The sequence below is a fragment of the Hephaestia sp. MAHUQ-44 genome (assembly GCF_023806085.1).
Classification (GTDB): domain Bacteria; phylum Pseudomonadota; class Alphaproteobacteria; order Sphingomonadales; family Sphingomonadaceae; genus Sphingomonas.
This window is the reverse complement of the sequence record NZ_JAMSLX010000001.1, coordinates 115169-170340: the sequence shown is the minus strand read 5'-3', so window position 1 is coordinate 170340 and position 55172 is coordinate 115169. Positions and strand designations below refer to the sequence as shown.

Genomic DNA, 55172 nt, shown 5'->3' with positions numbered 1-55172 from the left:
GTGCCGGGGCCGACCAGCAGGAAGGTGCCCCCGGGGCGTGCCGGGCGCATTGTTGGGCCGGGAAGCGGCATGAAGACGCTGTCGGGAAGCTGGGTCAAGGCGAGCGCGACGGCCGCGCATTCGTTGAGCGCGGTAGGACGCGCGCGCAACACGGCTTCGACCCCGGTGAGCGAGATATACCAGCGGCTGCCGGTCATGTTGACGACGTCGCCGCGCACCGCGCCCGCGATCGCCAGCGCACTCGGCAACGTCCGGTTTTCCAGTCCCATCTGGCGCAGATAGGCGACGAGCGCGCTGGTAAAGGTGGGATGGTCGGCAGTATTGAAATGCTGGACGGCGCGCGGCGCGAGTCCGCAAGCGCCGCCGCTCAGCCCAAAGCGCACCGATTGGCGGCCGATATCGGCTACCAGCCCCGTTTCGTCGGCCCCCATCCCGCTCTCCTCGTTCGAGGCCATCTGTCGTCGATGGCTCTCGCAAGAGAGAACGCTACCATCCCAGGATTAATGCGCAACTCGCTTTGCCGCGCGCCGGGGCGTTTTCACAAAAAGAAGGGGCCCCGGCCTTCGCCGAAGCCCCCGTTTACGACCGGTCACCGCGTCGGTCAGAGGACTTCAAACAGCCCCGCCGCACCCTGCCCGCCGCCGATGCACATCGTGACGACGACGTATTTCGCGCCGCGCCGCTTGCCCTCGATGAGCGCATGACCAGTCATGCGGGCGCCCGACATGCCGTACGGATGGCCGATCGAGATCGCCCCGCCGTTGACGTTGAGCAGTTCGTTCGGAATACCCAGCTTATCACGGCAATAGAGCACCTGCACCGCGAACGCCTCGTTCAGTTCCCACAGCCCGATGTCGTCCATCTTGAGGCTGAAGCGTTCGAGCAGCTTGGGGATCGCGAACACCGGGCCGATGCCCATCTCGTCGGGCTTGGTGCCCGCAACCGCCATGCCGACATAGCGGCCGAGCGGCTGGAGACCGCGCTTTTCGGCGAGCTTCTCCTCCATCAGCACGGCCGCCGACGAGCCATCGGAGAGCTGGCTGGCATTGCCCGCGGTGATGGTCATGTCGGGGCCGAGCACGGGCTGGAGCGCGCGCAGCCCCTCGATGCTGGTCTCGGGCCGGTTGCCCTCGTCCTTGGCGAGCGTGACTTGCTTTTGCGTGACCTCCTTGGTCTCCTTGTTGGTCACGTTCATCGTCGCGGTGACGGGGATGATCTCGTCGTCGAACTTGCCCGCGGCCTGCGCGGCGGCGGTGCGTTGCTGCGATTGCAGCGCATATGCGTCCATTGTCTCGCGACTGATATTGTAGCGCTTGGCGACGACCTCGGCGGTCTGGAGCATCGGCATGTAAATATCGTCATGCATCGCCAGCAATTCGGGATCGGGGGCGACGCGCATCTGCGGGGTCTGGACGAGGCTGATCGATTCGACCCCGCCGCCGATCGTCACGTCCATGCGATCGTCGATGATCTCCTTGGCGGCGGTGGCGATCGCCATCAGCCCCGAGGCGCATTGGCGGTCGACCGACATGCCGCCGACCGTCACGGGCAGCCCGGCGCGCAGCAACGCCTGGCGGGCGATATTGGTCGCCTGGCTGCCCTGCTGGAGCGCGGCGCCGAACACGACGTCCTGTACTTCGGCGCCGTCGATCCCGGCACGCGCGACCGCGGCTTCGATCGATTTGGCGGCGAGGGTCGGTGCCGGCAACGCGTTGAACGCGCCGCGATAGGCGCGGCCGATGGGTGTGCGGGCGGTGGAGACGATGACGGCGGAACGCATTGGGTGATATCCTTTCTTCGGGGCGTCACCCCAGCGAAGGCTGGGGCCTCAAGTGGCGAGAGGTGCCAGCTTTCGCCGGCGTGACCGTGGGTGTTCAAACGAAAAGCTGACTGATCCATTCGGCGACCATCGCGGGCTTGTCCTCGCCCTCGATCTCGACGGTGAACTCGATTGTCTGTTGCCATTGGCCGGGGCGTTTCTCGTCAAAAGCCCGCAGCGTGAAGCGGCCGCGGACGCGCTTGCCCGAGCGGACGGGTTGCAGGAAGCGAACCTTGTTGCCCCCGTAGTTGACGCCCATTTTGATGCCCGCGACCCTCGGCGCGTCAGGCACCTTGGCGGCGAGTTGCGGCATTAGCGACAGCGTGAGGAAGCCATGCGCGATCGTGCCGCCGAACGGGGTCAGTTTCGCGCGCTCGGGATCGACGTGAATGAACTGGTGGTCGCCGGTCGCATCGGCGAACTGGTCGATCATTTCCTGCGTCACCTCAACCCAGTCGGAGACGGTTTCGGTGCCGATGCGTTGGGCCATCTCCTGCGGCGAAATTTCCGGCACGGCTTTCCTTTCGGTTTCAGTTGGGCGTAGCGCGGGCCGAGAGATAGTATCAGACCTATCCACTGGGCAAGCATTGCCGAACCGGAAGCATGAATATGACCGATGATGCCAGGTCTAACGCGCGAAAAAGCATGGAGAAGCTTCGCCGGGAACCCGAACCCGACATTCTAAAGGCGCTCATTCAGCGCGCTGACAGCGATTCGGAAACGCGATCGAAGATCATGGGAGAGGCCGGCGGGCTGCTCGCGGACCTGCGCGCGGCGCAGAATCGCGGCTGGGTGAACCAGTTCCTCCAGCAATATCAGCTCAATTCGTCCGAAGGCATCGCGCTGCTCAGCCTCGCCGAGGCGTTCCTGCGCGTCCCCGATCCGGCGACCGCCGATTTCCTGATCGCCGACAAGCTCGGTGATGCCGACTGGCGCGCGCATACCGGCAAATCCAATTCGCGGCTGGTCAATTCGGCGACCTGGGGTCTTGTTGTCGGCCGCGCGCTGGTGGGGGAGGGGCATTCAGGACCGCTGCGGCGCCTGATCGCGCGCGCGGGCGAGCCGTTCGTGCGCCAGGCGGTGGGCGCCGCGATGCGGATGATGGGCGAGATTTTCGTGATGGGCCGCACCATCGACGAAGCGCTGAAGCGGATGACCAGGCCCGAGCATCAGGGCTTTACCGCCAGCTTCGACATGCTCGGCGAAGCGGCGCGGACAGCCGCCGATGCCGCGCATTATTTTGAGGCCTATACGCGTGCGATCGATGCGGTGGGCCGTGCTGCCGAGGCGGGGCATTCGATCTCGGTCAAGCTTTCGGCGCTGCACCCGCGCTATGAAGTCGCGCAATATGACGCGTGCGTGCCGGCGCTGATCGAGATGCTCGAAGCGCTGGCCGTGCAGGCGGCGGCGCGCGGCATCGCGCTCACGGTCGATGCCGAGGAGCAGGACCGGCTCGACATGAGTCTCGACATCATCGGCGCGGTGGCGGGGTTGCCTGCGCTCGCCGGCTGGGACGGGTTCGGGATGGCGGTGCAGGCTTATGGTAAGCGCGCGCGACCGGTGATCGCCTGGGCGAACGCGCTCGATCGGGTGATGAATGTACGGCTTGTGAAGGGCGCCTATTGGGATAGTGAGATCAAGCGCGATCAGGTCGAGGGGCTGGAAAACTATTCGCTTTTCACGCGCAAGGCCGCGACCGACGTCTGCTACCTCGCCTGCGCGCGCGATATGCTCGACGCCGGGAATATCCGCCCGGCCTTCGCCAGCCACAACGCGCTGACCGTCGCGACGATCGTCGAATGGGCGGGCAATGCGCGCGATTTCGAATTCCAGCGGCTCCATGGCATGGGCGACGGGCTGTACGAACGGCTGGTGCGCGAACACGATTATCGGTGCCGCATCTATGCGCCGGTGGGTGGGCACAAGGACCTTCTCGCCTATCTGGTTCGCCGTTTGCTCGAAAACGGGGCTAATTCGAGCTTTGTCCACCAGCTCGCCGATGAACATAAATCGGATGAGGATCTGCTCGCTGACCCGGTTGAGAAGGTGAAAGCGGTGGGCGGCACACGGCACCCGTCGATCCCGTTGCCGCGCGATCTTTATCAACCCGAGCGGATCAACAGCGCCGGGCTCGATCTCGGCAATCGTGTCGTGCTCGAGGCGGTCCGGCAGGCGGTCAACACGCCGCATCCGCTGATGGCCGAGGGGGCGATGGCGGCGTATGACGCGGTTCATGCCTCCGAAGCAATTGATCGCGCGCATGCGGCGTTTCCGGGCTGGACCGCGCGCGCCGTCGATGAGCGTGCGGGAATGCTCGAAAAACTGGGCGCGCTGCTCGAGGAACATCGCAACGAACTGATGGCGCTGTGCATCCAGGAAGCGCGCAAATCGATTCCCGATGCGCTTGCCGAGGTGCGCGAAGCGGTCGATTTCTGTCGCTATTATGCCGCCCGCGCGCGTGCCGACCTGCAATCGGTCGAGCTGCCCGGCCCGACTGGCGAGCGCAACATGATGCACCTCGACGGGCGTGGGGTGTGGGCGACGATCGCGCCGTGGAATTTCCCGCTCGCGATCTTTCTCGGGCAGACGGTGGCCGCGCTGGTCACGGGCAATACCGTCGTCGCCAAGCCCGCGCCGCAGACGCCGCGCATCGCCGCGCGCGCGGTTGAACTCGCGCACGAAGCGGGGGTGCCAGACGACGTGCTGATCCTCGTTCCCGGCGGCCCCGAAGTGGGCGCGGCGATCACCGCCGACCTGCGCATCCAGGGGGTCGCCTTCACCGGCTCGACCGGCACCGCGCGGCGCATCGCGCAATCGCTGCTCGCCGCCGAGGAACGCGCGATCCTGCCGCTGATTGCCGAAACGGGCGGGATCAACGCGATGATCGTCGATTCGACCGCGCTGCCCGAACAGGTCGTGCAGGACGTCATCACCTCGGCGTTCCGCTCGGCGGGGCAGCGTTGCTCGGCGCTGCGGTTGCTGCTGATCCAAGAGGATGTCGCGCCGGGCATGATCGCGATGTTGAAAGGCGCGATGGACTTGCTCACGGTCGGCGATCCCGGCGATCCCGCGACCGACGTCGGGCCGGTGATCGATCAGGCAGCGTATGACAAATTGATGTCGTATCGCGATGGCGCACACGAAAAATGGCTCAAGACCGTGCCGGTGCCCGAGGACGAGCTGTTCGTGCCGCCGACGCTGATCGAGATCGATGCGATCGAGGATCTCAAGCAGGAATGGTTCGGCCCCGTGCTGCACTATACCACCTGGCCGTCGGGCAAATTGATCGAGACGATCCGGCGCGTGAACGAGAAGGGTTTCGGGCTGACGATGGGGCTGCACAGCCGCATCGCCCGCGCTGCCGAGGTGACCGAGGCGCACGCGCATGTCGGCAACCTCTACGTCAACCGTGCGATGATCGGCGCGGTGGTGGGATCGCAGCCGTTCGGCGGCGAACGGCTGTCGGGCACCGGGCCGAAGGCGGGCGGGCCGCATTATCTGTTCCGCTTCGTCGCCGAACGCGCGGTCTCGATCGACACCACCAGCGCAGGCGGCAATGCGAGCCTGCTCAGCCTCGATGAGGGTGGGATTTGAGCGGGCGCGCTAGCGCGCCCGTTTGCGGAGCGCCCTGAGCATCGAATCGTCGATGATCCACTCGTGGTCGGCAACGATGATCGAGCGGACGGGGGTGCCGTTCGCGGTGCGTGACGGTTCGTAGCGATAGCGCTCGGTGATGAGCCGGCACGTCGTCTCGTCGAGCGCCGGGTTGCCGCTCGATTCGGTGATCTTGCAGTCCGACACGCGGCCGTTGGGCAGGACGTAATATTCGACCGAAACGATCCCGCCTGCGCCCTCGGCGCCTGCCGATGCGGGATAGTCCGAATTGCGGATGCGCCCGCCGATGTGACGCGGGGGCGAATTGCCGCCGGCACCGCCGCCATCGCCACGCCCGCCGCTGCCGGTGCCATCGCCGATCCCGCCCGCGCCGGTGCCGGGGCCGCGGATGTCGGCATTGCCCTGCGTCGGATCGGGGCCTTCGAACGGCTTGACCGAGGTTATCACCAGCGGCGGCACCGGTAGCCGGATGATCGGCGTGGGGGCGGCAATCGGGGTGGCGCGCGAGGTGAGGTTGGGCGGCGCGGCTTTGCCCTCCGCCTTGGGGCTGAGTCTGGGCTGAACGGTCGACGTCTCGGGTGGCGGTGGCGGTGGTGGAGGCGATGGCGCGACGCCGAACACCTTGAGCGTCGAATCGACCACGTGCGGCAGCGGTACATCGAGCCCGGTGAGCAAGGCATACCCCGTCAAGGCCACGATCGCGGCGGAAAGGCCCGCCGACGACAGCCGGGTACGCGTACTGGGCTCGGCAACGGCCATCACGCGAATGTGGGCATGGCGTTGCCCTTCAGCAAGCTGCGCGCCTCAGCCCTCGGGCACGGCCGGGGGAGGATCCTTTGGTGTTGTCCGTCTGACGACCGGGTCGGCATAGGGCATGATCAGCGTACCGTCAGGGGCGGCAGTGAAGGTTGTTTGCGTGGGGTAGGGGATCGCAATGCCCTCGGCGGCGAAGCGCGTGAGGATCGCGACCAGCAGCCGATCGCGAAGCGGATGCGCCACCGCCCAATCGTTGCCGCGTACGTCGACCAGCAGCGTGAATTTGAGCGCACTGGGATCGAACGCTTCGAAGCCTGCGCGCGCGGCCGTCGCCCCCTCGGCCTCGACCAGTTCGGTGAGGATTGCGGGGATGCGGGCCAGCGTTTCGGGCGGGGTCTCGTAGGCGACGCCGATCGTGAACGGCAGGCGGATATGATCGCGCCCGGAGACGTTGAGGATTTCCTTGTCGAGCAGATTCTTGTTGGCGATGATCCGCAGTTCGCCGGTATAGGCGCGGATGCGCGTCGACTTGAGCCCGATCGCCTCGATCGTTCCAGAGCTATTGTCGTAGCTGACCTGATCGCCCTTGCTGAACGGCTTGTCGAAGATGATCGCGAGCGCGGCGAACAGATCGGCGAAGATGCCCTGCGCGGCGAGGCCGATCGCGATGCCGCCGACGCCGAGCCCGGCGACGAGCCCGGTCACGTTGACGCCGAGATTGTCGAGCAGCACGACGATCGCGATCGCGAACACCACCACGCTCACCAGCAGGCGGATCAGCCCCATCGCGTTGACGATCGCTTCGCCGCGATAATGGTCGGCCGAGGTGCGATGCTCGACGAAGCCGAGGATGATCTCGCGCGCCCAGATCGCCCCCTGAAACACCGCCGCGACGGTGAACAGAAAGGTGACGATCTGGTCGAGCACCGGCGGCGTCTGGGCATAGCCGTCGACCAGTTGCACCGCGACCATGACGATGAAGAAGCCGGTCGTTTTCGAAACCGCCTTGCCGATAATCGAGATCCAGCTTCCGGTCGGGCGGTCGGGATTGCACAATTTGCTGCCGAGGCCGCGCAGGGCATAGAGCGCGGCGACGATGACGGCGGCGGCGCCCGCCGCGATCAGAATCTGGAACCAGTGTTCCTGGACCCACGCCCAGGTGTAGCCGGTCAGGCTGCGGAGTTGGGCATCGGTGTCGCCGGCCGAGAGCGTGATGGCGGCTGCAGTGTCGGCGATCATTGATCTCTCTTCAGGTTGCTGGCTGATTCGTCGATCAGCCAGGCAATATCCCAATCTTCCCGGCCGTGTCGCCTTTCCCGGCGTGGAATGCCGGGGGCGCTGTCACCGGAATAAGCGATCCTCGGCAAGGGGTTCCTCTCGTGGCCGTGGTGTCTCCCAATGCGCAGGCGATCGCTTCGTTCCGGGCAGCGCAACCGCGTTGAGCCATTTCTGCGCTGGACGCTCGACCAGATGGTAGAGCGCGACCGACGCGGCGAGGACGAGCAGCAGATAGAGCGCGATCAGGAGCGGGGGGATGGCGCTGGCGTCGCTGACCAGCAGCAGCTTGAAGACGACGAACAGCAGGAAATGCGAGAGATAGGTCGCGTAGCTGATCTCGCCGAGATAATGGAGCGGCGCCCATTCGAGCGGATTGCGTGCACGCCCGGCGGTGAGCGCGAGCAGCAACAACAATGCCGCCATCCCCATGGGCACGGCAAACAATTCGGACAGCGATCCCATTGCCCAGCCGCCTAGCAACAACATTGCCACGATCGCGCTGCCGATCGCCGGGATCAGCGGCCGCTCGGCCCAGCGCAGCCAGAGCGCGCATAAGGCGGTGCCGGCGCTGAATTCGGTGAGGCAGCGCAGCAGCCCGAAGGTCGAGATTTCCCAGCCCAGCCCAGGCGCGCCGGCACGCGCCATCACCCCGCCGAGGATCGCGAGGAACGCCGCGATCGCCGCGATCAGCGCGAACGTCGATACGCGGCGCCAGTCGATTGCGCGCGCGAGGAGCGGAAACAGCAGATAGGCGGCGAATTCAGCGCTGATCGACCAGGCGGGATCGTTCCAGGCGAGCGCCTCGGTCACCCCCCAATCCTGTACCAGCAGCAGGTGGAGCGGGAGCGCCGCGAACGGGAATTCGACCGGATCGTGCCGCCCCGTGGCCGCCAGCGCGAGCGCGAGCAACATCGCCGAGATCAGCATGAGCAGATGGAGCGGATAGATGCGTGCGATCCGGCGCTGCCAGAAGGCGACCACGCCGGTGCCGCCCTCCCGCAGCCGCGCGCCATAGGTCAGCCAGATGACGAAGCCCGAGAGCAGGAAGAAGAAATCGACCGCGAGATAGCCCTTGGCGAAGACGTCGACCCAGGCCTGCGGCAGTCCGGCGATCGACAGACGGATATGGTAAAGCACCACCATCCACGCCGCGAGCCCGCGGACGCTGGTGAGCGCACGCAGTTCGGGCCGGGCGCTCATGCGGTCGCCGCCGGTCGGCCCGATCGGGGGCCGCGCGGGATCGGGCGCCAGGCCGATTCGCGACGCTTGCGGGCGAGGTAGGTGTCGAGCCCGATCTGCGCGCCGATCAGCATGTAGATGAAGGGCTGGAACGCGATCGCGATGAACGCGGCGCCGAGCAGATAGATGATGTGGCCGTACTGGAGCGCGCTGGCGAGCGGCGCGATCCATGCCTCATCACCCTCGGCGCGGCCGTAGCGGCGGCGCAGCACCTCCATGCGGAACAGCCCGATCAGGTTGATCGCGAGCCACAGTGCAAGGCCGGGATAACCCTGTTCGCCCAGCATCTCGAAATAGGCGCTGTGATAGGCGCGTGCCGAATCGACCGCGAGCGTCTTGTCGACGGTCTGGATCGGGCCGTCGCCTTCGAGCTTCACCGTGTCATAGCGAATCTGGTTCTGGCGATACGCCTCGAACCCGCCGCCAAACGGGTTTTGCTTGGCGAAATCGATCGTCCATTTCCACACCGCGAGCCGGGTCGAGGCCGATTCGTCGGCCTGGTAGGTCTTGATGGTGCCCATCCGCTCGGTGAACGTGTTCGGGAGCATCGGCACTGCCGCGAGCCCGATGACGCCGAGCGCGGTAAGGTAGAGCACGCGCCGTTTGACGTCGCGCAGCATCAGCAAGGCGAGCAAGACGATGCACAAGAGGCCGGTGCGCGTCGAGGTGCCGATCGGGATCAGCAGACACGCGAAGACGAGCGCGTAGCAGAAGGTTTTGACGCGCCAATCGGGCGGGAAGATCGTGCCGAAGCGGGTGAACCACAGGATCGTCGGGATGATCGCGATCGCGACCGTCGAGATCGTGCTGCCTTCGTAGAGGCCGCTGTTGTTGGTCACCATCAGGTTGAGTTCGCCATAGCCGCCGCCGCTTGCGAGCGTCTTCAACCCGCCGACGATGATGATCGTCGAGGCGGCGAGGATCATGAAGCCGAGCAGGGCTTCGATTCGCAATTTGGTGCGCAAGGTGAGCGGCAGGAAGATCGCGAACGCCAGCGCCTTCCACACCCAATCCCATTTATCGAGCGCTTCCGTGGGGAAATCGGCGCCCAGCGTGGTAGCCCAGCAATAGAGCAGCAGCAGCAGGATCAGGAATTGTCGCGGGGCGACGCGGACGTCCTTCTTGTCGTCGGCGATCGCCCAGCCGGCGACCGCGAGCGCCACGGCGATCAGCGACACCGGAATCGCATTGAGCAGAAAATAGCTCAACCGCTGGGGCGAGACGACGTCGATATAGACATAAGCGAGGATGAACAGGAACGGCTTGCGAAACCCCGCCGCGATCAGCGCCGCGAGGAAACCGAGAAAGGCGAGATCAAGCATCACGCTTTCCCTTGGGGGGCCGAGCGCTTGTCTCGTGATCGAGATCGGGCCGCCGGAGCAATCGCCAGATCACCAGCAGCATCAGCCCGTGCGATACGGCGAGCGCGAATTTGTCGATCATGATGCGCGCAGCCTCGTTGCCCGACGAAAAAGGGGTACAGGCCTGCTCTAGGCGGTTGGGGTTGACGCGCCGTTAAACCTTGGGGTGCATGGAAGCGGGCATGCGCATTCTCCATGTCCTCGATCACGGCTTGCCGCTCCAGAGCGGCTATACCTTTCGGACCCGTGCGATCCTCAAGGCGCAGGAAGCGACGGGCTGGACGGTCGCGGCGGTCACCGGGCCGCGCCACGGCGCCGCGCCGGCGCCGCGCGAGACGGTCGACGGGCTCGATTTCTTCCGTACATTGCCGCCGCCCAAGACCCCGAGCCCGATCGGTGAGGTGCGTGAAATCGCCGCATTCGCCGCGCGAATCGACGGCGCGATCGACGCGTTTAAGCCCGATCTGCTCCACGCGCATTCGCCGGTGCTCGATGCGCTCGCCGCGTTGCGGGTGGCGCGGCGGCGGGGCTTGCCCTTGCTCTACGAGATCCGCGCCTTCTGGGAGGATGCGGCGGTGGGCAACGGCACCGGGCGCGCAGGCTCGCTGCGCTATCGGGCGACCAGGGCGCTTGAAACATGGGCGGTGCGCCGCGCCGATGCGGTTGCGGTGATCTGCGACGGGTTGCGCGACGATCTGATCGGGCGCGGAATCGATCCGGGCAAGATCCTGGTCTCGCCCAACGGGGTCGATCTGACCCTGTTCGGCGATCCGCCGCCGCGCGACGCCGCGCTTGCTGCCGAATTGGGGCTCGACGGGGCGGAGGTGATCGGGTTCATCGGCAGCTTCTACGATTATGAGGGGCTCGACGATCTGATCGCGGCGATGCCCGCGCTGGTCGCCGCACGACCGACGGCGCGGCTGCTGCTGGTCGGCGGCGGGCCGATGGAGGCGGGGTTGCGCGCGCAGGCCGCGGCGTCGCCGGTGGCCGATGCGATCCGTTTCGTCGGGCGCGTACCGCACACCGAGGTCGAGCGTTATTACAGCCTGGTCGATGTGCTTGCCTATCCGCGCAAGAAGATGCGGCTGACCGATCTCGTCACCCCGCTCAAACCGCTCGAAGCGATGGCGCAGGGCAAATTGGTTGCGGCGTCGGACGTCGGCGGGCACCGCGAGCTGATCCGCGACGGCGAGACGGGGACGCTGTTCGCCGCCGATGCGCCGCCTGCCATCGCCGAGGCGCTGGCCGGGCTGCTCGCCCAGCGTGACGCATGGGCCGAGCGCAAGGCGCGGGCACGCGATTTCGTCGAGCGCGAGCGTAACTGGTCATCAAACATTTCGCGGTACGAGCCGGTGTACCGACGCCTCGTCGAAGCCGCAGTCTCGAGTAGAACATGGTCGCATCCTTCCGCCGTCAACGCCTGATCCTGCCGCTTGCGCCGGTGGTGTCGGGGGCGCTTGGCCTCCTCACCGCGCTGGCATTTGCGGTGCTGCCGATCGGCGTGATCGAGCAGGGCGCGATCGCAAGCGGGCTTGCGGGCGTGCTGCCGGCCGCGGCACCGCCGCTTGGCATCACCGCGCGGATGGGGCTGATCCTCGCCGGTGGGGCGGGGGTTACCGCGCTGCTCTGGGCGGGGCTGTACCTTGCGATCGGCACGCGCGTTCTGGCGCTGACCTTTGGCGGCGACTGCCCCGAGCGCGATGAATTGCCCGTGCTGCGCCGCGCCGATGCGCATCCCGACGCGCCCGCACGCCGCCCGATTTCGGCGGCGCGCGATCTTGGCGAACCGACGATTGTGGACGAGCCCGCCGGACGCGATCTTCCCGACGATCTCGATCAGCCGCTGGCCGCGTTCGATCCGCAGGCGATTCTCGCCGTGCCCGCCGAGCCGGTGCGGCCGGTGGCGGCGCTGGCCCATATCAAGCGGCCGCAGGTGTTCGATCCCGGCGATCGGTTCGATACGTTCGTCCTCGCGCCGCAGGTCGTGTCGGCACCACCCGTGCGCCCGCGCCCCGAAGCGACGATCCATGCGCTGCTCGACCGGCTCGAACAGGGCATGTCGCGGCGCGACCAGCCGCTGCCCGCGCTGTGCACGATCGCCACCGACGACCGCGTCGATGACGCGTTGGGCGCGCTTCGCCGGCTCGCCTCGGCGCGGTGACACCAGACCGGCACGCCCGGCCAAGTTGACAAAGTTGACACGCTGGAGGGGGTATCGCGCCCCCGCCCCTGCTCACCAGTCCTCGACCGTCAGCGCCTGAAGATCGGCCTCGATCCGATCGGGGGAAGCGCGCATCGCCACGATCGTGAGATCGGCGACGAGATGCCCCGGCAGCACGAAGTCGCGCTCGGGCAATGTGGTCAGCCAATCGTCGAGCGCGGGAGTGAACGCGCCCGCCAGCGTCAGCCGATGCTGCACGCCGGTGAAGGTCGCGCTCGCCCAGCGGTTCCAGTCCGAACCGGTGATCGCGCAGGCGACGTTATCGGCGGCGGCCGCTGCGGCCAGCGCGCGGGTAAGCAGCGTCGCTGCGTCAGGCCCGCGGCTCATTGGTCGGCGCCCGTCAGCAGATCGAGCGCGGCTTCGATCCGGGCAATGGTGCGCGGCCCCGGTTCGCGCCCGCGCCGCATATCGCCGACCAGCCGCGGATCGTTGACCGCGATCCGCCCGAATTTGGTCGGCGGCATCGCCGTTTGCCGCAGAAACCGTTCGATCTTGCTCAGCATCATCATCCTTCAGACCCCGTTCCGACTCGCCATATGTTCTCAATTTGTTCTCACATTTCCAACTTGTCTAGGAAAAATCCTATGACTATGATCGCGGCATGGAATCGGACGATCCGCGGGCCGCGCTGGCGCGGCTGATCGCGCTGCATGGCGAGAGTTATGCGGCGCTATCGCAGCGGCTCGGCCGCAACCCGGCCTATCTCCAGCAATATGTGACACGCGGTTCGCCGCGCGCGCTGGCCGAGCGCGACCGCGCGACGCTCGCGGCGTGGTTCCGGGTCGATGAGGCGGTGCTCGGCGGCCCCGCGCGCGCGCCGCTGGCGGTGATGGTGCCGCGACTCGACGTCGCGGCCTCGGCGGGGCCGGGCGGGATCGTCGATGGCGAGCGCGCGCTGGCGGGCACCGTGTTCGATCCGGCGCTGATCCGCGCGCTCGGCGTCGATCCGGGGGGATTGTCGCTGATCCGCGCGCAGGGCGAGTCGATGATGCCGACGATTGCCGATGGCGACGAGATCATGGTCGATACCCATGACCGGCGGGTGACCTCGCGCGGGCGCATCTTTGTCATCCGGTTGGACGGTGTGCTGCTGGTCAAGCGTGTCGCGCGCGCTGGGCTGGGGCTGGCGATCCGGAGCGATAATCCCGCTTATCCGCCGATCGAGGATGAGACGGCGCGGCGGGCCGAACTGGTGGGGCGCGTGGTGTGGCTGGGACGGGCGCTGGAATAGATTGCGGCGTCATGCCGGAACACGTCCGGGGTGACGGATGGCCTACCGCTTGCGGTCGATCAGCCAGACCACGACCGCCATCGCGATCCCGGCGGCGAGGCCGACGAGAAAACCCTGCGTCGGTTGATCGAGGGCGAGGCCGCCGATGATGCCGATGAAGAGGCTGAGCGCGATCAGCGCGCCGCCCGCGACGGGAGATTTTGAAGGACTCGCCATGCGCGCCGCCCTGCCACGCCGCGCGCCGGCGCGCCAGCCTTGTGTTGCGGTGCGGGTCGATGGCGGCAGGGCGTGCGGCCGGCACGGTGCATTGAGGCAACGCCGCGCCGGAATTGCGCGATGCCGCGCCAAAGCGCTGTCACTCGCGATCGCACCCGGCTAGGACGGGGCCATGAAATGCGGGTCCGGGCGACACGGCGCGGTGTTGGGCGCTGCTACCTTGTTGTGCGTCGTCCTGGCGTCGCCGGCGCGCGCGCAGAGCAGCGGCGACAGCGCCGCCGCCGATCCCCAGACGGCCCCCGAGGCGGTGCCGCTCAATCCCGAGACGCCGCTCGCGCCGCTGCCCGGCCTTGGCGTCGACTGGCCCGATCTGTCGCTGGCGCCCGACGAAGTGGCCGTCGATACCGGCCAGACGAGCGATATTGCCAGCGAGACGCGCTACGGCTTCGCGATCGAGGGGTTGAACGGTGCCGAGACGCCGCTGCTACGCCAGCGCTTCGACGAACTCTCGACGCTGAAGGCGCACGATGGCGATCCTGCCAACGCCGCGCAGCTCGAACGGCGCGCGCGCGAGGATGCCGAATTGCTCACCACGCTGCTGCGCGGCGAGGGCTATTACGATGCGCGGGTGACGACCGGGATCGGCCGGCGCGACGGCCGGCCGCTCGTCACGCTGACCGCCGATCCGGGCGGGCGCTATCATTTCGCGGAGGTGTCGCTCGACGGCGTGCTGGCGGCGGGCGGCAAGGCCGAGGCGCTGCGCCACGCCTTCGGGGTGAAACAGGGCGATCCGGTCGATGCCGATGCGATCGCGGCCGGCACCACGGGGTTGCGCACCGCGATCGGCCGCGAGGGCTTTCCCTTCGCGCAGGTCGACGAGCCCGAGATCGTCGTCGATCACGCGACCCGCACGGCGACGCTCGATTTGTCGGTCATCCCCGGCGGGGCGCGGCATTTCGGTGCCATCACCACCCCCGAGGGCAGCATTTTCGACGGCGAGCACATTCAGGATATCGCGCGATTCGAACCCGGCGACCGCTATGACGCGGCCGAGGTGGAGGATTTGCGCCGCGCGCTGATCCAGACCGGGCTGGTTTCTTCCGCCGATATCACCCCGGTGCAGGGCAGCACCCCCGACACGGTCGATCTGGCGATCACGATGGCGCCCGCGCCGCCGCGCACGATCGCGGGCGAACTCGGCTACGGCACCGGCGAAGGCGTGCGGACCGAGGTGAGCTGGACACATCGCAACATGTTCCCGCCCGAAGGCGCGCTCACGCTGCGCGGGGTGCTGGGGACGCGCGAGCAATTGGGCAATATCATCTTCCGCCGCAACAATTACCATGCGCGCGATCGCGTGCTCACCGGGCAGGTCGCGCTCGCGCATATCAACCGCAATGCCTATGACGCGCGGACCTTTTCGGTATCGGGCACGCTCGAGCGGCAGAGCACGATCTTCTACCAGAAGGACTGGACCTGGTCGGTCGGCGCCGAACTGGTCGCGACCGACGAGCGCGACGTGATCCTGTCGACCGGCGCCCCCCGGCGGCGGACCTATTTCATCGGTGCGCTGCCGGGGACGCTGGGGTATGACGGATCGGACGATCTGCTCAATCCGACGCGGGGCTTTCGTATTTCGGGCCGGCTCTCGCCCGAGCTTTCGCTGTCGGGGCAGGTCTTTGGCTATGCCCGCACGCAAGTGGACGCCAGCGCCTACCAGCCGGTCAGCGATTCGGTGGTGCTCGCGGGGCGGGTGCGGCTGGGGACGATCCTGGGCGCGCCGCGCGATGCGATCGCGCCGTCGCGGCGTTTCTATGCGGGCGGCGGCGGATCGGTGCGCGGCTATGGCTATCAGGATATCGGCCCGCGCGACCCCAATAACGATCCGATCGGCGGGCGCAGCCTGACCGAATTCTCGATCGAGGCGCGGGTGAAGGCGTTCGGCAATTTCGGAATCGTGCCGTTCCTCGATGCCGGCAACATCTACACCTCGCCGCTGCCCAAACTGTCCGATCTGCGCTTCGGGACCGGGATCGGCGTGCGCTATTATTCGAGCTTCGGGCCGATCCGTGTCGATGTCGGCACCCCGATCAATCCGCAAAAGGGCGATCCGCGGATCGCGGTCTATGTCTCGCTGGGGCAGGCGTTTTGAACGACGCCGCCGATTTGCCCGAGACGGCGGCGCCGCGCGCCCGGCGGCGCTGGGTGCGGTGGCTGGCGGCGGCATTCGCGGCGCTGCTGGTGCTGGTGGGCGCGGTCGCCTGGATGGTCGATACCGATGTCGGGCACCGGCTGATCACCGACAAGGTGGGCGAATTGCGCCCCAAAAGCGGGCTGAGGTTCACGATCGGGCGGATCGACGGGTCGATCTATACCAGGGCAACGCTGGTCGACGTGCGGGTGTACGACCCCGAAGGGCTGGTGTTCGCCGCACCGCGCGCCGAACTCGATTGGCGGCCGCTCGCGTGGCTTTCCAACCGGCTGGTCATCAACCGGCTGATCGTGCCGTCCGCGACGCTCGCCAAGCTGCCGAAAACGCGGCCGTCGGGGGAGAACAAGCCGATCCTGCCGGGGTTCGATCTGCATATCGGCGAACTTCGGATCGATCGGCTGGCGGTGGCGCCGGCGGTGACGGGAATCGCGCGCGGCGGCCGGGTGCAGGCGCGGGCCGACATCGCCGCGGGCCGCGCGCGCGTTGGCATTGCGGCGGTGATCGAGGGCAGCGACCGGTTCTCGATGCGGCTCGATGCCGAGCCGGCACGCGACCAGTTCGATCTCGACGTGCAGGCCGAGGGCAGCGCCGACGGCGTGCTCGCGCGGCTGAGCGGCATCCGCCATCCGCTGGCCTTGTCGGTGACCGGCGACGGGCGCTGGGCGATGTGGCGCGGCACCGCGACCGCCCGCGCGCGCGACACGCGCGTGCTCGATCTCGCGCTCACCAACCGCAGCGGGCATTATACGCTGTCGGGGACGATCGCGCCGCACCTGATCACCAAGGGCAAGCTGCAACGGCTGACCGATCCGCAGGTCGAGATCAACGGCGACGCGACCTATGCCCATCGCCGTGTCGAGGGTGCCGTGTCGCTGCGCTCGTCGGCGCTGGCGGTGGATACGACGGGGACGATCGATCTCGCGCGCAGTGCCTATCGCAACGTGCGGCTGCGCGCGCGGCTGCTCAAGCCGCCCGCGCTGTTTCCCAACATGACCGCGCGCAATCTGGAGCTGCGCGCGATCCTCGACGGCGCGTTCGGCACCGCGAGCTTCGATTATCGGCTGACCGCCGATCGCTTCGCGTTCGACGATACCGGGTTCGAGGGCGCGCGGGCGGCGGGCAAGGGGCGGTTGTCCAGGGCGCCGATCACCGTGCCGGTGGCGTTTTCCGCCGCGCGCGTGACCGGGGTGGGCGATGTCGCTGGGGGCATCTTGCGCAATTTGTCGCTGTCGGGCGCGCTCAAGGTGACGAGCGCGTTCGTGACCGGCAACGATCTCAAGCTCGGCTCGGACAAACTCAACGGGCGGATCGACCTGCTGCTCGATCTCAGGACCGGGCGCTATGAGGTCAACCTCAATGGCGGGCTCCGGCGGTATCTGATTCCGGGGCTGGGCGTGGTCGATGTGACCTCGCGGTTGCAGGCGGTGCCGGGGCCGGGCGGGCGCGGCACGCGACTGGTGGGCACCGGGACCGCGCAGATGGTGCGGCTCGACAACGCGTTTTTCGCCAGCCTTGCCGGCGGACTGCCGCATATCGTGACGCGGCTCGAGCGCGGGACCGATCTGGTGCTCCATTTCACCGATCTGGTGCTGACCGCGCCCGACATCCGCATCACCGGCAATGGTATCCGGCGGCGCGACGGCAGCTTCCATTTCGAGGGCCGCGGGGTGCAGCGGACCTATGGCGCGTTCAGCATCGTCCTCGACGGGAAGATCGATCACCCGACGCTCGATCTCCATTTCGACGCCCCCAACGCGACGCTGGGGCTTGGCGATGTGACCGCGCATCTCGATCCGACCGCTCAAGGGTATGATTATACCGCCAAGGGGCAGTCGCGGCTGGGGCCGTTCACGAGCCATGGCGCGATCCTGCTACCGCCCGGCGGGCAGGGCCGGATCGCGATCGCGGCACTCGATGTCAGCGGGGCGCACGCGTCGGGCGCGCTCGATATCGTGACGGGCGGGTTTGCGGGCGCGCTCGACGTGGGCGGCGGCGGCTTTGCGGGCGTGCTGCGGTTCCGGCCCCAAGGCGGCAACCAGCGGATCGAGGGGCATCTCGATTTCACCCGCGCGCGGCTCGATGCGGCGACGCTCCAGCGCGGCAAGCTCGATTTCACGACCGTGCTCGATCCCGCGGGGGCGACGATCGACGCCACCGCGACCGGCATCGGCCTCAGGCAAGGGCCGCTCACGATCGGGCGGTTTGCCGCCGAGGCCAATCTGCGGGGCGGCGTGGGCGAGGTGCGCGCGTCGATTTCGGGATCGCGCGGGCGCGCGTTCGCGATTCAGACCGTCACCGAGGTCGATGCCGATCGCTATGTCGTGCGCGCGAAGGGCAAGGTCGATCAACGCGACCTCACGCTGCTGACCCCGGCGGTGCTGACGCGCGCGGGCACGGGCTGGCGGCTGGCGGCGACCAAGCTCGCGTTCGCGGGCGGCGAGGCGGAAGTCGACGGGCGGTTCGGGGGCGGCGCGGTGGCGTTCAACGCGCGCCTCGCGCGGCTGCCGCTGTCGATCCTCGACATCGGCTTTCCGGGGCTTGGCCTTGGCGGCAGCAGCTCGGGCACGCTCAGCTATGCCGCGACCGACGGCGGCGCGCCCACCGGCCGGATCAACCTGACGGTGCGCGGGCTGAGCCGATCGGGACTGGTGCTGACTTCGCGGCCGGTCGATCTCGGGATCGCGGGCGTGCTCGATGCCAACACCGCCGCCGCGCGCGCGGTGGTTGCCAGCGGTGGCCGCACGATCGGGCGCGCGCAGGTACGGCTGTCGCCGCTGGGTGGCGGTGGTGTGGCCGAGCGGCTGCTCAACGCGCCGTTGTTCGCGCAGCTGCGCTACAGCGGCCCCGCCGATACCTTGTGGCGGCTGACCGGGGTCGAATTGTTCGATCTGTCGGGGCCGGTGGCGATCGCGGCCGATGCGACCGGACGACTGGCCGATCCGCGGATTCAAGGCGTGGTCGATGCCAATGGCGCGCGGCTCGAAAGCGGGACCACGGGCACCGTCATCACCAATTTGCGCGCACACGGCGCGTTCAACGGCTCGCGGCTGGTGCTCACCCAATTCACCGGGCAGGCGGGCAAGGGCAGCGTGTCGGGATCGGGCGCGTTCGATTTCGCCGCGGCCAACGGGTTCGGCATCGATCTGAAGCTCGCCGCCGATCATGCCGTGCTGATCGATCGCGACGATATCGGCGCCACCGTCACCGGGCCGCTGCGGTTCGTCTCGACCGGATCGGGCGGCACGATCTCGGGCGACGTTGCGGTCAACGAAAGCCGTTATCAGCTCGGCCGCGCGACCGCCGCGACGGCGGTGCCCCGGCTCAACATCAAGGAGATCAACCTGCCCGGCGGCGGCGAGGAAGACGAGATCCCGGCCAAGCCCTGGACGCTTGCGGTCCATGCGAAGATGAAGAACCGGCTGATGGTGACCGGGTTGGGGCTGAGCAGCGAATGGAGCGCCGATCTCAATATCGGCGGCGCGCCCGACAATCCGGCGATCACCGGGCGGGCCGACCTGATCCGCGGCGATTACGAATTCGCCGGGCGCGAGTTCGAGCTCGACCGTGGGATCATCCGCTTTGCCGGCGAGGTGCCCGCCAACCCCGCGCTCGATATTTCGGCCAACGCCAGCGAAACCGGGCTCAACGCGACGATCCACGTCACCGGCAACGCGCAGAAGCCCGAAATCTCGTTCACCTCGGTGCCCGCGCTGCCCGAGGACGAATTGATGTCACGGCTGCTGTTCGGCACCTCGATCACCAATCTGTCGGCGCCCGAGGCGCTCCAGCTCGCCGCTGCGGTGGCGGCGTTGCAGGACGGCGGCACGGGCATCAACCCGATCAACGCCTTCCGCCGCGCGGTCGGGCTCGATCGGCTACGCATCCTGCCCGCCGATCCGCAGACCGGGCAGGGGACGTCGGTGGCGGCGGGCAAATATATCACCCGGCGGCTGTTCGCCGAGATCATCACCGACGGGCAGGGCTATTCGGCGACGCAGGTCGAGTTCCAGATGACGCGCTGGCTGTCGCTCTTGTCGAGCATCTCGACGCTGGGGCGGCAGAGCGCCAACGTGCGGGTGTCGAAGGACTATTGAGGGCGGGGTGCCTGAAGGGGTTTTGAGAGGGGGGTCGAATTTCTCCCGTCATGCCGGACTTGTTCCGGCATCCAACCCTCCTCGAGCGCCAGCGCTTGCGGCACGTTGGACCCCGGAACAAGTCCGGGGTGACGGGTAACGTCGGAAATTAGGGCGCTGCCGCCAGGGTTGCCGCGCGGGCGATGAGGCCGATCAGGCGGCCTTCGGCGAGCGCGGCATCGGGGTTGTTCCACGTGCCGCTGAGCACGTACCAGCCGCCCGCTTTGGCTTCGAGCAGCAGCGTCATATCGAGCACGCCGGGCTCCGACCCGCCCTTGTAGCCGACATAACGCCACGCCGACGCGGCATCGGGCGGGATGCCGGGATTGAGCCCCAGGATGCGGCGTGCCTCGGCGGCGGGGCCGGAGTCGGTGTGGCGCCGCAGCCAATCCATCATCCGCGCGAGATCGGCGGGGCTCGCATACCATTCGATGCCGAGCCGGTTGGGCTTGTTGTCCTGGAACAGCCCCGCAGGGATAGCGGAAATCGGCGCGGGGCCGACCTTGTCGGCGAGCAAGGTGCGGCGGCCTTTCTCGTCGAGCGTCAGCCATTGGTCGCCGAGTTTGCCGCCGTCGACGCCCTTCAGTTTGAACATCTCGAGCGTCGAGAGGAACGGCCGCATCCCGGCCGGGTCCTTGACCCCGATCACGGGGAGCATCGCCTCGACCTTCGCGCGGCCGAGCGTCGCGAGCAGGATGTCGGTGGCGCTATTGTCGCTCACCGAGATCATTCTGGTCGCGAGATCGCGGAGCGTGGCGATCGTGCCCTTGGCCTTGTCGGCATAGAAACCGCCGGGAAGGTCGCTGCCGTCGAGCGTGATCGCCTCGTCCCAATCGCGCTCGCCCGCCTCGATTGCCCGCACCAGTTCGGCAAGGATCACGAGTTTGAACGCCGAGCCGATCGCGAGCGGGCGATCGGGGTCGATCGCGGCGATCGGGGATGCGTCGGGGGCGTCGAGCCGGGTGAGGATGAAGCCGGTCTTGCCGGGCAGCGCGCGGACCGCGGCGGCGACCTCGGCGATCGATTGTTCGCCGCTCTGGGTGCCCGTCAGCCGCAGCCCGACGAAGCGGTGCGGGGCCTCGGGCTGAACCGCGAATTTGAGGCTTAGCGATCCCTTTTCGTAAGCGATCGTGGCGTCGGCGGCGTGCGCCGAGATCGGGGTCAGCGTGGCGACTGTTTCCGCGCGGCCGAGCATCTGCGTCACCTGCGCGATCGTCGCGCGCAACTGGGCTTCGTTGACCTGCGCCAGAAATTCGGGCGCGAACGCCGCGGCCACGTCGCCGCCGCCGTTGAGCAGTGCGACGAGATCGTCGGCGCGGTGTTTGAGCGCCGCATCATCCGCGGCGGCGGGGGGCGGGGCGGCCTGTTGCGCGGTCGCGATGGCGGGGGCCAGCATCGCGGCCAGCGCAGCCGCCAGAACGACGCGCCCTGAACGAAACCCGTTCGCCCTGCGCTTGTCGAAGAGCCGTTCTTTCCGGCGCGATGGGAAAATGAAGAACGGTGCTTCGACAAGCTCAGCACGAACGGGGTGTGGGTGGCGGTGCTGATTTTCGGCACGATATGCTGGCGGCAGCGGGGTCATCGGACGCATCTTATCCGGCCGTCACGACGTATCAACCGACTCTCGGAGTCTGTTTGAGAAATCGCGGAAGCGCGATTTCCGAGGCGGCACCGGCCCGCTCCCCCACCCCACCTCCCAACGGCAGTATACTGAATGGGAGGTGGGGTGGGGGAGCGGGCCGGTGCCGCAATGCACCGAAAGGTGCATCGAACCACATCTCAGGCGTCGATCGCTTCCTCGTCGAGCCGCGCGGCATTTTCCTGGATGAAGGCGAAGCGGTGCGCGGGGTTGTTGCCCATCAGCCGGTCGACCAGATCCTTGACGCCCGCGCGCTCCTCATATTCCTGCGGCAGCGTGATGCGCAGCAGGCTGCGGGTGGCCGGGTCCATCGTGGTTTCGCGAAGCTGGCCGGGGTTCATCTCGCCGAGCCCCTTGAAGCGCGCGACCTCGACCTTCTTGCCCTTGAACGGCCCCGCCTCGATCTCGGCGCGGTGCGCGTCGTCGCGCGCGTAGAGGCTCCTGGTGCCCGCCGTCAGCCGATAGAGCGGCGGCTGCGCGAGATAGAGATGCCCTTGCCGGACCAGTTCGGGCATTTCCTGGAAGAAGAAGGTCATCAGCAGCGTCGCGATATGTGCGCCGTCGACATCGGCGTCGGTCATGATGACGATGCGTTCGTAGCGCAGATTGTCGGTCACGCAATCCTTGCGCGTGCCGCAGCCGAGCGCCTGGATCAGATCGGCGATCTCCTGATTGGCGAGGATCTTGGCGGTGGTGGCGCTGGCGACGTTGAGGATCTTGCCGCGAATCGGCAGGATCGCCTGCGTCTTGCGATCGCGCGCCTGCTTGGCCGAGCCGCCGGCCGAATCGCCCTCGACGATGAAGAGTTCGGTGCCCGCGGGATCGTCGGCCGAGCAATCGGTGAGCTTGCCGGGCAGGCGCAGCTTGCGCGACGACGTGGCGGTCTTGCGCTTGACCTCGCGTTCTTGGCGACGGCGCAGGCGCTCCTCCATGCGTTCGAGCACATAGCCGAGCAGCGCGCGCCCGCGATCCATATGATCGGTGAGGAAATGGTCGAAATGGTCGCGGACCGCCTTTTCGACCAGCCCGGCCGCCTCAGGCGAGGTCAGCCGATCCTTGGTCTGACTCTGGAATTGAGGCTCGCGGATGAACACCGAGAGCATCAGTTCGGACCCCGTCATTACATCGTCGGCGGTCAGATCCTTGGCTTTTTTCTGCCCGGTCAGATCGCCGAACGCGCGCAAACCCCGTACCAGGGCCGCGCGCAACCCGGCCTCGTGCGTGCCGCCGTCGGGGGTGGGGATGGTGTTGCAATACCAGGAATAACTGCCGTCCGAATAGAGCGGCCAGCCGACCGCCCATTCGACGCGGCCCTGGCCGTCGGGGAAATCCTGCGCGCCGGAGAAGAAGTCGGTGGTCGCCGACGGCCGCGCGCCGACCTGTTCCTTGAGGTAATCTGCGAGCCCGCCGGGGAATTGGAACACCGCCTCGGCCGGGATGTCCTCGACGATCAGCTCGGGCGCGCATTTCCAGCGGATTTCGACGCCCGCGAACAGATAGGCTTTCGAGCGCGCGAGCTTGTAGAGCCGCGCGGGCTTGAACTGGAGGTTGGGGCCGAAAATCTCGACATCGGGGACGAAGCTGACCGAGGTACCGCGCCGGTTGGGGGTGGCCCCGAGCTTTTCGAGCGGGCCTTGCGTGATGCCGCGCGAAAAGGACTGGCGGTAGAGTTCGCGGTTGCGCGCGACCTCGATGATTGTTTTGGACGACAGCGCGTTGACCACGCTGACGCCGACGCCGTGGAGCCCGCCCGAGGTCGCATAGGCCTTGCCGGCGAACTTCCCGCCCGAATGGAGCATCGACATGATGACTTCGAGCGCGGATTTGTCGGGGAATTTGGGGTGCGGATCGACCGGCATCCCGCGGCCATTATCGACGATCGTGAGCCGGTTGCCGGCCTCCAGCGTCACCTCGATCCGGCTGGCATGGCCCGCGACCGCCTCGTCCATCGCATTGTCGAGCACCTCGGCGGCGAGGTGGTGCAGCGCGCGCTCGTCGGTGCCGCCGACATACATGCCGGGGCGCCGCCGGACCGGCTCAAGCCCTTCCAATACCTCGATCGACGAGGCGTCATATTCACCGGGGGCGGAGGGCGAGGCAGCGAACAGGTCATCGGACATGGCCGCAGCTATACGGGCGCGAGAGTCGGGCGCGCAAGCAGGCCGGGTATGGATTTATCAAGGCGGCGCGCATACATTCGAGCGATGGCAGAGGCGTCCGATCTGACCTACGAGCTGCTCAAGCGGATGCACGCCGAGTTTGGCGACTTCCGGCGCGACCTCGCGTCGATCAAGATGCGCCTCAGCTCAGTGGAGCAGCAGCAGGTGACGATCGCCGGCGATATTGCCCGGATCAATGTCGAGCTGGATGCGATCCGCGACGACGTGTCGCGCATCAAACGCCGTCTCGACCTCGCCGACGCTTAGGCTCACGCCACCAGTCGCGCCATGCCGCATTTGGCGCCGGTGACGCGGAGGTCGGCCTCGCCATATTTTACGCCCGCGGCGCCGGTGACGAGGTTGACCAGCCCGTCGACACCGGGGGCGAGCAGCGTGAGCTGGCCGCCGATCGCGCCGAGCAGCGGCCCCACCGGCAGCGGAATCCCGGCGAATACCGGCGTCAGCGTCATCTGCTGAGCGAGCGACTGCGCGACGCCGCCGACCGCGCTGCTGCTGGCGACCGATTTGGGGGTGCCGGCGGTGATGTCATTTTCCTCGAAGCGTACCGATTGCCAGTGTTCGGCCGCGCCCAGGCTGAGATAGGCGCGCGCCTCGATATCGAGCAGCAAAGTATCGAGCACCTTGGCCGGATGAAGCGCCACGGGCGTGGTGAAATCGTCGAGCCGCGCGGGATCGATGCGCGCGATCGCGGCGCGGCCGGGGTTGGTGCGCGCGGCCAGCGTCACGGTGCGCGCATTGGGCATCGGGCAATCGATCGCATCGAGCCGCGCTTCGGCGCTCGCCAGTTCGATGAACAGCGGCAGACGGAGCGTGGCGAGCCCGGCCAGCCCCGGCAGCGCGGTAGTGCCCGTCGTCGCCTCGAGATAGATCCGGGCCTGCGCGGTGCGGACGATCGGCGCACCGGTGTCGCCGATCGCGATCCATGGCGACTGCTCTTCGGGTTCGCCGAGCGCGATCGTCACCCTGGTGCTGGCGAGCCCTGCGATCGCGCCGCCGAGATCGAGCCGGATCCGGCGCGTGTTGCTCGATCGCTGGAGCAACGACGTGACCAGTGACAGCACGTTGAGCCGCGCGAGCCCCTCGGGCCCGGCCTGGGCATCGCCGAGCGGGCCGAGATCGATCAGGCGGTCGAGCGGCATCGTCGCGTTGCCGACCTGTGCGGCGAGCGCCCGCAGCGCGTCGGCGGTGGCCGAATCGGGGCTGACGGTCGCGGCGGCGATGAGCGCATCGCCGACCGAGACCGAGGTGCCGAGTAACTCGTCATAACTGTCCGCCGAGACGTGCGCCTGCGTGCGCAGCGCATCGAGCCAGGCGAACAGATCGATATCGGCGCTGGCGAGCGCGCGATAATCGAGCGCCTTGAGCGAGATGCTCGATCCGGTGAGCCCCGACAGCAGGGCATTGAGCACGCCGCCGTCGAGCGAGGCCAGTCGGCTGCCGATCGCGAAGCTCGCCATGCGCGTTTGCGCCGCGGTGGCCGAGCGCGCGATCGGAATCGTGCGATGCCCGAAGATCGCACCGAAATAGGTCGGTGTGGCGGCATGGAGCGTGATTCGCGCGGCATCGGCCGGGGTTGCGTCGGCGGTGTAGCGATCGGCGACGGGCAGCGCGGCATCGGCGCGATACTGGCCGGTGGAGGCGGTGACAGTGACCGCGCCGCCCAGATTGGCCGCGGTTACCGCGCGCCGGGCGGCGGCATCAGCGTGCGCGGGATCGGTGGCGGCGGCAAGCGCGGCGGCGTCGGCCACGCCCTGAAGCCGCCGGGTGGCGAGCGTCGCGCTGCCGACATCGACCGCGAGCGCGGCGGCGCCGATCGCGATCGGCATCGCCAGCGCGACGATCACGCCGATCCCGGCGTGCCGATCGGTGGCGGCGGCGCGGATCATGCCCCGGCCCCCGGCACGAGCACCGCGGCGTTGCGGGCGATCTGCGGCGACGGCATCGGCACCAGCGGAAACCGGATCAGCCGTGCGTCCGCGTCGACAGTGATGCGCACCGCGATCATTGCCCCCTGCTGGCTGACCGCGACCTGCATCGCGCCCGCGTCGATTTCGGGATTGGCAGCCGCGGCGGCCCCGGCGGCGTCGATCGCGAGCCGGCTGCGCTCGTCGGGGCTGAGCCCGGCGATCGCGGCGCGCGCGGCATCGTTGGCGATCTGCTGCACGCTGTGCGCGATCAGGAAATACTGGCCGTAGCAGACGAGCCCGAGCAGCAGCGTGATGAGCAGCGGCAGCACCAGCGCCATCTCGACGATCGCGACGCCGCGCCGGTCGGCGGCCAGAAAACGCGCAGGATGTTGCATGATATGCCTCCCGTAGAGGCGCATCATGGCGGCGTGTGCTTAGAGTCGAGACAAGCCGGCGTTACGCGGATTTACGCATTATGCGCGGCCGCCACGGCCTATGACGGGAAAGACCGCCGTTGCGGACAGGCGGGACCGCGCAATTTACGTTGCTTGACGTGGGCCGGTGATTGATGCGGGCCGGTGCCGCTTCGGAAAAGCGCGCTGCCGCGATTTCCCGAACGGCCTCCCGGATTCAGCGCGCGCGGGGGCCGCCGAACGGCAGCGGCGGCGGCGGGCGGCGATCGCGGCGCGGCAACTGCGCCTGATAGGCATGGCCGCAATGTTCGACGCAATAAGGGAAACCGGGGTTCACCGCTTCGCCGCAAAAGTGGAAATCCGGCTCGCCGGGGTGCCCGAGCGGCCATTTGCAGATCCGGTCGTTGAGATCGAGCAGGGTCGTCTTGCCCGCGATCTCGGGGCTCGGGCGCGCCGGCACGAGACGGCGCGGCGGGGCGGGTGTCGCGGGCGGCTGTTGTTCGCCCGGCGACTGACGGACGAAACCGCCGGGGCCGATCGAGCGCAGCACGACCTTGGGCTCCTCAACGGCGGCCGGTGCCCGCGCGGCGGCGGCCGCCTGAGGATCGGGCGCCGCAGCAGCGATAGGGGCGACAGGCGCGGGCTTGGGAGCGGGCTTGGGGGCCGGGGCGGGCGCAGGGGCCGGCGCGGCGGCCCTGGCGGGCTTCGATTCGGCCGGTGGCTTGGGGGCGGGCTTGGCCGCCTTGGGTGCCGCCGCATCATTCGATTTGACGGGCGACGGGCGCGATTGCAGGCCCAGCCGGTGCGCCTTGCCGATCACGGCATTGCGGCTCACCCCGCCGAGAATCTCGGCGATCTGGCTCGCGGTCATTCCCTTTTCCCACATCGTCTTGAGCGTGTCGATGCGTTCGTCGGTCCAGGCCATGGAAGTCCTCAAAGTGCTTTGCCGGGTTGCGGGCGGCTGCGGCAGCGATTACGCGATCGCAGCATGAGCAGCCAGCCCCCTTTCGGCGAGATCCAGTCAGCGGTGGCGAATGCCCCCGGCGTCCCCGTCATCAGGAACGTCAATTGGGGCGGGCTTCGCACGCTCTATGTGAAGGAGGTGCGGCGGTTCTTCAAGGTCCAGCTCCAGACGATCTGGGCGCCGGCGATCACGACGCTGCTGTATCTCATCATTTTCACCGTCGCTTTGGGCGGGCGCGGGCGTGCCGAGGTGATGGGCGTGCCGTTCGCCGATTTCATCGCGCCGGGGCTGATCGTGATGGGGATGCTCCAGAATGCGTTCGCCAATGCGAGCTTCTCGCTGCTGGTCGGCAAGATCCAGGGGACGATCGTCGATTACCTCCAGCCGCCGCTTTCGACTGCCGAATTGCTGGCGGGAATCGCGGCCGGCGCGGTGACGCGGGCGTTCTGCGTCGGCGCGACGGTGTGGCTGGCGATGGCGCTGTGGCCCGGCATCGACGTGACCCCCCACCATCTGTGGGCGATATTGTGGTTTGGCTTTCTCGGCTCGCTGTTCCTGTCGTTCCTCGGTGTGCTGACCTCGATCTGGGCGGAGAAGTTCGATCACGCCGCGGCGGTGACCAACTTCGTCGTCGCGCCGCTCGCCTTGCTGTCGGGCACCTTTTATTCGGTCGATCGGCTGGCGCCGGCGTTTCGCGCGATCAGCCACCTCAACCCGTTCTTCTACGTCATCTCGGGTTTCCGTTACGGCTTTATCGGCGTCGCCGATTCGCCGATCGTGATCGGCTCGGCGGTGGTGCTCGCGATCAACGTCGCGCTCGGCTTGCTGTGCTATGCGTTGCTCAAGCGCGGGTGGAAGCTCAAGAGCTAGGGCCGATCGACATTCAGCCTATGCGGGCCTGCAAATAGCGATTTTCCGTGCTTCCGGTGCTCACGTACCTGAAGTACGCTGCGCGCCGGGTCACGAAAAACCACTATTTTCGGCGACGCCTATGCTGAATGTCGATCGGCCCTGGGCTGAGTCGATAGCTTTCCGTCATGCCGGACTCGTTCCGGCATCCAACCCACGACGAGCGGCTGCGCTTGAGGCGCGTTGGACCCCGGAACAAGTCCGGGGTGACGAAATGAATGGGCGGTGAGCACGCTTGCGGCGCGATCGCGGTGAGCGGACGTGGTGTTGCGTCGGTCGGGCCGCAGTTCTAGAAGCGCGGCAGGGCGGCCGTCCGGGCTGCCCTTTGCTTTTTGAAATCAGGAGCCGTTCGATGCCTACACCTGCGCTGATGCCCGTTTACCCGCGGTGCGATGTGCGGCCGGTGCGAGGCGAGGGCGTCTATCTGATTTCCGATGACGGCCGCCGGTTCCTCGATTTCGCGAGCGGGATCGCGGTCAACGCGCTGGGCCACAGCCACCCGCACCTGATCGGCGCGATCCAGCGCCAGGCCGAAACGCTGATGCATGTCTCGAACATGTACGGCAGCCCGCAGGGCGAGCATCTGGCGCAGCGGCTGGTCGACGCGACCTTTGCCGACACCGTGTTCTTCACCAATTCGGGGGCCGAGGCCGTCGAGTGCGCGATCAAGACCGCGCGGCGCTATCATTATGCCAACGGCAATCCGCAGCGGCACGATCTCATCACCTTCAACAATGCCTTCCACGGCCGCACGCTGGGGACGATCTCGGCGACCAACCAGGCCAAGATGCGCGATGGCTTCGATCCGTTGCTGCCGGGCTTCAAATATGGCGCGTTCAACGATCTCGAGGGCGCGCTGGCGCTGATCGACGAGCATACCGCCGGTTTCCTCGTCGAGCCGATCCAGGGCGAAGGCGGGATTCGCCCCGCGACCGACGCGTTCCTGAAGGGGCTGCGCACGGCCTGCGACGAGCACGGCCTGCTGCTCGTGCTCGACGAAGTGCAATGCGGCTATGGCCGCACCGGCAAGTTCTTCGCGCACGAATTGTACGGGCTCACCCCCGATATCATGGCGGTCGCCAAGGGGATCGGCGGCGGTTTCCCGCTGGGCGCGTGCCTCGCGACCGAGGAAGCGGCCAAGGGCATGGTGTTCGGCACCCACGGCTCGACCTATGGCGGCAACCCGCTGGCGATGGCGGCGGGCGAGGCGGTGCTCGACGTGATCCTCGAACCCGGCTTCCTCGACCATGTCGTGGCGATGGGCGAGCGGCTGCGCGCGAGCCTCGAGCAACTCATCCCCAACCACGATTCGCTGTTCGAGAGCGTGCGCGGGCGCGGGTTGATGCAAGGGCTGAAGATCAAGCATCCGAGCCGTGATTTCGTGGCGCATCTGCGCGACCATCACGGGCTGCTGACGGTTGCGGCGGGGGACAACACCGTCCGCCTGCTGCCGCCTTATGTGATCGAGGAAGCACATATCGCCGAAGCGATGACCAAATTGTCCGAGGGCGCGCGCAGCTTCGTGCCGCCCAGCGACGATTGATCCTGCGCTGGATGATCTTTGTTTACCGTGATTTCCGAGTCGCCAGATAATTCCAACTGGCTCGAAATCACTCTAAATGCGCCGGTCGCCCGAGGCGTACCGGCGGGGGTTTGACGATGAGCTACAAGAATTTCCTGTCTCTTGCCGACGCCGGGGCGGACGGTATCGCCGCGATGCTGGCCGATGCGCTCGATCGCAAGGCGGCGCGGGCGGGCTGGCCCAAGGGCAAGGCCGATGCGGATGCGCCGCTTGCCGGCCATGTGCTGGCGATGGTGTTCGAGAAGAACTCGACCCGTACGCGCGTCAGCTTCGACATGGCGATGCGCCAGTTGGGCGGCTCGGCACTGGTGCTCGACGCGGCGACCAGCCAGCTTGGGCGCGGCGAGACGGTGGCCGATACCGCGCGCGTGCTCTCGGGCTATTGCGACGCGATCATGGTGCGCACCGACGATCACGCCAAGATCGAGGAAATGGCGCATTACGCCTCGGTGCCGGTCATCAACGGGCTGACCGACGCCTCGCATCCATGCCAGATCATGGCCGATCTGCTGACGATCATCGAAAGCGGCAAGGCGCTGCCGGGGCTCAAGGTCGCGTGGCTCGGCGACGGCAACAATGTGCTTGCCTCGATCATGGAAGCCGCCGGGCTGATGCAGTTCGACGTGGTGGCGGCATGCCCGCAGGGCTATCAGCCGTCCGATGCCGATCTCGCGCTGGGGCAGGGCCGCGCGCGCTGCGTCGGCACTGCGCGCGAGGCGGTCGAGGGCGCCGATGTGGTGGTGACCGATACGTGGATCTCGATGGGGCAGGCGCATGCCGAGACCAAACTCGCGGCGATGATGCCGTTTCAGGTCACGCCCGCGTTGATGGCGGCGGCCAGCCCGCAGGCGAAATTCCTCCACTGCCTGCCCGCGCATCGCGGCGAGGAAGTGGCGGCCGAGGTGATCGACGGCGCGCAATCCTTGATCTGGCCCGAGGCCGAGAACCGGCTGCACGCGCAGAAATCGGTGTTGCGCTGGTGCTTCGGGCAATTGGGGTGAGTTGCGGCGCGAGGGGCGCGTTCCTATCTCCCGGCCTTGCCCCATAACCCCGTTCGCCCTGCGCTTGTCGAAGGGCTGTTTTTCGTCCGGCCGGCGTAGACAGAGCGGGGCTTCGACACGCTCAGCCCGAACGGTATTTCCTGATGCATGAGAGCACGACAATTCCCGATCTCGACCGCGCGCTGGGCTTCACGATTCCGGCGCGGCAGGCGCGCGGGCGGCTGGTGCGGCTGGGGCCGGTGCTCGACGCGGTGCTGGCCGCGCACGCTTATCCACCGGCGATCGAGGCGCTGCTTGCCGAAGCGTTGACGCTGGCCGCGCTGATCGGCTCGACGCTCAAGGATGCGGGTGGGCAATTGACGATGCAGGCGCAGTCGGACAGCGGCCCGGTGCAATTGCTGGTGTGCGATTATCGCGGCGGCGAGGTGCGCGGCTATGTCCAGTACGATGCCGATCGGCTGGCCGAGATGCCCGCCGACCCGACTCTGTTCGCGCTGTTCGGCGCGGGCTATCTCGCGGTTACCTTCGATCAGGCGCTGACCGGCGAGCGCTATCAGGGGATCGTGCCGCTCGATGGCGATTCGCTCGCCGATGCGGTGGAGCGCTATTTCGTCCAGTCCGAGCAGATTCCGACGCTGGTGCGGACCGGGATGGGCCGCGGCGCCGACGGGCAATGCCGCGCGGGCGGGCTGTTCCTCCAATATCTGCCCGAGGGCGAGGTGGGGCGCGAGCGCCTCCATGCTCGGCTCGACCATCCCGAATGGGAGCATGTCGTCGCGTTGGCGCAGACGATGGGGGGGGACGAGCTTGCCGATGCGGGCGTGCCGCTCGAAACGCTGATCTGGCGGCTGTTCAACGAAGAGGACGAGGTCCGCGTGCTTGCGTCGACGCCGCTGGTGCGCGGCTGCCGCTGCTCGCCCGATTATATCGCGCAGGTGCTCGCCAAATTCCCGGCCGAGGAACAGCGCGAGATGGCCGACGAGCGCGGCGTGATCAGCGTCGATTGTGCGTTTTGCGCGCGCAGCTTCCCGGTCGCGGCGGTTTGACTCAAGCCGGTGCCGCTCTTGCGAAGCAGACCAAACACCAGCCGTTAACCGTGCGTTTACCCTGGCGGTGCTAGAGGCATAAGGGTGTCATTTGTGGGCACGCTTTTCTCCCTAGATGGTCCGCAAGGACTGGACTGGGCCGCTTTTTCAGGCGGCCCTCTTTTTGGTGGCGGCGATGGTGCGTCCCGTATCGGGATTGCGCGCGAGGCGGTCTGCTCCTAGCGAAGCGGGTCATGGCAACAGATTCTCCTTTTGCGGTCGCGCTGGTCTCGGGCGGGCTCGATTCGATGGTCGCCGCCGCGCGCGCGCGCGAAGACGGTTACCGCCTGCTCGCGCTGTCGATCGATTATAACCAGCGGCATCAGGTCGAACTGGCCGCCGCGCGCCGGATCGCGACCATGCTCGGCGCCGAACGCCATGTCGTGCTGTCGATCGATCTGTCGGCATTCGGCGGCTCGGCGCTCACCGCCGATATCGCGGTGCCCAAGGCGGGCGTGGGCGACGACATTCCGATCACCTATGTGCCCGCGCGCAACACGATCTTCCTCAGCCTCGCGCTGGGCTGGGCCGAGGCAGCGGGCGCGCGCGACCTCTATATCGGCGTCAACGCGCTCGATTATTCGGGCTATCCCGACTGCCGGGCCGAATTCGTCACCGCGTTCGAGGACATGGCCGCGCTGGCCACCAAGGCCGGGGTCGAAGGCGATCGCTTCGTGGTCCACGCGCCGCTCCAGCACCTGACCAAGGCCGACATCGCCCGCGAGGCGGCGCGGCTGGGGCTCGATGCGGGGCTGAGTTGGTCGTGCTACGATCCGACGCCGGACGGCAGGCATTGCGGACTGTGCGATAGCTGCCGGCTGCGCGCCAAGGGCTTTGCGGAGGCCGGCCTGCCCGATCCCACCGTCTATGCGGTCACGCCCTGAGGCTGAATCGATGACCTATGCCGTCAAGGAAATGTTCCTGACGCTTCAGGGCGAGGGCGTGCAATGCGGGCGCCGCGCGGTGTTCGTGCGCTTTGCCGGGTGCAATCTGTGGTCGGGGCGCGAGCAGGACCGCGCGACCGCGATCTGCCGTTTCTGCGATACCGATTTCGTCGGCACCGATGGCGCGGGCGGGGGCAAGTTCGCCGACGCGACCGCGCTGGTCGAGGCGGTCGAGGGCTTCTGGGGCGCGGCGGACGCGTATCGCTTCGTCGTGCTCACCGGGGGCGAGCCGATGTTGCAGGTCGATGAGGCGCTGATCGCGGCGCTGCACGCGCGCGGCTTCGAGATCGCGATCGAAACCAACGGCACCTTGCCCACGCATCCCGCGATCGACTGGGTGTGCGTCAGCCCCAAGGCGGGCAGCGAGGTCGTCCAGCGTACCGGCGATGAGCTCAAGCTGGTGTGGCCGCAGGCGGGAATCGACCCCGCGATGCTCGAAGGCTGGGACTTCCGCCATTTCCTGATCCAGCCGATGGACGATCCCGAGGCCGCGGCCAATCGCGCGGCCGCGATCGCGTTGGTGCTCGATCGCCCGCGCTGGCGGCTGTCGACGCAGACGCACAAGATGCTCGGGCTGCGCTAGGGCCGAGCGACATTCACCCTATGCGGGCCTGCAAATAGCGATTTTCCGTGCTTCCGGTGCTCACGTACCTGAAGTACGCTGCGCGCCGGGTCACGAAAAACCACTATTTTCGGCGACGCCTATGCTGAATGTCGATCGGCCCTGAGTATGGCGTGGCCCTGCTTGCGCAGGTTTACCGCTGCGCCAGGGCGACGGCAGGATAGGGCGCGCCGCAGCGCTTGGCGTTCCACAGATCCTTTTTGTCCCAGCATTCCTTGTCGAAGCGCGGGAGGCGCGGTTGGCCGACGAAAATCCGGCTGGGGAAGCGCTGTTCGCCCCACGGGACCAGGCTGTTGTGCAGTTCGCGCATCCGATTGAGCGCGACATCGCCCATCTCGCCGCGCGGTGCATAAATGACGTCGCGGCCGATCGACGACATCGTCTGGCAGAAGATGAACTGCGCCGAGACGGTCGAGAAGCTCGAATAGATCACGGTGTTGAAATGATCGAGCTTGGCTTGCCCCTGGCGCTTGTTCTTGCCGTTCACGCGCGTGAAATAGGCTTCCAGCGTGGTCATCGCCGCCGCCAGTTCGGCTTTGTGATCCTTGAGCATGGCATTGTAGTTCGGGCGCGTCAGCAGCGTGGGCTCGAACTCGCACTGCAGCGCGGCGACGTTCATCGCGGCGCGCAGCGTCCAGACCATTTCGGCGCGCAATTCGGCGGGCGTCGCCCCCGGCAGCGCCTGGCCGATACCGGGTTCGTCGCCCACCACGCGCGGACCGCTCAGATCGCGCGACTGGAAGAAGAATTGCGCCGATGCGGGCGCGGCTGAGAAGATCGTGATCGCTGCAACCGCCGCGGTCAGTATCCGTAACATGCTCATCCTATCCTCGTCCTGGCCGTTGCGCGCGAATCTAGAAGAATCGGGCACGCGGCCCAAGTCCTTTCTTCCCCGCCTCGAAATACCGGGGATCGTTTCGATGGCGCGCCTGGCTTTTTCCTTCCAAATCGAATCGAAAGGGCCGCCCGATCGCTCGGACGGCCCCTCAATCGCGTGGCGCCGCAACCGCGGCCGCCGGTGCGATCGCGATGCTTACATCGCGTTGGCGGTGGCGTCGGCCGCGTTCGCTGCAGCGTCGGTGGCGGCCGCTTCGTTGGTGAGCGCGGCGTCGTTGGCGAGCGCAGCGTCGTTGGCAAGCGCGCCATCAACCGCGGTCATGTTGTCGGTCATGGTGCCCATGTCGTCGGTGACATTCATGTCGGTGACGAGGGTGTTGTCAGTGGCCGTCTCGGTCTTGTCACCGCAAGCCGACACCGCGAGCGCGGCACCGGCGACAAACGTACCGATAACCAGCTTGGAAATGATTGCACGCATTTGTAGCTCCCTAATTAGTGGATTTGGACGACCGTGGCGGCCCTTAATACCCAAACCGGCGTGGACATTAGTCGGATATGGGGCGCCTCTCAAGCCTCGTTTTCGCGCGGTAATCCGAGAGTCTCGACGAATGTGCCGGTGTGCAACGCCAGAGCGGCGTCGAAAGTTGCAAAATCGGCCGTTTTTCCTAATTTTTCGACGCTCGTGACGGGATATTCGGCAAGGCCGCACGGCACGATTCCGCCGAAATGCGTAAGATCGGGAGCAATATTGACCGCGAAACCGTGCAAGGTGATCCATTTGCGGACGCGCACGCCGATCGCGCCGATCTTGGCCTCGTCGCCGCCGTCGCGGGTCCAGATTCCGATCCGTTCGGGCACCGGAAAGGCTTGAATCCCGAGGTGGGACAAAGCGGCGATCACCCAGCTTTCGAGCGCGTGGACATAGGCGCGCACGTCGCGCCCGCGCCGTCCGAGATCGAGCACGACATAGCCGATCCGCTGACCCGGCCCGTGATAGGTGTATTTGCCGCCGCGCCCCGTCTTATGGATCGGAAAGCGCGGATCGAGCAGGTCGGCGGGGTTGGCGCTGGTGCCCGCGGTGTAGATCGGCGGGTGTTCGAGCAGCCAGATCAATTCGCGCGCCTCGCCCGTCAGGACGGCGGCGGCGCGCGCCTCCATCGTCGCGACGGCTTCTTCGTACGGAATTGGCGCATCCGAGACGCGCCATTCGATGTCGGCAAGCGGTGATGTCACGTGATGCTCCTTGCCGCTTCCACGCGCGAGGATCAATCGCTAGAGCACATCAGCGGCACGATACGGGAGCGGCGATCATGGTCACGATGGGCACGGTCTGGGACCGGACGACGACGTTTCTCGGCGACCGCGCGGCGGCATTGCTGCCGATCGTCGGCTTGTTGATCTTCGTCCCGACCTGCCTTCAGAATATTGCGGAACCGGCGCTGGTCGGGGTTGGCGTGATGGTTGCGCTGGTCGGAATCGTGCTCGCGGTGGTGATGGCGTGGGGCCAGCTTGCGGTGGTCGCGCTCGCGGTCGAGCCGGCGGCGAACGTCTCGGCAGCGATGCAGATGGGCGCGCGGCGGTTGCTGCCCGCGATCGGCATCGGCCTGCTGGTCGCGCTGATCGTGGCGGTGCTCGCGGCGCCGCTGGGCATCGCGTTTCTTGCTTCGGGCGTCGAATGGGTCGCGATCGCGCCGGGGCAATGGCAACCGGCGACGCCGCTGTCGTCGGGGCTCAAGCTGTTCGTGGGGCTCTATTCGGTGGCGCTGGTGATCGTCGTGCTGTGGGGTATGGCGCGCCTGCTGCCGCTCAATTCGGTGGTCGTTGCCGAGCGGCGCGGCGTCGGCGCGATCGCACGTGCGTTCGGGCTTACCAAGGGGCTGGCGCTCAGGATCGTCGGCGTCGTCATTCTGTTTTTCGTTGTGTGGGGTGTGTGCGCGATGGCGGCAACGACCGTGCTGGGATCGGTTTTCCAGCTCGCCTTCGGGGGAACGGGGGCGATGACGCTGGCGACTGTGCTCACGGGAATCGTCAGCGCCGTGGTGACGACCGGCTTCACGCTTCTTGCCGCCGCATTCGCAGCGCAACTCTATCTCGCCGTGCGGACCGCCCGGGACATTCCAGCCGAGGCCGCATGACGCTCGATCTTGTTGCAATCCTGCGCAGCGCCTGGGCGCGGCTGCGCGCCGACCACGTCCTGCTGCTGCCGATGGCGGGGCTGACGATGTTCCTGCCCCAGTTCGGCTTGCTGCTGCTGGTCGAGGCGCCGACGCTCGAAAAGGGCGACGGTTCGACGGCGGCGACCGCGGCGCAGGCGCAGGTGGTGCTCGACTGGGCGGTCAAGAACAGCGGCTGGTATCTGGCGGCCTATTTGTGCGCCTTTTACGGCGTACTCGTGATCCTGTCGCTCTATCTCGATCGACGGCGCCCCGATCTCAAGACCGCGCTGGGCCATGCGGGGCGGTTGCTGCCGCGCTATCTGCTGTCGGTGGTGCTGGTCGGGTTGCCGGTGGGGCTGGGGATCGGCTTGCTGGGCCCGGTGCTGGGCGCGGCGATGGTGATCCTGCTGGTGCCCGCTTTCTACTGGATCGTGCGCACGATGCTGGCCGGTGCGGTGATCGTTGCCGAGCGACCGATCGGGGCGGCGCCGGCGGTCAGGCGCAGCCTTGCGCTCACGCGCGGGCACGGGCTCGTGCTCGCCGCGCTGATCGCGTTCGTCACCTTTGCCGGCGAGCTGGTCGCGCAGATCTTCGTCAGCCTCGGCGCGCTGATGACCGCGGCGGACGCGGCCAACCCGATCGCGATGGCACTGGTCGACGGGCTGGCGGCGATCGTCCAGGCGACCGCCGCGTTGCTGCTCGTGCTGATCCAGGTGGAATTCTACCGCCGGCTGTCGGCGGGGCAGGCTCCGGCCAAATAAGGGATTTGCGGCGCTGAATTGACGGGTAGCACGCCGGTCGCGCGCGGATCGGCGAAGGTCTCGATCGTGCGCCGGATCGGCGTGAATCCGCTGGCGCGGTAGAAGCCGAGCGCGCTGGGGTGGTCGAGCGAGCAGGTATGCACCCAGACCCGCGTGATCCCCCTGCGCCACGCCAGCGCCAGCGCCTGCGCCATCAGCCAGCGGCCATGGCCGTGCCCTGCCAGTTCGGGCACGAGGCCGACGTAGGAAAGCTCACACTGCGCCGCGTAGCGATAATCGAGTTCGAGCATCCCGACCTCGACGCCGCCGCGATCGACGACCGCGAACACCGCGACCTCGGGATCGTGAATGATCGCAAGCAGAGTGGCGTCGGCCATCACCAGCCGCGAAAACCACAGCCACGGCGCGCCGACGCGGCGGAACAGCGTGCGATATTTGTCCGCATCGGGCCGTTCCCAGCGCACCAGTTGCAGGGGTGATTCGGGAATCGGCCTGAGCGGGGGACGCCGGATCATCTCCAGCGTGGTGACGATCGTCGCCAACTGGTCGTGGGGGACAGCGATCAGCCCCATCGCAGGCCTTTCGATGAGCCGGCGCCAGTCATCCTCAGTCCCAGGTCGCGTGGGGCGGCAGGCTCATCAGGATCGCGTCGATATTGCCGCCGGTCTTGAGCCCGAACAATGTGCCGCGATCGTAGACGAGGTTGAATTCGGCGTAGCGCCCGCGCCATTCGAGCTGGCGTGCCTTGTCCGCCGCGCTCCATTCCAGCCCCATGCGTCGCCGCACGAGGGCTGGAAAGATATCGAGAAACGCGAGCCCCACATCCTTGGTGAACGCGAAATCGGCGTCGAAATCGCCTTCGAGATGATCGTAGAAAATACCACCGACACCGCGATGCACCTTGCGGTGGGGAATGTAGAAATAATCGTCCGCCCATTGCTTGAAGCGCGGATAATGCGCGGGATCGTGCGCGTCGCACGCCGCCTTCATCGCGGCGTGGAAATCGGCGGTGTCGTCATCATAGGGAATCGGCGGGTTGAGATCGGCGCCGCCGCCGAACCAGCGCCTGGTGGTGACGAGGAAGCGCGTGTTCATATGGACCGCGGGCACGTGCGGGTTGGCCATATGCGCGACGAGGCTGATGCCGGTGGCGAAGAATCGCGGATCTTCGCTGGCGCCATGGATCGATTTGGCGAAATCGCCCTCGAACGTGCCGCCGACGGTCGACACGTTGACGCCGACCTTCTCGAAGATCGTACCCTTCATCACCCCGCGCACCCCGCCGCCGCCGGGCGCGCCCGAGGGATCGGTGCGATCCCAGGGGGTGTAGACAAAGGTCGCGCCCGATCCGGCCTCGGCCTCGATCTTCTCGAAGGCTGCGCAGATGCGGTCACGAAGCGCCTCGAACCAGAGGCGGGTGGCTTGTTGTTGGGGATCGAGCTCCATGCCGCTGTCCATAGCCATCGCGCGCGGGGGCAGGGAAGGGGTCATTGTGTCTCGGTCGCGTGCGGCCAGCCATCGATCTGACGCAGCGCCTCGCCCAGCGCCATTGCGCCCGCGACCGCGACGTTGAGCGAGCGAAAGCCCGGACGCATCGGGATGCGTAGGGCGCAATCGGCGCGATCGTGGACCGCAGCCGGCACGCCTGCGCCTTCGCTGCCGAGCAGCAAGGTATCGCCGGGCGCGAACCGCGCCTGATCGAGCCGCACGCCGCCCACCGTCGTCAGCAGCACGATCCGCCCTGCGCCGGCTTCGAACGCCGCCCAATCGACGTGTCGCGTCACGTCGGCCTGCGCGGCATAATCCATGCCGGCGCGGGCCAGCGCGCGGGTCGAAAAGGCAAAACCCATCGGCTCGATCAGATCGACGGGCACCCCAAGGCACGCCGCAAGCCGCAGGATCGTGCCGACATTGCCCGCGATATCGGGTTGATAAAGCGCCAGACGCATGGGTTCTTGCCTAGCGCTTCGGTCGTCGCCGCGGCAAGAGACCACAAAAGCCATTGGCAAAGCGGCGCTACGGGCGCTATCAGGCCGCCGACCCCCGTGGGGACGGGGCGATCCGCCGGTTCGTCGCGGTCACGTCTCGCATGGGGCCACGTCGGGAATTTCGAAGTGCAAGGGCAGATGAATGGCAAGTGCTGACAATGCGATTCCGCCGGGCGAATCGCCCGAACCGTTTCTGGAGGAAGCGCACGATCCCCGCCGTCGGGATTTCATCAATATCGCTGCGGTGACGTTTGCCGGCGTTGGTGCGGGCGTTGCCGTGCTGCCGCTCGTCAACCAGATGAGTCCGTCGGCCGATGTGCTCGCGATGTCGACCACCGAGGTCGATCTGTCCAAGATCGCCGAAGGCCAGGCCGTGACGACGACCTTCCGGTCGCAACCGCTGTTCGTGCGCAATCTGACGGCGAAAGAGATCGCCGAGGCCGATGCGGTGCCGATGTCCGACCTGCGCGACCCTGAGACGCTCGAGCAGCGGACCAAGGAAGGCAAGAAGAACTGGCTGATCACGATCGGCGTGTGCACCCATCTGGGTTGCGTGCCGCTGGGCAACAAGGAAGGCGAGCAGCGCGGCGAATACGGGGGCTATTTCTGCCCCTGCCACGGTTCGTCCTACGATACGGCCGCGCGGATTCGTAAAGGTCCGGCACCGACCAACCTGCCGGTGCCCGACTACGCATTCACGTCCGATACGACGATCAAGGTGGGGGCGTAACAATGAGCTTTCCCTGGGCAAACCAGTACCAGCCGAAAAACCCGGTCATGCGTTGGCTGGACGAGCGCCTGCCGCTTCCCCGCCTCGCCTATAATGCTGTCGGCGCGGGCTATCCCGTGCCGCGCAACCTCAACTATTTCTGGAACTTCGGCGTTCTCGCCGGGCTCGCGCTGGCGATCCAGATCGTCACCGGGATCGTGCTGGCGATGCATTACGCCGCCGATGCCGATATCGCCTTCCTGTCGGTCGAGCATCTGATGCGCGACGTCAATGCGGGCTGGCTGCTGCGCTATGTCCACGCGACCGGCGCCAGCATGTTCTTCATCGTCGTCTATATCCACCTGTTCCGCGGGCTTTATTACGGATCGTACAAGGCCCCGCGCGAAATGGTGTGGCTGCTCGGCCTCGTCATCTTCCTGCTGATGATGGCGACCGCGTTCATGGGCTATGTGCTTCCCTGGGGGCAGATGAGCTTCTGGGGCGCGCAGGTGATCACCGGCTTCTTCTCGGCGATCCCGGTGGTCGGCGAATCGGTGCGCGTGTGGTTGCTCGGCGGCTTTGCGCCCGGCGACGCGACGCTCAACCGCTTCTTCTCGCTCCATTATCTGCTGCCGTTCGTGATTGCAGGGGTCGTCATCCTCCACATCTGGGCGCTGCACATTCCGGGTTCGTCGAACCCGACCGGGGTCGATGTGAAGGGCAAGCAGGATACGGTGCCGTTCCATCCCTATTACACCGCCAAGGACGGCGTCGGCGTCGGCGTGTTCCTGCTGGTGTTCGCGGTGCTGGTGTTCTTTGCACCCAATTATCTGGGTCATTCGGACAATTACATTCCGGCCAACCCGCTTTCGACGCCCGCGCATATCGTGCCCGAATGGTATTTCTGGCCGTTCTACGCGATCCTGCGCGCCTTCACCTTCAACTTCCTGTGGATCCCGGCGAAGCTGTGGGGCGTGCTGGCGATGTTCGCCTCGATCCTGCTGCTGTTCTTCCTGCCGTGGATCGACAATTCGCCGGTGCGCTCGGGCAATTATCGCCCCACCTTCCGCATCTTCTTCGGCATCCTGCTGGTCGATATCCTAGTGCTGGCATGGTGCGGCGGATCGGCGGCGACGCCGGGCTATGTGATCATGGGCCAGATCGCGTCGATCTATTATTTCGCGCACTTCCTGATCATTCTGCCGATTATCGCGCGCACCGAGCGGCCCCGACCGTTGCCGAACTCGATCACAGAGGCGGTGTTGGCGAAGAAGGGCGGAATCCAGCCGAGCGAATCCGCGACAAGCGGTGGCGCGGCGGCGTCCGAATAAGGGGCTATCAGAACAATGGTTCGTTTCTTTTCATGGCTCGTCGGCGCCGCCTTTGTCGGGGCGCTGGTGTTTGCGCTCGGCGGCACGATCAAGGGCCTTATCACCGAGCCGCCGCAGCCGACGGTGACCGAGGAGTTCCACAAGGAGCCCAAGCCGTTCAAGCTGGCGTCGGACGGGCCGTTCGGCAAGTTCGACAACCAGCAGCTCCAGCGCGGCTTCCTTGTCTACAAGGAAGTCTGTGCGGCGTGCCACTCGATCGATCTCGTCCATTTCCGCGATCTCCAGAAGATCGGGTATAACGAGGCCGAAGTGAAGGCGATCGCCAGCCAGTGGGTGATCGAGCAGCCGACGATCAACCCGGATACCGGCGAGGCGACGACGCGCAAGAACGTGCCGTCCGATCCGTTCCCCAAGCCGTTCGCGAACGACATCGCGGCGCGTGCGGCGAACAACAACGCGTTGCCGCCCGATCTCTCGCTGATCGTCAAGGCACGCGAAGGCGGGGCGCCGTACCTTCATTCGCTGCTGACCGGCTATGAAACGCCCGATCCCGAGATCGCGAAGAAATATCCCGATTTCGAGGTGCTCGAAGGGCTGCATTTCAACCCGTATTTCCCGTCTCTTGCCACCGCGATGGCGCAGCAGATCAACAGCGAAGGCCAGGTCCAGTATCTGGACGGCACCCGCCCGACGATCGACCAGATGTCGACCGACGTGACGGCCTTCCTGGTGTGGACCGCCGAACCCAATCTCGAACGGCGCCATGCCGCCGGTTTTGCGACGGTGCTGTTCCTGCTGGTGTTCTGCTTCCTCGCGTGGGGCGCCTATAAGAACGTCTGGCGCAACATCGAGCATTGATCGCAGCCCGCGCGCGATGCGTGGGGGGCGATTCGAAATTCAACGCCGGGTGGGGTCTCCCTCGCCCGGCGTTGTCGTCTGGAGCATGCCATGGCCAATGACGATCTGAAGGCGAAGATCCGCACGATCCCCGATTTTCCCAAGCCCGGTATCCAGTTTCGCGACATCACCACCTTGTTGCTCGATGCCGATGGGCTTCGCGAGACGGTCGACCGCATGGTTGCCGCGGTCGACGGGCCGGTCGATCTGGTCGCGGGGATCGAGGCGCGTGGCTTCCTGTTCGCCGCTGCGCTTGCCGTGCCGCTTGGGGCTGGCGTACTGCTGATCCGCAAGGACGGAAAGTTGCCCGGCGCCACGATCGCCGAAGAATATGCGCTTGAATACGGCACCGACAGAATCGCGATGCACGCCGACGCCTGCGCGGCCGGCGCGCGGGTGTTGCTGATCGACGATCTGATCGCGACCGGGGGCACCGCCCGCGCCGCGATCCGGTTGCTCCGCAAGGCGGGCGCGGTCGTCACCCAGGCGCGCTTCGTGGTCGATCTGCCCGATCTGGGCGGGGCCGAGGCACTGCGTGCCGACGGGATCCATGTGTCGGCGCTGGTGTCATTCGCGGGGCATTGAGGCGTCGGAGGGCGGGCGGATGCGGAACCGGCCGGAAACGGGGCGCGTTCTCGTCTCGTCGCGGTTCAGCCGCCGCTCATCGTTCCTGTGTTATTTCCAGAGCAACATCAGTGTTCCGCGTATCAGGAGAAACCCTCATGGCTATGTCACGTTTCGGCGTTATCGGCCTCGTTCTCGCGGCGGGAATCGGCCTGTCGGCTTGTGCGTCCGACGGTTATTACGGCGGCGTATCGATGGGCTATGGGGGCTATTACGGCGACCCCTATTATGACGATTATTACGGCGGTTACGGCTATGGCTATGCCCCGTCTTATTACGGTTGGTACGGCGATTATTATTATCCCGGCACCGGCATCTATGTATACGATCGCTATCGCCGTCCGCATCGCTGGACGAGCAGCCAGCGCGCCTATTGGAACCGCCGCGCCGCGCAATATCGCCGCGACAATCGCGACTGGCGTGGCGACCGCAACGGCAATTGGAGCAACTGGAACGGCGGAAATCGCAGGCCCGACAACGCGAATCGCGGCGATCGCCCGCGCGGAGACGGTAACTGGAATCGCGGCGATCGTCCGCGGGGCGATGGGAACTGGAACCGTGGCGACGGGCGGCGTCCTACCACCTCGACACCGCGCCCTTCCGCCCCCGGCGCGCAGGCTCCCCAGGGGCGCCCGCCGCGTGCCCAGTCACCGCGCGCCGGCAATCCGCGCGCGCATTCGCCGCGTGTCAACGGCCAGCGCGGTACCACGCCATCGCGCGGCGGGCGCGACCGTCAGCAGCGGTGATCGACCGGGCCATGCTCCGCTCCAGCCCCTGCGCAGCATAAGGACGCGGGCGCCGGGGGCGGGGATGGGGCTCCGCCCCGCGCTGCGCGACTCTGGATCGGCTTTTGTTTGCCGTTATTTCCGAGTCGCCAGATGATTCCATCTGGCTCGATATCGCTCTAGGCGGGTCGCGTCCGGACCAGCCCGATCGAGATGAAGCTCAGGACCGGCTGGTCGTGCTGGTTGAACACCGTCATGCGGCTGCGGAAGCTGCCCATTTCGGGGCGGCTGCGTGACACGCGCTTGTCGAGAACCTCGGTGGCGCACGACAGCGTGTCGCCGGGATAGACCGGCCTGAGCCAGCGCAACTCATCGATTCCGGGCGAACCGAGCCCCGCCTGCCGGTTGTCCTTCAGATTCTCGACCACCATCGACATCGTCATCGCGCAGGTGTGCCAGCCGCTGGCCGACAGCCGCCCGAAATGGGTTTCCGCCGCGGCCTCGTCGGAAAGATGGAATGGCTGGGGATCGAATTTGCCGGCGAATGCCAGCACCTCGTCGCGGGTTACTTCATATCGCCCGAACCGCTGTTTGCGGCCGACCTCGATATCCTCGAAATATTGCATGGTTCAGCGCTCCTTGGACTGGATCAGGATCGATGTGAACGGGGTATCGGTGCCGTCGACGGCGGCATCGAGCGGCATCGCCAGCAGATCGCGCAGCAACGGCTCGACATCGACATTGGGGAAAGCGGGCAGCGTCTGGCCGCGTGCGAAGGCGGGTCCGTGTGCGACGAACAGCGCCGCCATATCGGGTGCTTGATTGTCATAGCCGTGATTACCGCCGGTGAACGGGGTGGCCGGCGTGGTCGGCAGGATCGACCAGCCGGTCTCGGCGAGGCAAAGGAACGGCGGGACGCGGGGATTGGCGCCGTATTGGAATCGCGCCGGAATCGCGGCCTTGCGCCAGCATTGCATGTGTTCGTGGGGGGCAAGCAATGCGACGGCGAGTGTCGCGTCGTTGCCCTCGGTCGGCACGAGCGCGGCATAGGGGCCGCTTTCGACGATGCGATAAAGGCCGGGATCGGCCACGCCATCGAGCGCGATCACGCGGTCGCTCGAGGTGGCGGCCATGCCGTGATCCGAGACGATGACGAGATTGGCGGGCTGGCGCAGCGTGGCGAGGCCATCGACGAGCATCCCGATCGCGGCGTCGGCATCGGCGATCGCGGCGGTGGTACGGGCATCGTCGGGGCCGTAGATATGCCCGGCGGTATCGACGGTATCGACATACAGCGTCACGAAGCGCGGCCGGATCGCGGCCGGGCGCCGCAGCCAATCGAGCACCGCGTTGACACGCTGCGGATTGGCAATCACCTGATTGAACTGCTGCCAGTCCTCGGGTCGGGTGCCGCCGCTGATGTCGTGCGGCCAGGCCGTGGCGCGCGTGCCGCCCCACGCGACATTGGCGCCGGGCCAGAACATCGTCGCGGTGCGGATGCCTGCTTTTTCGGCATCGACCCAGATCGGTGAGGCCGCGTTCCACCAGAAGGGATCGTCGCTGGCCATGGTGAAGGTTTCGCCGGGGCGCGCGGGGTCCTCCATCCGGTTGGCGACGATGCCGTGGCGATCGGGCACCTCGCCGGTCACCAGCGACCAATGGTTGGGGAAGGTCTTGGAGGGGAAGGACGGCGTCATCGGCGCGGAGACGCCGGCGGCGGCAAGCGCGTTCAGCCGCGGTGTCACCCCGCGGTTCAGATAATCGGGGCGAAAGCCGTCGATCGACACGAGGATCGTCACCACCGGCTTGGGAGTCGCCTCGGCCGAAGCGAGCAGCGCCGACAGCGGCGGCGGCGGTGCGGCAACGATGCAGCCCGAGAGGCCGATGGCCAGCATCGCGGCAAGAACGGCGCGTAATCGATTCATCGGCGTCTCCCGGGTAGCCGTGGACCTGTGGCTCGTCCTTCTATGGCGTTCGTGACAATTTGGCGAACGGGCGGCGGGTGGAGGTAACACCGTGAACCGCGCCGCGCACCGACCAGATCAGGCGATCAGACGTTGAAGCGGAACAGCATCACGTCGCCGTCATGGACGACATAGTCCTTGCCTTCCTGACGCAGCTTGCCCGCCTCGCGCGCGCCCGCCTCGCCGCCCAATGTAACGTAATCGTCGAAGGCGATCGTCTCGGCGCGGATGAAGCCGCGTTCGAAATCGGTGTGGATTTCGCCCGCCGCCTGCGGGGCGCGAGCGCCGGTCGGGACCGTCCAGGCGCGCGCTTCCTTGGGGCCGACGGTGAAGAAGGTCTGGAGGCGGAGCAGCGTGTAGCCGGCGCGGATCACGCGCGCGAGACCGGTTTCGCTCAAGCCCAGCTCGGCCAGGAAGTCGCCGCGCTCATCGGCGGGCATGGTCGCGATCTCGGCCTCGATCGCGGCCGAGACCACCACTGCCTCGGCGCCCTCGGCCTTGGCCTTGTCGAACACGCGCGCCGAATAGGCGTTGCCGCGCGCCGCGTCGTCTTCGTTGACGTTGCAGACGTAGAGCACCGGCTTGGCGGTGAGCAATTGGGCTTGCGCGAACAGCCGTTCTTCCTCGGGGTCCCTGGGCTCGACGAGGCGCGCGGGCTTGCCCTCGCGCAGCAGATCGAGCGCCTGCCCCAGCACGCTCGCGGCGGCCTTGGCCTCCTTGTCACCTTGCTGGCCCTTCTTGACCAGATTGGGCACGCGCTTTTCGAGGCTTTCGAGATCGGCGAGCATCAGTTCGGTTTCGACCGTCTCGGCATCGGCGATCGGATCGACATGGTTGTCGACATGCTGGATGTCGTCATTCTCGAAGCAGCGCAGCACGTGGACGATCGCGTCGACCTCGCGGATGTTGCCCAGAAACTGGTTGCCGAGGCCTTCGCCCTTGCTCGCGCCGCGCACCAGCCCGGCGATGTCGACGAAGCCGAGCTGGGTCTCGATGATCTTGCCCGATCCCGCGATCGCGGCGAGCTGATCCAGCCGCGGATCGGGGACCGCGACGTTGCCGACATTGGGCTCGATCGTGCAGAACGGATAGTTCGCGGCCTGCGCCGCGGCGGTCTGCGTGAGCGCGTTGAAAAGCGTCGATTTGCCGACATTGGGCAAGCCCACGATGCCGCAGCGGAATCCCATGGATACGTCCTTCGATTGGTTGTTCGCGCGGATAAGGCGTTTCGCCGCGCGATGCCAGCCCGGCCCGGCCGGTGCGAGCCGATGATGCGCGTTCAGGCCGCGAAGTGCACGTGCCCCCGATCGTCGATCGGCCAGGCCGGGTTCCACGCGATTTCCCACGCATGGCCGTCGGGATCGGCAATATAGCCGCGATACCCGCCATGCGGCGGTGCGTCGGCGGCGCGCAAAACGGTGCCGCCGGCCGCCGCCAAGCGCGCGATCAGCGGCGCGACATCGGCCTCGTGCGCGACATTGTGCGCCAGCGCGATCGCCGACGTGCCGCGCGCGTCGCGATTCATATCGCCCTCGAGCGCCGTGGACAGCCAGGTCGCGAACACGAAGCCGTTCATCTGATAAAAGGCGATCTCGTCATTCTCGAACACCGGCGCCCAGCCGAAGCCGTCTGCGTAGAAGGCCTTCGATCGGGCGAGATCGGCGATGCCGAGCGTCACCACGGCGATTTGTTGCTGCGTCATGCGGGGCCTCCCTGGTTCATCAACGATAGTTGAAGCTGATGCTGATCCGGTCTTCCTCGGCCATGTTGGGCATCACCTCGTGGCGCAGCCAGCTTTCCCACAGGAAGATCGTCCCCGCCGCGGGCTCGGCATAAATGAAGGGCTTGAGATCCTCGGGCGCGTCATCGTGACGGCCGGGGGCGGCCATCAGCATCGCCAGCCGGGGGTCTTCGAGCTTGAGCGCGCCCGACCCCGGCGGCACCGCGACATAGATCGTCCCCGAGACGACGCTGTGCGGGTGGATATGCCCCGAATGCGTGCCGCCGGGTGCGAGTACATTGACCCACAGGCTGTCGAGCTTGAGCTTCTTGCCGCCGAGATCGAACGCGCAGTCCTTGGCAAAGGCGGCGACGTGGCGGTTCAGATGGCGCACCAGATCGCCGATCCGCGGATCGCGCCGTGGCAGATCGTTGAGCGACGCGTAGCTGGTATAGCCATGATAGCCATGCGCCTCGGACCAGTTCTGCCCGGCGACATCCTGTTCGGCGAGGTCGAGGCAGGCATCCTCAAGCTCGGCGAGCAAGGCGGTGTCGTCGAGGGCGGCTTCATAGAAGCGCGTGGCGAAAAGCGAGCGGGTGGGCATGAAAAGGCACTGGTCCTGACTCCCCGTTCATGCCGAGCTTGTCGAAGCACCGCTCTTTCTTTCACCGGAAGGGAAGAACGGCCCTTCGACAAGCTCAGGACGAACGGGAGGTGGTGATACAGGGTCTATAGCGCACCGACGCATGGACGTCTGCGATCAAATCATCATCCCGTCGCCTGCGCGATCATCCACAATGCCATCGCCACCATCATCACGTTTTCGGTCAGCGAGACGAACCCCAGCGGCACGTTGCTGTTGCCGCCGACGCACGCGCATTTGATGTCGCGCTTGTCGATATAGACCGCCTTGAACACCGAGACTGCGCCGATTCCGCCGATGAACAGCGCGACCGGGATCGACAGCCAGCCGAACGCGTGGGTGATCATCAGCACCCCGGCGCCGGCCTCGGCGAAGGGATAGATGTACGCATAGGGCACCCAGCGCTGCGCGAGCAGATCGTAATTGAGGAACATCGACGAGAAACGCTCGATATCCTGAAGCTTGAGCATCGCCAGCGCACACATGCTGAACGCGATGAACCATTCGGCGGCGCGGACCGTGAAGGGCGTGCCGAGCGTGGTCGCGCTCGTCGCCAGCGCCATCAGCGCGGTCATCGCGAACAGCGCGATGACGGGGGTGTAGGAGGTCGATCCCGGTTCGGGCACGTGCTTGCCGAAGAAGCGGCGCAGATCGTCATTGCCGCCGATCCGCTCGCCATCGATGAAGGTCTGCGGGGTCGTCTTGACGCCGTGCTCGGCCTTGAACGCGTCGGTGGCCTCGCGCGTCGTCAGCCATTTGTCCTCGACCCGATAGCCGCGGCGTTCGAGCATATCCTTGGATTTCAGCCCATAAGGGCAGGTGTGGCCGGGCATCACCATGCGATAGAGTGTCGCGGTCTTGGGGGCGGCCATGCGTGAATCTCCGGGCTTGGGCAGGATGCGTCGGGCGCCTATCTAGGGTCCGTACCAAGGTACGGTTCAAGGGGTTTCTCGATGACGACGATCGGCGGGCTGGCGAAGGCCGGCGGGGTGGGGGTGGAGACGGTGCGCTATTACCAGCGCCGCGGGCTGATGGAGACGCCCGCCGGGCAATCAGGCGTGCGCCGGTACGACGCGACGGACGTGCGTCGGTTGCGCTTCATCCGGCAGGCGCAGGCGGCGGGGTTCTCGCTCGACGAGATCGCCGACCTGATCGCGCTCGACGCCAGCCGCGATCGTGCGCGGGCCCGCGATCTGGCACGCGAGAAGATCGGTGCGCTCGATGCGAAGATTGCCGAACTGACGGCGGCACGGACGGCGTTGCAACGGCTGGCGCGCGAATGTGCCGCGTCGGATGTGGGGCCGTGCCCGATCATCGCGGCGTTTGAGGTGGGGTGAGGCTGATCGCCGCCGCGGGGATTACCCCTGCAACCGCAGCGCTACGTCGTTCATGAAGCGGGCGTCGTCGTTTTTCGTCAGCCACTCGGCTTCGGCGGCGATCGCGCCGAGCATGTCGGATAGGGGGGCGATATCGGCCTTGGGGTAATTGCCGAGGACGTAATTGTGGACGCGGTCCTTGTGGCCGGGATGGCCGATGCCGATGCGGACGCGGCGGAAATCGGGGCCGATATGCGCCTCGGTCGAGCGCAGGCCGTTGTGCCCGGCGGTGCCGCCGCCCTGCTTCACCTTGACCTTGAAGGGCGCCAGATCGAGCTCGTCGTGGAAGACGGTGACGTCTTGCGGCTCGAGCCGGTAGAAGCGCATCGCCTCACCGATCGATTGGCCGCTTTCGTTCATGAAGGTGGCGGGCTTGAGCAGGAGAAGCTTTTGGCTGCCCAGCCGCGCCTCGATCGCCCAGCCGGCGAAGCGCTTTTTCGGGGGCTCGAAATCGTGCACCCCGACGATCGCGTCGATCGCCATGAAGCCGACATTGTGCCGGTTCATCGCATATTTGGCGCCGGGATTGCCGAGGCCGACCCAGAGCTGCATCCGCTTGCTCCCTCAACCGCGCGGTGCACGGCCTGCCCGATGCCGGGCGGGGGTGGGGGAGGCAGGCCGCTATCAGGCGCCGCGCCTCCCCGACCCGGCCCCTCCCCCGCAGGAGAGGGGCTTGCCCGTTGGTCAGGCTTCCTTGGCGCCCGCGGCGGGGGCTTCGGCGTCGCCTTCGGCCTCGGTCTCGTTGTCGCCTTCGCTCGACTTGAGCGCCGACGGCGCGACGACCGTGGCGATGGTGAAATCGCGATCGTCGATCACCGGCTCGGCGCCCTTGGGCAGCGCGACCTTGCTGACGTGGATCGCATCGCCGACTTCGAGACCCTCGAGCGAGATTTCGATCTCGTCGGGGATGTGCGCGGCATCGAGGATCAGTTCGAGTTCGTGGCGAACGACGTTGAGCACGCCGCCACGCTTGATGCCGGGCGCCTTCTCTTCGTCGACGAAGCGCACCGGGATGCTGACGGTGACCTTGGCGTTCTTCGAGATCCGCAGGAAATCGACATGGACCGGCCGCTCGGTGACGACATCGAAGGTCACGTCCTTGGGCAGCGTGCGCTGCGGCTTGCCGCCGACCTCGACCATGATCACCGAGTTCATGAAGAAGCCGGTCATCAGGAGCTTGTTCAGCGCCTTTTCCTCGACATGGATCGGGGTGGGGTCCTGATTGTCGCCATAGATCACGGCGGGCACGCGGCCATCACGACGAAGCGAACGGGAGGCTCCCTTGCCAACCCGATCACGCGTCTCGGCAGCGAGCGTCAGCTGGTCGCTCATGCTAATTCTCCGAATACGAATGAATATATCTGCCCGACCACGCCTCCAGGGATGACCATGACCGGAACCGCGCGCCTATAGGCGAAGCCGTGGCGACAGGCAAGCGCGCGGGGTTGCGGTTTGGATAGACGCCGCACCGGCTCGCTTCCCCACCCGAGCACTCAACGCAGTATTCTGTGGGTGGTCGGGTGGGGGAGCGGGCCGGTGCGGCATTATTGATATTAATACGCGATCCGCGTCGCGATCAGATGGTGCTTGGCGAGATCGGCGCGCACGCTGTTCTCGCCTGCGAGATGCCCCGCGCCGACCGCGACGAATACCGTCCCCGGCTGCTTCATCCGCCCGGCGATCCAATCGGCCCAGCGCGCGTTGCGATCGGTGAGCATCACGCGTTCGAGTTCGGGCGAATCGGCGAGCCCCTCGTTCATCAGCGCGGCCAGCGCTTCGTCGTCACCGTTGGACCAGGCGGCGACCATATCGGCAAACATCGTGCCGGCGTCTTCGGTCGCGTCGATCGTGCTGGCCAGCATCGTCATCTGCGCGGGCTCGGACAGGCCGTCGAGATAGTCGAATTGCTGCGCGATCGTCTCAAGCGCGGTGATCGGCTTGCCCGCTGCCTGTGCGGCCGTGGTCAGCACCTGCTCGGGGCCATGGGTGGCCTCATAGCCGAGCTTCGCGAGCGAGGTCATCGTCAGCGACATCGCCGCGAGCCACGGGTCCATCCGATCGAATGCTCCGGGCGACAGGCCGTTTGCGGTCATCACCCTGGCATAAGCGGCGCGCTTGTCGACGGGCAGCCGCTCGGTCAGCGTCGGGCCGGTGGTCGTGATGCCCTTGGCGAGGATGAGTTGCTGGACGCTGGCGGGATCGTCGGGCTGGATGAGCTCCATCACCAGTTCGTCCGAGGCGTCGAACGCGGTCTTCACCGCGTTGTCGAACCACGACAGGCCCGGCTTGAGGACATGGACCGTGCCGAACAGATAGATCGTGGTGTCGTCGTCCTTGACCACCCACAAGGCGGGATCGGCATCGGTCGGCGAGGACGCCGCGGCGGTTGCGGTCGCGGCGGACGAGTCGGCGGCCTGCCCGCAGGCGGTGGCGGGCAGCACGAGGAGCGCGGCGGTCACGACGAACGGGAACAGCTTCACGGGCATCAACTCCTTGCGGATCGCGTGCCGCTTAGGGGCGTCGCGCGCAACGGTCCAGTCGTCCGCTTGATTCCGCACCCGCGTTCCGGCAAGGCACGCGCATCCTATCGCACTGCAACAGGCGCCCGCCCGAGTGACCGAGCCGTTGAGCTTCCAGCGCATGATTTTGACGCTCCATGATTACTGGAGTGATCGCGGCTGTTTGATCCTCCAGCCGTATGACATGGAGATGGGCGCGGGCACCTTTCACCCCGCGACGACGCTGCGCGCGCTCGGCCCCGATTCGTGGAACGCGGCCTTCGTTCAGCCGTGCCGCCGCCCGACCGACGGTCGCTACGGCGAGAATCCCAACCGGCTCCAGCATTATTACCAATATCAGGTGGTGCTCAAACCCAGCCCGGCGGACATTCAGGATCTCTATCTGGGCAGCCTGACGGCGATCGGGATCGATTTTACCACCCACGACATCCGTTTCGTCGAGGACGATTGGGAAAGCCCGACGCTGGGCGCCTGGGGGCTGGGCTGGGAAGTCTGGTGCGACGGGATGGAGGTGACGCAGTTCACCTATTTCCAGCAGATGGGCGGGTTCGATTGCCTGCCCGTCGCGGGTGAGCTGACCTACGGGCTCGAACGCCTCGCGATGTACATCCAGAACAAGGATAATGTGTACGATCTCGCGTATAACGACGCGGGCGTGACCTATGGCGACGTGTTCCTTGAAAACGAACGCGAGATGAGCACGTGGAATTTCGAGGTCGCCGATACCGAGGCGCTGTTCGATCTGTTCAAAAAGGCCGCCGTCGAATGCGAGCGCTGCCTCGACGCGAAACTGCCGCTCCCCGCTTACGAACAGGCGATCAAGGCGAGCCACGTCTTCAACCTGCTGCAGGCGCGCGGGGTGATCTCGGTTGCCGAGCGGCAGGCGTATATCGGCCGCGTGCGCGATCTCGCCAAGGGTAGCTGCCAGGCATGGATGGAAAAGAACGGGTGGGCGTCGTGATGGTGGCGGCACATCCTCCCCGGCGCGGGGGGAAATGATGGCTGATTTCCTTCTTGAGCTGCGCTCCGAAGAAATTCCGGCGCGGATGCAGGCGAAGGCGCGCGCCGATCTGGCGCGGTTGTTCGCCGCCGAACTGACGCATGCCGGGATCGCGGCGGGCGATATCGTCACCTATGCGACGCCGCGTCGCCTGGTGCTGATCGCGCGCGATCTGCCGCTGGAGACCGCCGCCGTCAGCGAAGAAACCAAGGGCCCGCGCACGTCGGCGCCGCCGCAGGCGCTTGAGGGGTTCCTGCGCAAGACGGGTCTCAGCCAAGACCAGCTCGTCGATCGTGACGGCGTGTGGTTCGCGGTGCAGGAGAAGCCCGGCCGCAAGACGGCGCAAGTGCTGGCCGCGGCGATCCCCGCGATCGTGCGCGCTTTTCCCTGGCCCAAGGCGATGCGCTGGGGCGCGGCCTCAGCCTCGACCGAGAGCCTGCGCTGGGTACGCCCGCTTCAGGGCATCGTCGCCTTGCTCGGCGAGGAAGTGGTGCCCTTCGCGATCGCGGGGGTCGCCAGCGGGGCGACCACGCTTGGCCACCGCTTCCACCATCCGGATGCGGTCACGATCGGTTCGGCGGCCGATTATGTCGAGACGCTGCGCGGCGCCCATGTGATCGTCGATCAGGACGAGCGCGCCGCGATCATCCGTGACGGGGCGGCGACGCTCGCGGCCGAGGCCGGGCTCGAACTGATCGAGGATGAGGGGCTGGTGGCCGAGAATGCCGGGCTCACCGAATGGCCGGCGCCGCTGCTCGGCCGCTTCGACGCGGCATATCTCGGCGTGCCGCCCGAGGTCATCCAGCTTACCGCGCGCGTCAACCAGAAGTATTTCGTGTGCCGGGGCAAGGACGGGAAACTTGCCAACGCCTTCGTCTGCACCGCCAATATCGTCGCGGCCGATGGCGGCGCGAAGATCGTCGGCGGTAACCGCAAGGTGCTCGCGGCGCGGCTTTCCGACGCCAAATTCTTCTACGAGACCGATCTCAACGTGCCGCTCGACGCGCAGGCGGCGAAGCTCGGGCAGATCGTATTCCATGAGAAGCTCGGCACGGTCGCCGACAAGGTCGAGCGCGTGGCGAAGCTCGCGCGCTGGCTGGTCGAGGAAGGGATCGTTGCGTCGTCCCCCTCCCGCGTGCGGGAGGGGCCAGGGGAGGGCCTGTCCGCTAGCGACACGCTTGCCCCAACAAGCCCTCCCCCGACCCCTCCCGCACGCGGGAGGGGGGAGTTGGCCGCGCTCGCCGAACGTGCCGCGCGGCTGGCCAAGGCCGATCTCGTCACCGGGATGGTCGGCGAGTTCCCCGAATTGCAGGGGCTGATGGGCGGCTATTACGCCGCCGCGCAGGGCGAGGATGCGGTGGTCGCCGAGGCGATCCGCGATCATTACAAGCCGGTCGGGCAGGGCGATGACGTGCCCACCGCGCCGGTGACGGTGGCGGTGTCGCTGGCGGATAAACTGGATACGATCAGTGCCTTCTTTGGCGTTGATTTGCCGCCTTCGGGTTCCAAAGATCCGTTCGCCCTCCGTCGCTCTGCGCTTGGTGTGTTGGCGCTCATTATCCAAAACGATCTTCGCCTCGATCTCGTCGATCTTCTGCGATTGGCGAGCATGTGGTTGCGTCATTCCGGCCATGATCTCACGGGCTTCGAGGGCAAGACGCGCGACTTCTTCGCCGACCGCCTCAAGGTGCAGCAGCGCGAGGCGGGGGTTCGGCACGATCTGATCGACGCGGTGTTTGCGCTCGGCGGAGAGGACGATCTCGTCCGGTTGCTCGCGCGGGTTCATGCGTTGCAGGCGTTCGTCACCACCGAGGACGGCGCCAATCTGCTCGCGGGGTACAAGCGTGCGGCGAATATCCTGAAGAAAGAGGGGTGGGATCAGCCCGCTTCCCCGTCGAGCGCGCAACCCGGTGTGGGGCCGGGAGCCAGCGCGCCACAGGGCGAAGCGCTTGCGGATGGTTGGATGCCGGAACAAGTCCGGCATGACGGAATCCTGACCTACGCGCCCGAGGCCGAAGAAGCGGCGCTGATCGCTGCGTTGGCGTCGGCGGCGCCGGCGGCTGCGCAAGCCGTCGCGGCCGAGGATTTCGAAGGCGCGATGGCGGCGCTGGCGACGTTGCGCGCGCCGATCGATGCGTTCTTTGAGCATGTGACGGTGAACGACGCCGACGCCGACAAGCGCGCCGCGCGCCTCGCGTTGCTTGCGGGCATTCGCGAGGCCGTGCACGGCGTCGCCGATTTCTCGAAGATCGAGGGCTGAGCGGGAGCGCACCGGACCATCGATTTCGTCGTTTTCAACGCTCTATCCGACATCGTGCCGGAACGAGCATAGACCGCGCCTATCGAGCCGAAAACGGCCGGCGCACAACCGTGGGGAAGGCAAATAATGGCGCAATATGTGTACCGTTTCGGCGGCGGTGTTTCCGATGGCGGCGCGGGGGACAGGAATCTCCTTGGCGGCAAGGGCGCGAATCTCGCGGAAATGGCGGGAATCGGCCTGCCGGTGCCGCCCGGCCTGACCATCACCACCGAGATGTGCACGCGCTATTATGAGGAAGGCGAGACCTTCCCCGATTCGCTGCGCGCCGAAGTCGC

55 protein-coding genes (2 of these 55 running past the window's edge) are annotated in these 55172 nt (G+C 66.8%); 24 read left to right on the top strand and 31 right to left on the bottom strand.

Features of this window, described 5'->3' with window-relative positions; genetic code table 11:
- From NFE57_RS00755 to NFE57_RS00745, 3 genes are all read right to left on the bottom strand, one after another.
- A protein-coding gene (locus NFE57_RS00755) for a glucokinase (protein ID WP_252133647.1) crosses the window boundary here: on the bottom strand, positions 1-455 show its 5' portion. 517 nt of this gene lie to the left of the window's left edge; the window shows 455 of its 972 coding nt (coding positions 1-455); the start codon lies at positions 453-455; its stop codon lies beyond the left edge, outside the window.
- A gap of 146 nt (positions 456-601) precedes the next feature.
- Positions 602-1780 carry an acetyl-CoA C-acyltransferase gene (locus tag NFE57_RS00750; protein WP_252133646.1) on the bottom strand — a complete coding sequence of 393 codons (1179 nt, stop codon included), beginning with the start codon at positions 1778-1780 and terminating at the stop codon, positions 602-604.
- Between the two features lie 94 nt (positions 1781-1874).
- Complete coding sequence (locus NFE57_RS00745) at positions 1875-2309, bottom strand: MaoC family dehydratase (RefSeq protein WP_252133896.1); 435 nt, start codon at positions 2307-2309, stop codon at positions 1875-1877.
- 155 nt (positions 2310-2464) lie between these two features.
- Between NFE57_RS00745 and putA the strand changes: the two genes are divergently transcribed.
- Positions 2465-5413, top strand: coding sequence for a bifunctional proline dehydrogenase/L-glutamate gamma-semialdehyde dehydrogenase PutA (gene putA, locus NFE57_RS00740; protein ID WP_252133645.1), 2949 nt, complete (start codon positions 2465-2467; stop codon positions 5411-5413).
- A gap of 9 nt (positions 5414-5422) precedes the next feature.
- Here the strand turns inward: putA and NFE57_RS00735 are convergent, their stop codons facing one another.
- From NFE57_RS00735 to NFE57_RS16630, 5 genes are all read right to left on the bottom strand, one after another.
- Positions 5423-6193, bottom strand: coding sequence for a TonB family protein (locus NFE57_RS00735; RefSeq protein ID WP_252133644.1), 771 nt, complete (start codon positions 6191-6193; stop codon positions 5423-5425).
- A gap of 45 nt (positions 6194-6238) precedes the next feature.
- Positions 6239-7429, bottom strand: coding sequence for a mechanosensitive ion channel family protein (locus NFE57_RS00730; RefSeq protein WP_252133643.1), 1191 nt, complete (start codon positions 7427-7429; stop codon positions 6239-6241).
- A gap of 102 nt (positions 7430-7531) precedes the next feature.
- The gene (locus NFE57_RS00725; protein WP_252133642.1) at positions 7532-8668 is read right to left on the bottom strand and encodes an acyltransferase family protein; all 1137 of its coding nucleotides are present in this window, start codon (positions 8666-8668) and stop codon (positions 7532-7534) included.
- Positions 8665-10029 (bottom strand): putative O-glycosylation ligase, exosortase A system-associated, encoded by a 1365-nt coding sequence (locus tag NFE57_RS00720; RefSeq protein ID WP_252133641.1) that lies wholly within the window; start codon positions 10027-10029, stop codon positions 8665-8667. Before NFE57_RS00720 ends, NFE57_RS00725 begins: the two co-directional genes overlap by 4 nt.
- Positions 10022-10150, bottom strand: a complete 129-nt coding sequence (locus NFE57_RS16630) for a hypothetical protein (RefSeq protein ID WP_286207576.1) — start codon at positions 10148-10150, stop codon at positions 10022-10024. The genes NFE57_RS00720 and NFE57_RS16630 overlap by 8 nt, the downstream gene beginning before the upstream one ends.
- Before the next feature lie 100 nt (positions 10151-10250).
- Between NFE57_RS16630 and NFE57_RS00715 the strand changes: the two genes are divergently transcribed.
- A complete protein-coding gene (locus tag NFE57_RS00715; RefSeq protein WP_252133640.1) occupies positions 10251-11492 on the top strand; it encodes a TIGR04063 family PEP-CTERM/XrtA system glycosyltransferase in 1242 nt (413 codons plus the stop codon).
- Complete coding sequence (locus tag NFE57_RS00710; protein ID WP_252133639.1) at positions 11462-12229, top strand: hypothetical protein; 768 nt, start codon at positions 11462-11464, stop codon at positions 12227-12229. Before NFE57_RS00715 ends, NFE57_RS00710 begins: the two co-directional genes overlap by 31 nt.
- Before the next feature lie 72 nt (positions 12230-12301).
- On the opposite strand, the gene NFE57_RS00705 is transcribed toward NFE57_RS00710, so the two are convergent.
- Both NFE57_RS00705 and NFE57_RS00700 read right to left on the bottom strand, forming a co-directional pair.
- Positions 12302-12616, bottom strand: a complete 315-nt coding sequence (locus tag NFE57_RS00705) for a hypothetical protein (RefSeq protein WP_252133638.1) — start codon at positions 12614-12616, stop codon at positions 12302-12304.
- Positions 12613-12792: a hypothetical protein gene (locus tag NFE57_RS00700; RefSeq protein WP_382279084.1), complete on the bottom strand. Its 180-nt coding sequence runs from the start codon at positions 12790-12792 to the stop codon at positions 12613-12615. The genes NFE57_RS00705 and NFE57_RS00700 overlap by 4 nt, the downstream gene beginning before the upstream one ends.
- A 98-nt stretch (positions 12793-12890) precedes the next feature.
- Here NFE57_RS00700 and NFE57_RS00695 point away from each other — a divergent pair, with 98 nt between their 5' ends.
- On the top strand, positions 12891-13520 hold the full coding sequence (locus tag NFE57_RS00695; protein WP_252133637.1) for a S24 family peptidase: 630 nt from the start codon (positions 12891-12893) through the stop codon (positions 13518-13520).
- A 42-nt stretch (positions 13521-13562) separates the two neighbouring features.
- On the opposite strand, the gene NFE57_RS00690 is transcribed toward NFE57_RS00695, so the two are convergent.
- The gene (locus NFE57_RS00690; protein ID WP_252133636.1) at positions 13563-13736 is read right to left on the bottom strand and encodes a hypothetical protein; all 174 of its coding nucleotides are present in this window, start codon (positions 13734-13736) and stop codon (positions 13563-13565) included.
- 172 nt (positions 13737-13908) lie between these two features.
- Between NFE57_RS00690 and NFE57_RS00685 the strand changes: the two genes are divergently transcribed.
- The gene (locus NFE57_RS00685; protein ID WP_252133635.1) at positions 13909-15888 is read left to right on the top strand and encodes an autotransporter assembly complex protein TamA; all 1980 of its coding nucleotides are present in this window, start codon (positions 13909-13911) and stop codon (positions 15886-15888) included.
- A 113-nt stretch (positions 15889-16001) separates the two neighbouring features.
- Positions 16002-20042 (top strand): translocation/assembly module TamB domain-containing protein, encoded by a 4041-nt coding sequence (locus NFE57_RS00680; RefSeq protein WP_252133894.1) that lies wholly within the window; start codon positions 16002-16004, stop codon positions 20040-20042.
- Between the two features lie 148 nt (positions 20043-20190).
- Here the strand turns inward: NFE57_RS00680 and NFE57_RS00675 are convergent, their stop codons facing one another.
- Both NFE57_RS00675 and parE read right to left on the bottom strand, forming a co-directional pair.
- Positions 20191-21477, bottom strand: coding sequence for a serine hydrolase (locus NFE57_RS00675; RefSeq protein ID WP_252133634.1), 1287 nt, complete (start codon positions 21475-21477; stop codon positions 20191-20193).
- 383 nt (positions 21478-21860) lie between these two features.
- Positions 21861-23840 (bottom strand): DNA topoisomerase IV subunit B, encoded by a 1980-nt coding sequence (gene parE, locus NFE57_RS00670; RefSeq protein WP_252133633.1) that lies wholly within the window; start codon positions 23838-23840, stop codon positions 21861-21863.
- A gap of 84 nt (positions 23841-23924) precedes the next feature.
- Between parE and NFE57_RS00665 the strand changes: the two genes are divergently transcribed.
- On the top strand, positions 23925-24146 hold the full coding sequence (locus NFE57_RS00665) for a hypothetical protein (protein ID WP_252133632.1): 222 nt from the start codon (positions 23925-23927) through the stop codon (positions 24144-24146).
- Between the two features lie 2 nt (positions 24147-24148).
- Here NFE57_RS00665 and NFE57_RS00660 read toward each other — a convergent pair whose 3' ends face one another.
- The 3 genes from NFE57_RS00660 to NFE57_RS00650 form a co-directional block, all read right to left on the bottom strand.
- Positions 24149-25786 carry a pilus assembly protein TadG-related protein gene (locus tag NFE57_RS00660; RefSeq protein WP_252133631.1) on the bottom strand — a complete coding sequence of 546 codons (1638 nt, stop codon included), beginning with the start codon at positions 25784-25786 and terminating at the stop codon, positions 24149-24151.
- Complete coding sequence (locus NFE57_RS00655; RefSeq protein ID WP_252133630.1) at positions 25783-26202, bottom strand: TadE/TadG family type IV pilus assembly protein; 420 nt, start codon at positions 26200-26202, stop codon at positions 25783-25785. The genes NFE57_RS00660 and NFE57_RS00655 overlap by 4 nt, the downstream gene beginning before the upstream one ends.
- 235 nt (positions 26203-26437) lie before the next feature.
- Positions 26438-27145, bottom strand: coding sequence for a GcrA family cell cycle regulator (locus NFE57_RS00650; RefSeq protein WP_252133629.1), 708 nt, complete (start codon positions 27143-27145; stop codon positions 26438-26440).
- Between the two features lie 63 nt (positions 27146-27208).
- Between NFE57_RS00650 and NFE57_RS00645 the strand changes: the two genes are divergently transcribed.
- From NFE57_RS00645 to queE, 6 genes are all read left to right on the top strand, one after another.
- Entirely contained in the window at positions 27209-28054 is an 846-nt protein-coding gene (locus NFE57_RS00645) for an ABC transporter permease (RefSeq protein ID WP_252133628.1), read from the top strand.
- 391 nt (positions 28055-28445) lie between these two features.
- On the top strand, positions 28446-29636 hold the full coding sequence (locus tag NFE57_RS00640) for an aspartate aminotransferase family protein (protein ID WP_252133627.1): 1191 nt from the start codon (positions 28446-28448) through the stop codon (positions 29634-29636).
- A gap of 116 nt (positions 29637-29752) precedes the next feature.
- On the top strand, positions 29753-30676 hold the full coding sequence (gene argF, locus NFE57_RS00635; RefSeq protein ID WP_252133626.1) for an ornithine carbamoyltransferase: 924 nt from the start codon (positions 29753-29755) through the stop codon (positions 30674-30676).
- Positions 30677-30819: 143 nt separating this feature from the next.
- Positions 30820-31722: an Hsp33 family molecular chaperone HslO gene (gene hslO / locus NFE57_RS00630; protein ID WP_252133625.1), complete on the top strand. Its 903-nt coding sequence runs from the start codon at positions 30820-30822 to the stop codon at positions 31720-31722.
- 233 nt (positions 31723-31955) lie between these two features.
- Positions 31956-32645, top strand: coding sequence for a 7-cyano-7-deazaguanine synthase QueC (gene queC, locus NFE57_RS00625; RefSeq protein ID WP_252133624.1), 690 nt, complete (start codon positions 31956-31958; stop codon positions 32643-32645).
- 10 nt (positions 32646-32655) lie between these two features.
- The gene (queE, locus tag NFE57_RS00620; protein ID WP_252133623.1) at positions 32656-33288 is read left to right on the top strand and encodes a 7-carboxy-7-deazaguanine synthase; all 633 of its coding nucleotides are present in this window, start codon (positions 32656-32658) and stop codon (positions 33286-33288) included.
- A 172-nt stretch (positions 33289-33460) separates the two neighbouring features.
- Here queE and NFE57_RS00615 read toward each other — a convergent pair whose 3' ends face one another.
- The 3 genes from NFE57_RS00615 to lipB all read right to left on the bottom strand — a co-directional run bounded on the left by NFE57_RS00615 (position 33461) and on the right by lipB (position 35397).
- Positions 33461-34150 (bottom strand): hypothetical protein, encoded by a 690-nt coding sequence (locus NFE57_RS00615; RefSeq protein WP_252133622.1) that lies wholly within the window; start codon positions 34148-34150, stop codon positions 33461-33463.
- Between the two features lie 210 nt (positions 34151-34360).
- Positions 34361-34642 carry a hypothetical protein gene (locus NFE57_RS00610; protein WP_252133621.1) on the bottom strand — a complete coding sequence of 94 codons (282 nt, stop codon included), beginning with the start codon at positions 34640-34642 and terminating at the stop codon, positions 34361-34363.
- 89 nt (positions 34643-34731) lie between these two features.
- Positions 34732-35397: a lipoyl(octanoyl) transferase LipB gene (gene lipB, locus NFE57_RS00605; protein ID WP_252133620.1), complete on the bottom strand. Its 666-nt coding sequence runs from the start codon at positions 35395-35397 to the stop codon at positions 34732-34734.
- 77 nt (positions 35398-35474) lie between these two features.
- Between lipB and NFE57_RS00600 the strand changes: the two genes are divergently transcribed.
- Entirely contained in the window at positions 35475-36299 is an 825-nt protein-coding gene (locus tag NFE57_RS00600) for a hypothetical protein (RefSeq protein WP_252133619.1), read from the top strand.
- On the top strand, positions 36296-37081 hold the full coding sequence (locus NFE57_RS00595) for a hypothetical protein (RefSeq protein WP_252133618.1): 786 nt from the start codon (positions 36296-36298) through the stop codon (positions 37079-37081). Before NFE57_RS00600 ends, NFE57_RS00595 begins: the two co-directional genes overlap by 4 nt.
- Here NFE57_RS00595 and NFE57_RS00590 read toward each other — a convergent pair.
- The 3 genes from NFE57_RS00590 to NFE57_RS00580 are packed head-to-tail and all read right to left on the bottom strand — an operon-like array spanning position 37042 to position 39030.
- Complete coding sequence (locus NFE57_RS00590; RefSeq protein ID WP_252133617.1) at positions 37042-37653, bottom strand: GNAT family N-acetyltransferase; 612 nt, start codon at positions 37651-37653, stop codon at positions 37042-37044. The genes NFE57_RS00595 and NFE57_RS00590 overlap by 40 nt on opposite strands.
- Before the next feature lie 34 nt (positions 37654-37687).
- On the bottom strand, positions 37688-38527 hold the full coding sequence (hemF, locus tag NFE57_RS00585; protein WP_252133616.1) for an oxygen-dependent coproporphyrinogen oxidase: 840 nt from the start codon (positions 38525-38527) through the stop codon (positions 37688-37690).
- 41 nt (positions 38528-38568) lie between these two features.
- Positions 38569-39030 (bottom strand): tRNA (cytidine(34)-2'-O)-methyltransferase, encoded by a 462-nt coding sequence (locus NFE57_RS00580; protein WP_252133615.1) that lies wholly within the window; start codon positions 39028-39030, stop codon positions 38569-38571.
- 181 nt (positions 39031-39211) lie between these two features.
- Between NFE57_RS00580 and petA the strand changes: the two genes are divergently transcribed.
- From petA to NFE57_RS00555, 5 genes are all read left to right on the top strand, one after another.
- On the top strand, positions 39212-39799 hold the full coding sequence (gene petA, locus NFE57_RS00575) for a ubiquinol-cytochrome c reductase iron-sulfur subunit (RefSeq protein ID WP_252133614.1): 588 nt from the start codon (positions 39212-39214) through the stop codon (positions 39797-39799).
- 2 nt (positions 39800-39801) lie between these two features.
- Positions 39802-41109 carry a cytochrome b gene (locus NFE57_RS00570; protein WP_252133613.1) on the top strand — a complete coding sequence of 436 codons (1308 nt, stop codon included), beginning with the start codon at positions 39802-39804 and terminating at the stop codon, positions 41107-41109.
- 15 nt (positions 41110-41124) lie between these two features.
- Complete coding sequence (locus NFE57_RS00565) at positions 41125-41967, top strand: cytochrome c1 (RefSeq protein WP_252133612.1); 843 nt, start codon at positions 41125-41127, stop codon at positions 41965-41967.
- A gap of 90 nt (positions 41968-42057) precedes the next feature.
- The gene (locus NFE57_RS00560) at positions 42058-42591 is read left to right on the top strand and encodes an adenine phosphoribosyltransferase (RefSeq protein WP_252133611.1); all 534 of its coding nucleotides are present in this window, start codon (positions 42058-42060) and stop codon (positions 42589-42591) included.
- A gap of 137 nt (positions 42592-42728) precedes the next feature.
- Entirely contained in the window at positions 42729-43376 is a 648-nt protein-coding gene (locus NFE57_RS00555; protein ID WP_252133610.1) for a hypothetical protein, read from the top strand.
- A gap of 158 nt (positions 43377-43534) precedes the next feature.
- Here NFE57_RS00555 and NFE57_RS00550 read toward each other — a convergent pair whose 3' ends face one another.
- From NFE57_RS00550 to NFE57_RS00525, 6 genes are all read right to left on the bottom strand, one after another.
- On the bottom strand, positions 43535-43981 hold the full coding sequence (locus tag NFE57_RS00550) for a MaoC family dehydratase (protein ID WP_252133609.1): 447 nt from the start codon (positions 43979-43981) through the stop codon (positions 43535-43537).
- A gap of 3 nt (positions 43982-43984) precedes the next feature.
- Positions 43985-45280 carry an alkaline phosphatase family protein gene (locus tag NFE57_RS00545; RefSeq protein ID WP_252133608.1) on the bottom strand — a complete coding sequence of 432 codons (1296 nt, stop codon included), beginning with the start codon at positions 45278-45280 and terminating at the stop codon, positions 43985-43987.
- Between the two features lie 125 nt (positions 45281-45405).
- On the bottom strand, positions 45406-46506 hold the full coding sequence (gene ychF / locus NFE57_RS00540; protein WP_252133607.1) for a redox-regulated ATPase YchF: 1101 nt from the start codon (positions 46504-46506) through the stop codon (positions 45406-45408).
- A 92-nt stretch (positions 46507-46598) separates the two neighbouring features.
- Complete coding sequence (locus NFE57_RS00535) at positions 46599-47021, bottom strand: VOC family protein (RefSeq protein WP_252133606.1); 423 nt, start codon at positions 47019-47021, stop codon at positions 46599-46601.
- A 19-nt stretch (positions 47022-47040) separates the two neighbouring features.
- Positions 47041-47643 (bottom strand): TIGR02466 family protein, encoded by a 603-nt coding sequence (locus tag NFE57_RS00530; RefSeq protein ID WP_252133605.1) that lies wholly within the window; start codon positions 47641-47643, stop codon positions 47041-47043.
- 164 nt (positions 47644-47807) lie between these two features.
- Complete coding sequence (locus NFE57_RS00525) at positions 47808-48554, bottom strand: MauE/DoxX family redox-associated membrane protein (RefSeq protein WP_252133604.1); 747 nt, start codon at positions 48552-48554, stop codon at positions 47808-47810.
- A gap of 81 nt (positions 48555-48635) precedes the next feature.
- Here NFE57_RS00525 and NFE57_RS00520 point away from each other — a divergent pair, with 81 nt between their 5' ends.
- Complete coding sequence (locus NFE57_RS00520) at positions 48636-49019, top strand: MerR family transcriptional regulator (RefSeq protein WP_252133603.1); 384 nt, start codon at positions 48636-48638, stop codon at positions 49017-49019.
- A 21-nt stretch (positions 49020-49040) separates the two neighbouring features.
- Here the strand turns inward: NFE57_RS00520 and pth are convergent, their stop codons facing one another.
- The 3 genes from pth to NFE57_RS00505 form a co-directional block, all read right to left on the bottom strand.
- Positions 49041-49610, bottom strand: a complete 570-nt coding sequence (gene pth / locus NFE57_RS00515; RefSeq protein WP_252133602.1) for an aminoacyl-tRNA hydrolase — start codon at positions 49608-49610, stop codon at positions 49041-49043.
- Between the two features lie 132 nt (positions 49611-49742).
- The gene (locus tag NFE57_RS00510; protein ID WP_252133601.1) at positions 49743-50390 is read right to left on the bottom strand and encodes a 50S ribosomal protein L25/general stress protein Ctc; all 648 of its coding nucleotides are present in this window, start codon (positions 50388-50390) and stop codon (positions 49743-49745) included.
- A gap of 221 nt (positions 50391-50611) precedes the next feature.
- Complete coding sequence (locus tag NFE57_RS00505; protein WP_382279061.1) at positions 50612-51544, bottom strand: TraB/GumN family protein; 933 nt, start codon at positions 51542-51544, stop codon at positions 50612-50614.
- A 154-nt stretch (positions 51545-51698) separates the two neighbouring features.
- Here NFE57_RS00505 and NFE57_RS00500 point away from each other — a divergent pair, with 154 nt between their 5' ends.
- From NFE57_RS00500 to ppdK, 3 genes are all read left to right on the top strand, one after another.
- Complete coding sequence (locus tag NFE57_RS00500) at positions 51699-52538, top strand: glycine--tRNA ligase subunit alpha (RefSeq protein WP_252133893.1); 840 nt, start codon at positions 51699-51701, stop codon at positions 52536-52538.
- 37 nt (positions 52539-52575) lie between these two features.
- Positions 52576-54837, top strand: coding sequence for a glycine--tRNA ligase subunit beta (gene glyS, locus NFE57_RS00495; protein ID WP_252133599.1), 2262 nt, complete (start codon positions 52576-52578; stop codon positions 54835-54837).
- A gap of 126 nt (positions 54838-54963) precedes the next feature.
- A protein-coding gene (gene ppdK, locus NFE57_RS00490; protein ID WP_252133598.1) for a pyruvate, phosphate dikinase crosses the window boundary here: on the top strand, positions 54964-55172 show its 5' portion. It continues 2467 nt past the right edge of the window; the window shows 209 of its 2676 coding nt (coding positions 1-209); it begins with the start codon at positions 54964-54966; its stop codon lies off the right edge, out of view.

Bases quoted from the DNA above. Each gene is read 5' to 3' on its own strand.
- NFE57_RS00750 (WP_252133646.1), bottom strand. From the start codon at position 1,780: ATGCGTTCCGCCGTCATCGTCTCCACCGCCCGCACACCCATCGGCCGC.
- NFE57_RS00745 (WP_252133896.1), bottom strand. From the start codon at position 2,309: ATGGCCCAACGCATCGGCACCGAAACCGTCTCCGACTGGGTTGAGGTG.
- putA (WP_252133645.1), top strand. From the start codon at position 2,465: ATGGAGAAGCTTCGCCGGGAACCCGAACCCGACATTCTAAAGGCGCTC.
- NFE57_RS00735 (WP_252133644.1), bottom strand. From the start codon at position 6,193: ATGGCCGTTGCCGAGCCCAGTACGCGTACCCGGCTGTCGTCGGCGGGC.
- NFE57_RS00730 (WP_252133643.1), bottom strand. From the start codon at position 7,429: ATGATCGCCGACACTGCAGCCGCCATCACGCTCTCGGCCGGCGACACC.
- NFE57_RS00725 (WP_252133642.1), bottom strand. From the start codon at position 8,668: ATGAGCGCCCGGCCCGAACTGCGTGCGCTCACCAGCGTCCGCGGGCTC.
- NFE57_RS00720 (WP_252133641.1), bottom strand. From the start codon at position 10,029: ATGCTTGATCTCGCCTTTCTCGGTTTCCTCGCGGCGCTGATCGCGGCG.
- NFE57_RS16630 (WP_286207576.1), bottom strand. From the start codon at position 10,150: ATGATCGACAAATTCGCGCTCGCCGTATCGCACGGGCTGATGCTGCTG.
- NFE57_RS00715 (WP_252133640.1), top strand. From the start codon at position 10,251: ATGCGCATTCTCCATGTCCTCGATCACGGCTTGCCGCTCCAGAGCGGC.
- NFE57_RS00710 (WP_252133639.1), top strand. From the start codon at position 11,462: ATGGTCGCATCCTTCCGCCGTCAACGCCTGATCCTGCCGCTTGCGCCG.
- NFE57_RS00705 (WP_252133638.1), bottom strand. From the start codon at position 12,616: ATGAGCCGCGGGCCTGACGCAGCGACGCTGCTTACCCGCGCGCTGGCC.
- NFE57_RS00700 (WP_382279084.1), bottom strand. From the start codon at position 12,792: ATGCTGAGCAAGATCGAACGGTTTCTGCGGCAAACGGCGATGCCGCCG.
- NFE57_RS00695 (WP_252133637.1), top strand. From the start codon at position 12,891: ATGGAATCGGACGATCCGCGGGCCGCGCTGGCGCGGCTGATCGCGCTG.
- NFE57_RS00690 (WP_252133636.1), bottom strand. From the start codon at position 13,736: ATGGCGAGTCCTTCAAAATCTCCCGTCGCGGGCGGCGCGCTGATCGCG.
- NFE57_RS00685 (WP_252133635.1), top strand. From the start codon at position 13,909: ATGAAATGCGGGTCCGGGCGACACGGCGCGGTGTTGGGCGCTGCTACC.
- NFE57_RS00680 (WP_252133894.1), top strand. From the start codon at position 16,002: ATGGTCGATACCGATGTCGGGCACCGGCTGATCACCGACAAGGTGGGC.
- NFE57_RS00675 (WP_252133634.1), bottom strand. From the start codon at position 21,477: ATGCTGGCCCCCGCCATCGCGACCGCGCAACAGGCCGCCCCGCCCCCC.
- parE (WP_252133633.1), bottom strand. From the start codon at position 23,840: ATGTCCGATGACCTGTTCGCTGCCTCGCCCTCCGCCCCCGGTGAATAT.
- NFE57_RS00665 (WP_252133632.1), top strand. From the start codon at position 23,925: ATGGCAGAGGCGTCCGATCTGACCTACGAGCTGCTCAAGCGGATGCAC.
- NFE57_RS00660 (WP_252133631.1), bottom strand. From the start codon at position 25,786: ATGATCCGCGCCGCCGCCACCGATCGGCACGCCGGGATCGGCGTGATC.
- NFE57_RS00655 (WP_252133630.1), bottom strand. From the start codon at position 26,202: ATGCAACATCCTGCGCGTTTTCTGGCCGCCGACCGGCGCGGCGTCGCG.
- NFE57_RS00650 (WP_252133629.1), bottom strand. From the start codon at position 27,145: ATGGCCTGGACCGACGAACGCATCGACACGCTCAAGACGATGTGGGAA.
- NFE57_RS00645 (WP_252133628.1), top strand. From the start codon at position 27,209: ATGAGCAGCCAGCCCCCTTTCGGCGAGATCCAGTCAGCGGTGGCGAAT.
- NFE57_RS00640 (WP_252133627.1), top strand. From the start codon at position 28,446: ATGCCTACACCTGCGCTGATGCCCGTTTACCCGCGGTGCGATGTGCGG.
- argF (WP_252133626.1), top strand. From the start codon at position 29,753: ATGAGCTACAAGAATTTCCTGTCTCTTGCCGACGCCGGGGCGGACGGT.
- hslO (WP_252133625.1), top strand. From the start codon at position 30,820: ATGCATGAGAGCACGACAATTCCCGATCTCGACCGCGCGCTGGGCTTC.
- queC (WP_252133624.1), top strand. From the start codon at position 31,956: ATGGCAACAGATTCTCCTTTTGCGGTCGCGCTGGTCTCGGGCGGGCTC.
- queE (WP_252133623.1), top strand. From the start codon at position 32,656: ATGACCTATGCCGTCAAGGAAATGTTCCTGACGCTTCAGGGCGAGGGC.
- NFE57_RS00615 (WP_252133622.1), bottom strand. From the start codon at position 34,150: ATGAGCATGTTACGGATACTGACCGCGGCGGTTGCAGCGATCACGATC.
- NFE57_RS00610 (WP_252133621.1), bottom strand. From the start codon at position 34,642: ATGCGTGCAATCATTTCCAAGCTGGTTATCGGTACGTTTGTCGCCGGT.
- NFE57_RS00600 (WP_252133619.1), top strand. From the start codon at position 35,475: ATGGTCACGATGGGCACGGTCTGGGACCGGACGACGACGTTTCTCGGC.
- NFE57_RS00595 (WP_252133618.1), top strand. From the start codon at position 36,296: ATGACGCTCGATCTTGTTGCAATCCTGCGCAGCGCCTGGGCGCGGCTG.
- NFE57_RS00590 (WP_252133617.1), bottom strand. From the start codon at position 37,653: ATGGGGCTGATCGCTGTCCCCCACGACCAGTTGGCGACGATCGTCACC.
- hemF (WP_252133616.1), bottom strand. From the start codon at position 38,527: ATGGAGCTCGATCCCCAACAACAAGCCACCCGCCTCTGGTTCGAGGCG.
- NFE57_RS00580 (WP_252133615.1), bottom strand. From the start codon at position 39,030: ATGCGTCTGGCGCTTTATCAACCCGATATCGCGGGCAATGTCGGCACG.
- petA (WP_252133614.1), top strand. From the start codon at position 39,212: ATGGCAAGTGCTGACAATGCGATTCCGCCGGGCGAATCGCCCGAACCG.
- NFE57_RS00570 (WP_252133613.1), top strand. From the start codon at position 39,802: ATGAGCTTTCCCTGGGCAAACCAGTACCAGCCGAAAAACCCGGTCATG.
- NFE57_RS00565 (WP_252133612.1), top strand. From the start codon at position 41,125: ATGGTTCGTTTCTTTTCATGGCTCGTCGGCGCCGCCTTTGTCGGGGCG.
- NFE57_RS00560 (WP_252133611.1), top strand. From the start codon at position 42,058: ATGGCCAATGACGATCTGAAGGCGAAGATCCGCACGATCCCCGATTTT.
- NFE57_RS00555 (WP_252133610.1), top strand. From the start codon at position 42,729: ATGGCTATGTCACGTTTCGGCGTTATCGGCCTCGTTCTCGCGGCGGGA.
- NFE57_RS00550 (WP_252133609.1), bottom strand. From the start codon at position 43,981: ATGCAATATTTCGAGGATATCGAGGTCGGCCGCAAACAGCGGTTCGGG.
- NFE57_RS00545 (WP_252133608.1), bottom strand. From the start codon at position 45,280: ATGAATCGATTACGCGCCGTTCTTGCCGCGATGCTGGCCATCGGCCTC.
- ychF (WP_252133607.1), bottom strand. From the start codon at position 46,506: ATGGGATTCCGCTGCGGCATCGTGGGCTTGCCCAATGTCGGCAAATCG.
- NFE57_RS00535 (WP_252133606.1), bottom strand. From the start codon at position 47,021: ATGACGCAGCAACAAATCGCCGTGGTGACGCTCGGCATCGCCGATCTC.
- NFE57_RS00530 (WP_252133605.1), bottom strand. From the start codon at position 47,643: ATGCCCACCCGCTCGCTTTTCGCCACGCGCTTCTATGAAGCCGCCCTC.
- NFE57_RS00525 (WP_252133604.1), bottom strand. From the start codon at position 48,554: ATGGCCGCCCCCAAGACCGCGACACTCTATCGCATGGTGATGCCCGGC.
- NFE57_RS00520 (WP_252133603.1), top strand. From the start codon at position 48,636: ATGACGACGATCGGCGGGCTGGCGAAGGCCGGCGGGGTGGGGGTGGAG.
- pth (WP_252133602.1), bottom strand. From the start codon at position 49,610: ATGCAGCTCTGGGTCGGCCTCGGCAATCCCGGCGCCAAATATGCGATG.
- NFE57_RS00510 (WP_252133601.1), bottom strand. From the start codon at position 50,390: ATGAGCGACCAGCTGACGCTCGCTGCCGAGACGCGTGATCGGGTTGGC.
- NFE57_RS00505 (WP_382279061.1), bottom strand. From the start codon at position 51,544: ATGCCCGTGAAGCTGTTCCCGTTCGTCGTGACCGCCGCGCTCCTCGTG.
- NFE57_RS00500 (WP_252133893.1), top strand. From the start codon at position 51,699: ATGATTTTGACGCTCCATGATTACTGGAGTGATCGCGGCTGTTTGATC.
- glyS (WP_252133599.1), top strand. From the start codon at position 52,576: ATGGCTGATTTCCTTCTTGAGCTGCGCTCCGAAGAAATTCCGGCGCGG.